The organism is Synechococcus sp. CS-1328 (assembly GCF_025128095.1).
Taxonomy (GTDB): Bacteria; Cyanobacteriota; Cyanobacteriia; order PCC-6307; family Cyanobiaceae; genus CBW1002.
The window spans coordinates 1-55,366 of the sequence record NZ_JAHLYT010000024.1 but is presented as its reverse complement, the minus strand read 5'-3'; the positions used below and the strand labels follow the sequence as shown (position 1 = coordinate 55,366).

54 protein-coding genes (1 of these 54 cut by a window edge) are annotated in these 55,366 nt (G+C 67.1%); 29 read left to right on the top strand and 25 right to left on the bottom strand.

The window, feature by feature from the left end; all coding sequences use genetic code 11:
• The 4 genes from uvrA to recN form a co-directional block, all read right to left on the bottom strand.
• Positions 1–156, bottom strand: the 5' end (the start) of a protein-coding gene (gene uvrA / locus KQ310_RS03830; RefSeq protein ID WP_259720457.1) for an excinuclease ABC subunit UvrA. It extends 2,844 nt beyond the left edge of the window; the window shows 156 of its 3,000 coding nt (coding positions 1–156); it begins with the start codon at positions 154–156; its stop codon lies beyond the left edge, outside the window.
• A 76-nt stretch (positions 157–232) separates the two neighbouring features.
• Positions 233–751 carry an alpha/beta hydrolase gene (locus KQ310_RS03825; protein WP_259720456.1) on the bottom strand — a complete coding sequence of 173 codons (519 nt, stop codon included), beginning with the start codon at positions 749–751 and terminating at the stop codon, positions 233–235.
• A gap of 89 nt (positions 752–840) precedes the next feature.
• Positions 841–1,809: an oxidoreductase gene (locus tag KQ310_RS03820; RefSeq protein ID WP_259720455.1), complete on the bottom strand. Its 969-nt coding sequence runs from the start codon at positions 1,807–1,809 to the stop codon at positions 841–843.
• A gap of 36 nt (positions 1,810–1,845) precedes the next feature.
• Positions 1,846–3,552, bottom strand: coding sequence for a DNA repair protein RecN (gene recN / locus KQ310_RS03815; RefSeq protein WP_259720454.1), 1,707 nt, complete (start codon positions 3,550–3,552; stop codon positions 1,846–1,848).
• A 98-nt stretch (positions 3,553–3,650) separates the two neighbouring features.
• Here recN and KQ310_RS03810 point away from each other — a divergent pair, with 98 nt between their 5' ends.
• From KQ310_RS03810 to purF, 7 genes are all read left to right on the top strand, one after another.
• The gene (locus KQ310_RS03810) at positions 3,651–5,783 is read left to right on the top strand and encodes an AarF/ABC1/UbiB kinase family protein (protein ID WP_259720453.1); all 2,133 of its coding nucleotides are present in this window, start codon (positions 3,651–3,653) and stop codon (positions 5,781–5,783) included.
• A gap of 116 nt (positions 5,784–5,899) precedes the next feature.
• Entirely contained in the window at positions 5,900–6,478 is a 579-nt protein-coding gene (locus KQ310_RS03805; RefSeq protein WP_259720452.1) for an alpha/beta hydrolase, read from the top strand.
• A 123-nt stretch (positions 6,479–6,601) separates the two neighbouring features.
• A complete protein-coding gene (thrC, locus tag KQ310_RS03800) occupies positions 6,602–7,660 on the top strand; it encodes a threonine synthase (RefSeq protein ID WP_259720520.1) in 1,059 nt (352 codons plus the stop codon).
• Between the two features lie 498 nt (positions 7,661–8,158).
• Entirely contained in the window at positions 8,159–9,304 is a 1,146-nt protein-coding gene (dnaN, locus tag KQ310_RS03795; RefSeq protein WP_259720451.1) for a DNA polymerase III subunit beta, read from the top strand.
• Positions 9,305–9,309: 5 nt separating this feature from the next.
• Positions 9,310–10,119, top strand: a complete 810-nt coding sequence (locus tag KQ310_RS03790; protein WP_259720450.1) for an RNA methyltransferase — start codon at positions 9,310–9,312, stop codon at positions 10,117–10,119.
• Positions 10,120–10,193: 74 nt separating this feature from the next.
• Entirely contained in the window at positions 10,194–12,635 is a 2,442-nt protein-coding gene (gene purL, locus KQ310_RS03785) for a phosphoribosylformylglycinamidine synthase subunit PurL (protein WP_259720449.1), read from the top strand.
• 27 nt (positions 12,636–12,662) lie between these two features.
• Positions 12,663–14,180: an amidophosphoribosyltransferase gene (purF, locus tag KQ310_RS03780; protein ID WP_259720519.1), complete on the top strand. Its 1,518-nt coding sequence runs from the start codon at positions 12,663–12,665 to the stop codon at positions 14,178–14,180.
• Between the two features lie 49 nt (positions 14,181–14,229).
• Here purF and KQ310_RS03775 read toward each other — a convergent pair whose 3' ends face one another.
• From KQ310_RS03775 to queG, 3 genes are all read right to left on the bottom strand, one after another.
• Positions 14,230–16,692 (bottom strand): DNA topoisomerase (ATP-hydrolyzing) subunit A, encoded by a 2,463-nt coding sequence (locus tag KQ310_RS03775; RefSeq protein WP_259720448.1) that lies wholly within the window; start codon positions 16,690–16,692, stop codon positions 14,230–14,232.
• A gap of 68 nt (positions 16,693–16,760) precedes the next feature.
• Positions 16,761–17,705, bottom strand: coding sequence for a tetratricopeptide repeat protein (locus tag KQ310_RS03770; RefSeq protein WP_259720447.1), 945 nt, complete (start codon positions 17,703–17,705; stop codon positions 16,761–16,763).
• Positions 17,706–17,766: 61 nt separating this feature from the next.
• A complete protein-coding gene (gene queG, locus KQ310_RS03765; RefSeq protein WP_259720446.1) occupies positions 17,767–18,714 on the bottom strand; it encodes a tRNA epoxyqueuosine(34) reductase QueG in 948 nt (315 codons plus the stop codon).
• Between the two features lie 35 nt (positions 18,715–18,749).
• On the opposite strand from queG, the gene KQ310_RS03760 reads away from it, so the two are divergent.
• The 7 genes from KQ310_RS03760 to KQ310_RS03730 all read left to right on the top strand — a co-directional run bounded on the left by KQ310_RS03760 (position 18,750) and on the right by KQ310_RS03730 (position 26,618).
• Positions 18,750–19,400: an HpsJ family protein gene (locus tag KQ310_RS03760; protein ID WP_259720445.1), complete on the top strand. Its 651-nt coding sequence runs from the start codon at positions 18,750–18,752 to the stop codon at positions 19,398–19,400.
• A gap of 58 nt (positions 19,401–19,458) precedes the next feature.
• Positions 19,459–20,187: a DUF502 domain-containing protein gene (locus tag KQ310_RS03755; protein ID WP_259720444.1), complete on the top strand. Its 729-nt coding sequence runs from the start codon at positions 19,459–19,461 to the stop codon at positions 20,185–20,187.
• Complete coding sequence (gene nusB, locus KQ310_RS03750; RefSeq protein WP_259720443.1) at positions 20,187–20,810, top strand: transcription antitermination factor NusB; 624 nt, start codon at positions 20,187–20,189, stop codon at positions 20,808–20,810. The genes KQ310_RS03755 and nusB overlap by 1 nt, the downstream gene beginning before the upstream one ends.
• Before the next feature lie 272 nt (positions 20,811–21,082).
• Positions 21,083–22,813, top strand: a complete 1,731-nt coding sequence (ftsY, locus tag KQ310_RS03745; protein ID WP_399237566.1) for a signal recognition particle-docking protein FtsY — start codon at positions 21,083–21,085, stop codon at positions 22,811–22,813.
• A 114-nt stretch (positions 22,814–22,927) separates the two neighbouring features.
• Positions 22,928–24,400 carry a PP2C family protein-serine/threonine phosphatase gene (locus tag KQ310_RS03740; protein WP_259720442.1) on the top strand — a complete coding sequence of 491 codons (1,473 nt, stop codon included), beginning with the start codon at positions 22,928–22,930 and terminating at the stop codon, positions 24,398–24,400.
• Positions 24,401–24,505: 105 nt separating this feature from the next.
• Entirely contained in the window at positions 24,506–25,981 is a 1,476-nt protein-coding gene (gene argH, locus KQ310_RS03735; RefSeq protein ID WP_259720441.1) for an argininosuccinate lyase, read from the top strand.
• A gap of 85 nt (positions 25,982–26,066) precedes the next feature.
• On the top strand, positions 26,067–26,618 hold the full coding sequence (locus KQ310_RS03730) for an RNA-binding protein (protein WP_259720440.1): 552 nt from the start codon (positions 26,067–26,069) through the stop codon (positions 26,616–26,618).
• Positions 26,619–26,628: 10 nt separating this feature from the next.
• Here KQ310_RS03730 and dusA read toward each other — a convergent pair whose 3' ends face one another.
• Positions 26,629–27,669 (bottom strand): tRNA dihydrouridine(20/20a) synthase DusA, encoded by a 1,041-nt coding sequence (dusA, locus tag KQ310_RS03725; RefSeq protein WP_259720439.1) that lies wholly within the window; start codon positions 27,667–27,669, stop codon positions 26,629–26,631.
• Positions 27,670–27,675: 6 nt separating this feature from the next.
• Between dusA and KQ310_RS03720 the strand changes: the two genes are divergently transcribed.
• Positions 27,676–28,989: an NAD(P)/FAD-dependent oxidoreductase gene (locus tag KQ310_RS03720; RefSeq protein WP_259720438.1), complete on the top strand. Its 1,314-nt coding sequence runs from the start codon at positions 27,676–27,678 to the stop codon at positions 28,987–28,989.
• Positions 28,990–29,295: 306 nt separating this feature from the next.
• Here the strand turns inward: KQ310_RS03720 and KQ310_RS03715 are convergent, their stop codons facing one another.
• From KQ310_RS03715 to KQ310_RS03705, 3 genes are read right to left on the bottom strand one after another with little or no spacing between them, the layout of a single operon-like run.
• A complete protein-coding gene (locus tag KQ310_RS03715; RefSeq protein ID WP_259720437.1) occupies positions 29,296–30,558 on the bottom strand; it encodes a type II secretion system F family protein in 1,263 nt (420 codons plus the stop codon).
• A 20-nt stretch (positions 30,559–30,578) separates the two neighbouring features.
• Positions 30,579–31,658, bottom strand: a complete 1,080-nt coding sequence (locus KQ310_RS03710; RefSeq protein ID WP_259720436.1) for a type IV pilus twitching motility protein PilT — start codon at positions 31,656–31,658, stop codon at positions 30,579–30,581.
• A 9-nt stretch (positions 31,659–31,667) separates the two neighbouring features.
• A complete protein-coding gene (locus tag KQ310_RS03705; RefSeq protein WP_259720435.1) occupies positions 31,668–33,572 on the bottom strand; it encodes a GspE/PulE family protein in 1,905 nt (634 codons plus the stop codon).
• A gap of 121 nt (positions 33,573–33,693) precedes the next feature.
• On the opposite strand from KQ310_RS03705, the gene grpE reads away from it, so the two are divergent.
• From grpE to rsgA, 4 genes are read left to right on the top strand one after another with little or no spacing between them, the layout of a single operon-like run.
• On the top strand, positions 33,694–34,359 hold the full coding sequence (gene grpE / locus KQ310_RS03700) for a nucleotide exchange factor GrpE (RefSeq protein ID WP_259720434.1): 666 nt from the start codon (positions 33,694–33,696) through the stop codon (positions 34,357–34,359).
• Complete coding sequence (gene dnaJ, locus KQ310_RS03695; protein WP_259720433.1) at positions 34,359–35,480, top strand: molecular chaperone DnaJ; 1,122 nt, start codon at positions 34,359–34,361, stop codon at positions 35,478–35,480. Before grpE ends, dnaJ begins: the two co-directional genes overlap by 1 nt.
• Positions 35,477–35,788 carry a sulfurtransferase TusA family protein gene (locus tag KQ310_RS03690; RefSeq protein ID WP_311134693.1) on the top strand — a complete coding sequence of 104 codons (312 nt, stop codon included), beginning with the start codon at positions 35,477–35,479 and terminating at the stop codon, positions 35,786–35,788. Before dnaJ ends, KQ310_RS03690 begins: the two co-directional genes overlap by 4 nt.
• Positions 35,778–36,821: a ribosome small subunit-dependent GTPase A gene (rsgA, locus tag KQ310_RS03685; RefSeq protein WP_259720432.1), complete on the top strand. Its 1,044-nt coding sequence runs from the start codon at positions 35,778–35,780 to the stop codon at positions 36,819–36,821. Before KQ310_RS03690 ends, rsgA begins: the two co-directional genes overlap by 11 nt.
• A gap of 34 nt (positions 36,822–36,855) precedes the next feature.
• Here the strand turns inward: rsgA and KQ310_RS03680 are convergent, their stop codons facing one another.
• Genes KQ310_RS03680 through murC form a run of 3 tightly spaced genes read right to left on the bottom strand, consistent with a single transcriptional unit; the run spans position 36,856 to position 39,584 of the window.
• Positions 36,856–37,197, bottom strand: coding sequence for a YbaB/EbfC family nucleoid-associated protein (locus tag KQ310_RS03680; RefSeq protein WP_259720431.1), 342 nt, complete (start codon positions 37,195–37,197; stop codon positions 36,856–36,858).
• A gap of 24 nt (positions 37,198–37,221) precedes the next feature.
• Complete coding sequence (gene murB, locus KQ310_RS03675) at positions 37,222–38,121, bottom strand: UDP-N-acetylmuramate dehydrogenase (RefSeq protein WP_259720430.1); 900 nt, start codon at positions 38,119–38,121, stop codon at positions 37,222–37,224.
• A gap of 5 nt (positions 38,122–38,126) precedes the next feature.
• Positions 38,127–39,584, bottom strand: coding sequence for a UDP-N-acetylmuramate--L-alanine ligase (murC, locus tag KQ310_RS03670; protein ID WP_399237559.1), 1,458 nt, complete (start codon positions 39,582–39,584; stop codon positions 38,127–38,129).
• 165 nt (positions 39,585–39,749) lie between these two features.
• Here murC and KQ310_RS03665 point away from each other — a divergent pair, with 165 nt between their 5' ends.
• Positions 39,750–40,772 carry a type I glyceraldehyde-3-phosphate dehydrogenase gene (locus tag KQ310_RS03665; RefSeq protein ID WP_259720429.1) on the top strand — a complete coding sequence of 341 codons (1,023 nt, stop codon included), beginning with the start codon at positions 39,750–39,752 and terminating at the stop codon, positions 40,770–40,772.
• Between the two features lie 99 nt (positions 40,773–40,871).
• Here KQ310_RS03665 and thiL read toward each other — a convergent pair whose 3' ends face one another.
• On the bottom strand, positions 40,872–42,005 hold the full coding sequence (gene thiL, locus KQ310_RS03660; RefSeq protein WP_259720428.1) for a thiamine-phosphate kinase: 1,134 nt from the start codon (positions 42,003–42,005) through the stop codon (positions 40,872–40,874).
• The gene (locus KQ310_RS03655; RefSeq protein WP_259720515.1) at positions 41,998–43,041 is read right to left on the bottom strand and encodes a peptidylprolyl isomerase; all 1,044 of its coding nucleotides are present in this window, start codon (positions 43,039–43,041) and stop codon (positions 41,998–42,000) included. Before KQ310_RS03655 ends, thiL begins: the two co-directional genes overlap by 8 nt.
• Positions 43,042–43,272: 231 nt before the next feature.
• Here KQ310_RS03655 and efp point away from each other — a divergent pair, with 231 nt between their 5' ends.
• Together efp and accB are read left to right on the top strand one after the other, a co-directional pair.
• On the top strand, positions 43,273–43,833 hold the full coding sequence (gene efp, locus KQ310_RS03650; RefSeq protein ID WP_259720427.1) for an elongation factor P: 561 nt from the start codon (positions 43,273–43,275) through the stop codon (positions 43,831–43,833).
• A gap of 5 nt (positions 43,834–43,838) precedes the next feature.
• Complete coding sequence (gene accB / locus KQ310_RS03645) at positions 43,839–44,327, top strand: acetyl-CoA carboxylase biotin carboxyl carrier protein (RefSeq protein ID WP_259720426.1); 489 nt, start codon at positions 43,839–43,841, stop codon at positions 44,325–44,327.
• A 36-nt stretch (positions 44,328–44,363) separates the two neighbouring features.
• Here accB and pdxA read toward each other — a convergent pair whose 3' ends face one another.
• Positions 44,364–45,392 (bottom strand): 4-hydroxythreonine-4-phosphate dehydrogenase PdxA, encoded by a 1,029-nt coding sequence (pdxA, locus tag KQ310_RS03640; RefSeq protein WP_259720425.1) that lies wholly within the window; start codon positions 45,390–45,392, stop codon positions 44,364–44,366.
• On the opposite strand from pdxA, the gene KQ310_RS03635 reads away from it, so the two are divergent.
• Positions 45,391–45,546 carry a hypothetical protein gene (locus KQ310_RS03635; protein ID WP_259720424.1) on the top strand — a complete coding sequence of 52 codons (156 nt, stop codon included), beginning with the start codon at positions 45,391–45,393 and terminating at the stop codon, positions 45,544–45,546. The two genes, pdxA and KQ310_RS03635, sit on opposite strands and share 2 nt — an antisense overlap.
• Before the next feature lie 53 nt (positions 45,547–45,599).
• Here KQ310_RS03635 and KQ310_RS03630 read toward each other — a convergent pair whose 3' ends face one another.
• Positions 45,600–46,613 carry an SDR family oxidoreductase gene (locus KQ310_RS03630; RefSeq protein ID WP_259720423.1) on the bottom strand — a complete coding sequence of 338 codons (1,014 nt, stop codon included), beginning with the start codon at positions 46,611–46,613 and terminating at the stop codon, positions 45,600–45,602.
• A 92-nt stretch (positions 46,614–46,705) separates the two neighbouring features.
• Between KQ310_RS03630 and KQ310_RS03625 the strand changes: the two genes are divergently transcribed.
• Complete coding sequence (locus KQ310_RS03625; RefSeq protein WP_259720422.1) at positions 46,706–46,978, top strand: hypothetical protein; 273 nt, start codon at positions 46,706–46,708, stop codon at positions 46,976–46,978.
• Here the strand turns inward: KQ310_RS03625 and KQ310_RS03620 are convergent.
• Entirely contained in the window at positions 46,924–47,358 is a 435-nt protein-coding gene (locus KQ310_RS03620) for an HNH endonuclease (RefSeq protein WP_259720421.1), read from the bottom strand. The two genes, KQ310_RS03625 and KQ310_RS03620, sit on opposite strands and share 55 nt — an antisense overlap.
• Before the next feature lie 148 nt (positions 47,359–47,506).
• On the opposite strand from KQ310_RS03620, the gene KQ310_RS03615 reads away from it, so the two are divergent.
• On the top strand, positions 47,507–49,138 hold the full coding sequence (locus KQ310_RS03615; RefSeq protein ID WP_259720514.1) for a DEAD/DEAH box helicase: 1,632 nt from the start codon (positions 47,507–47,509) through the stop codon (positions 49,136–49,138).
• A 28-nt stretch (positions 49,139–49,166) separates the two neighbouring features.
• On the opposite strand, the gene KQ310_RS03610 is transcribed toward KQ310_RS03615, so the two are convergent.
• The 3 genes from KQ310_RS03610 to KQ310_RS03600 form a co-directional block, all read right to left on the bottom strand.
• Positions 49,167–49,493 (bottom strand): hypothetical protein, encoded by a 327-nt coding sequence (locus KQ310_RS03610; protein WP_259720420.1) that lies wholly within the window; start codon positions 49,491–49,493, stop codon positions 49,167–49,169.
• A 58-nt stretch (positions 49,494–49,551) separates the two neighbouring features.
• Complete coding sequence (locus tag KQ310_RS03605) at positions 49,552–49,968, bottom strand: DUF6554 family protein (RefSeq protein ID WP_259720419.1); 417 nt, start codon at positions 49,966–49,968, stop codon at positions 49,552–49,554.
• Positions 49,969–50,038: 70 nt separating this feature from the next.
• On the bottom strand, positions 50,039–50,554 hold the full coding sequence (locus tag KQ310_RS03600; protein WP_259720418.1) for an AbrB family transcriptional regulator: 516 nt from the start codon (positions 50,552–50,554) through the stop codon (positions 50,039–50,041).
• A 110-nt stretch (positions 50,555–50,664) separates the two neighbouring features.
• Between KQ310_RS03600 and KQ310_RS03595 the strand changes: the two genes are divergently transcribed.
• The 4 genes from KQ310_RS03595 (at position 50,665) to KQ310_RS03580 (ending at position 52,754) form a co-directional block, all read left to right on the top strand.
• Positions 50,665–50,925: a hypothetical protein gene (locus tag KQ310_RS03595; RefSeq protein WP_259720417.1), complete on the top strand. Its 261-nt coding sequence runs from the start codon at positions 50,665–50,667 to the stop codon at positions 50,923–50,925.
• Positions 50,926–50,992: 67 nt separating this feature from the next.
• On the top strand, positions 50,993–51,247 hold the full coding sequence (locus KQ310_RS03590) for a hypothetical protein (RefSeq protein WP_259720416.1): 255 nt from the start codon (positions 50,993–50,995) through the stop codon (positions 51,245–51,247).
• A 536-nt stretch (positions 51,248–51,783) separates the two neighbouring features.
• Positions 51,784–52,029, top strand: coding sequence for a hypothetical protein (locus tag KQ310_RS03585; RefSeq protein WP_259720524.1), 246 nt, complete (start codon positions 51,784–51,786; stop codon positions 52,027–52,029).
• A 245-nt stretch (positions 52,030–52,274) separates the two neighbouring features.
• Entirely contained in the window at positions 52,275–52,754 is a 480-nt protein-coding gene (locus KQ310_RS03580) for an Hsp20/alpha crystallin family protein (RefSeq protein WP_259720415.1), read from the top strand.
• Between the two features lie 192 nt (positions 52,755–52,946).
• On the opposite strand, the gene KQ310_RS03575 is transcribed toward KQ310_RS03580, so the two are convergent.
• From KQ310_RS03575 to KQ310_RS03565, 3 genes are all read right to left on the bottom strand, one after another.
• Positions 52,947–53,408, bottom strand: coding sequence for a ribosomal protein L7/L12 (locus tag KQ310_RS03575; protein WP_259720414.1), 462 nt, complete (start codon positions 53,406–53,408; stop codon positions 52,947–52,949).
• Positions 53,409–53,671: 263 nt separating this feature from the next.
• On the bottom strand, positions 53,672–54,274 hold the full coding sequence (aroQ, locus tag KQ310_RS03570) for a gamma subclass chorismate mutase AroQ (RefSeq protein ID WP_259720413.1): 603 nt from the start codon (positions 54,272–54,274) through the stop codon (positions 53,672–53,674).
• 302 nt (positions 54,275–54,576) lie between these two features.
• Positions 54,577–55,299 (bottom strand): methyltransferase, encoded by a 723-nt coding sequence (locus KQ310_RS03565; RefSeq protein ID WP_259720412.1) that lies wholly within the window; start codon positions 55,297–55,299, stop codon positions 54,577–54,579.
• Positions 55,300–55,366: the final 67 nt, after the last annotated feature.

Genomic DNA, 55,366 nt, shown 5'->3' with positions numbered 1-55,366 from the left:
ATCGACGTTCTTGAGGTTGTGCTGCCTGGCGCCCCGCACCCGGATCACATCCTCGAGGCTGCCGCCGTTGAGGGTGAGGGCAGCCTCGCTGGCACTGGTGGCGCCGTTCGGGGCCGCTGTTGCCGCGGGGCTGGCAGAGGCTGTGGCGCGGGGCATGCGGCGGCCTGATGAACGGTGGATTCTAGGCGCGCTGGCCTGACCCATTCCGTGATCAGGCACCCTGCTGGCCCGGTTAGGGGGTGGTTCCGCTGCCGGCCGCACCGCTCTGGCCGCCCAGATCCGTTTCCAGGAAGCTGCGCACCACTTCAGTGACCGAGTTCAGTCGATTGAAGGCAATCTTTAGCTCCGGCAGACTCACGGCCAGATCCCGGTTGGGATAGGCCTGCAGAAAGCCAAGCGGCGACAGACTGCCACCGCCCTTCTCCAGCCCCAGGATCGTGGCGGCCCGCAGGGCCGGAACCGCCACCCCCGGTGCTTTGAGGGGGAACACGATCCGGGCGACCCGGCTGAGGGCCGCCTCACCGATGCGGGTGCCGAGCAGACGGCTGGTGAGTACCAGGGGCAGGCGGATCTGCACATTGAGCAGCTTGGCCAGTTCAGCCGGGTTCTGCCGCCCCAGCCGCAGCACATCCCCCAGCAGACCTCGCGCTTCGCCGGTTTCAGCCAGGTGAGCCAGATCCGCCACCGGAATCGAGCGGCGGAAGGCCCCGGTCACGAACACCACCTGCTCAGCCGCGTTGGCAGGCGGCATCAGCACGGGGAGCAGCAGCAAACCGGCAGCCAGAGGGGCGGCAAGAAAACGAAGACGCGGCACCACGGCACCCAGGAGCTACGGCCAACTTAGGCACGGCTCACAGCAGTGTCCGCTGCCGATAAGCGGGTGGCCAGCGCCGGGCAGGCTCCGGCGCAGAGCGCTTCGCTGCACTCCCACAGCCGGCGGCGCTGCTGGCCATCGAGGGCAGCCGGGGCAACACGCACCGCCGCAGGCCAGCCCCGCAGGCCACCCCATTGATCTGGGCCGTAATGGCCGCCGCCCTCGGCCTGGGGAGCCGTGGCGGCAAACAGCTGGGGCAGAGCCCCCATGGCGGCGCTCTGAAAGAGGGGATCCATCAATCGGTAGGCCAGGGCCTCGAAGCGGGCGCCGCTGGCCTCCACCGAGGCGGGCTGCAGGTTGGTCCGGGCCAGGCCGGGATGGGCCGCGAAGGAGCGCACCGTGCTGCCGGCCTGCTCCAGACGCTGCTGCAGCTCCAGGGCGAACATCACGTTGGCGAGTTTGCTCTGGCCGTAGGTGCGCCAGCGGTCGTAGGAGCGCTCGGCCTGCAGATCCTCGAAGGCGATGCGGCCGAAGTACTGGGCACCGGAGGTGACCGTGACCACACGGGCATCGGGCTGGCCCTCCAGCAGCGGCAGCAGGGCGAGGGTGAGGGCGAAATGGCCCAGATGGTTGGTGGCGAACTGCAGCTCGAACCCATCGCGGCTGAGGGTGCGGGGCGGCGCCATCACACCGGCGTTGTTGATCAGCAGATCAAACCGGCCGTACTGCTCCTCCATCCAGCCGGCCGCCGCGACCACCTGCGCCAGATCGGCCAGGTCCAGCTCCAGGAGATCGAGCGGCCCGTGGGCCGCCGGCAGCAAGGCCTGGCGAGCCTCCTCGCCGCGGCGCCGGTTGCGGCAGGCCAGCACCACGGTGGCGCCATGGTGGGCCAGGGCCCGGGCGGTTTCCAGCCCCAGGCCGCTGTTGGCACCGGTCACCAGGGCAATGCGGCCGCTCAGATCGGGGATGGCAGCGGCGGTCCAGCGCGGCGGCACGGCAGGCACAGAAAACGGGGCGGCGGTACGGCGGTTCTAGCGATCCGGCCGCGGCGGCGCGGCGGCCCGATCCAGCAGGCTGGCGGCAAAGAGGCTGGCGTCACCGGAATCCCCACCGGCCAACTCGGCCAGCTCCGCCTGGCGGGCGCGAGTGTCCCGCAGGTGGGACACCCGGGTGTGGGTGACGCCGTCGATGACCTGCTTGCTGACGCGGTAATGGTGATCCGCCGCCGCCGCCACCAGGGGCTGGTGGGTGACGCAGAACACCTGCCGCTGCAGGGCCAGGCGCTGCAACAACTCCGCCATCGCCCCACTGACCCGGCCACTCACGCCCGTATCGATCTCATCAAACAGCAGGGTGACGTGGGCATCGGCCGCGGCCAGGCAGGTCTTGAGGGCGAGCAGGAAGCGGCTCATCTCTCCCCCCGAGGCCACCTCCGCCAGGGGCGCCAGGGGCTGACCCGGGTTGGCGGAAAACAGGAACTGCACCGCGTCGGCGCCCTCCTCACCGGCCGTGGCCGCCTCCACCCGCACCTCAAAACGCACATTGGCCAGACCCATGGGCCGCAGGGCCTGCATCAGCTGCTGTTCCAGCGCCAGGGCCGCCGCCTGGCGCCGCTCGTGCAGGGCGGCATTGAGATCATCCCGCCGCTGACGCACCTGCTGCTCCCGCTGCACGAGCGCAGCCAGGGACGCCGCGGCGCCACCGGGAGCCAGCTGCTCTCGCAGCGCGTCCCGCAGGCTGATCAGGGCGGCGAGATCAGAACCGTGGCGGCGCTCCAGCGCCTTGAGGGTGGCGAGGCGGTCCTGGAGCTGGGCCAGGCTGGCTGGATCGCTCTCCAGCGAAGCGGCGTAGCGATCGAGCTCGCGCACCAGGTCCTGGAGCTGCACGAAACCCTCGGTGCAGCGCTGGCGCAGGGGGCTGACCGAGCCATCCAGCCCCTCCATGACGCCGAGCTCCTGCTCGCAGGCGGCCAGGTGATCGAACACCGAAGGCGCCTGCTCGGCCCCTTCCACCAGGCGACCCTGCAGGCTCATCACCCCCTCCTGCAGCCGCACCCCGTGGGCAAGACGGTCCTGCTCGCTCTGGAGCCGTTGCACCTCCAACGGGTCGTCGAGGTCCGCCGCCTCCAGATCCTCGAGCTGCTGCTCCTGGCCGATCCGCTCGCGCTCCAGCTGTTCGCGATCGCGCTGCGCCGCATCAAACGTCTGGACTGCCTCGCGCCACTGGCTGAAGGCAAGGCGCACCGGATCGAGCAGCAGCTGGATCGGCTCGCCCGCAAAGCGATCCAGCCAACGCCGCTGCTGACCGGGGCGGGCCAGCTGCTGGGTCTGCCCCTGCACGGTGAGATCCAGCAGCAGGGGCCGCAGCTCCTGCAACTGAGCGCGACTGACCAGCACGCCATTGAGTCGATTGCGGCTGGTGAGGCGCTCCTCGCTGCGGCGCCACTCCCGGCTGAGCCAGAGCTCACCCTCCTGGCTCTCGATCTCCTGCTGGGCCAGCCAGGCCTCCAGCGGTGGATCGAGGCTGAAGCTGGCCTCGATCACGGCACGCTCCGCCCGTGGGCGCAACAGCCGGGCACCGGCACTGCCCTGGGCACCGCCAAGCAGGGCATCGAGGGCATCGAGCAACAAGGACTTGCCAGCCCCCGTCTCCCCCGTGAACACGGTGAACCCCGGGGCGAAACCGAGCTCCAGCTGTTCGATCAGGGCAATGTTCTCCAGGCGCAGCCCCGTGAGCACCCCGGCCTCCGGTATGGAACACGTGTTCGCCCCGACCGTAGCGGCCTTGCGATTGTTCTAGAAGAGGGTGTACGGGATTGCGCCACAGGCGCTGGGGCATGGTTCGAACCGCCGCTGACGCCGCTGCCGACGCCATGCGCGCCGCTGTCTTCGGGGACGTTGTCGTCGAGGAGGCTGTCATCGAGGAGCGTGTCCTCGCAGAGGCTGTGCATCAAGACGATGTACACCTAGGCGGTGTTCTCGGAGATGTTGTCGCCTCGGAGAGAAAGCTCTCATCAGCGGGTTCAGCAGCGGAGGCTGGCGGATCAAGACCCAGTCTGGGGCTGAGCCCCACAGCTCGAAGCGGCTCGCCGGAGCTGGGCGATTTCATTGAGGCCGCCGGCCTGCTGGAGTACGACCCGGCGGCGATCACCAGGATCTATGCCGGACACCCCCAGCGGCTGCTGCGCCGCCTGGCCCAGACCCTGATTCCGATCAGCCTCTATCTGCTCGGCGTGGGGACCGACTGGCTGCTGGGCATGCTGGCCAACCCGGAACGCTGCCGGGCCCGGGCCCGCGAATGCGCCAACCTGCTGGTGGCCCTCGGGCCCGCGTTCATCAAGGCTGGACAGGCCCTCTCCACCCGGCCGGACATCGTTCCACCGATGCTGCTGGAGGAACTGGCCCAACTGCAGGACCAGCTGCCAGGCTTCGATTCAGCACTGGCGATGGCCTGCATCGAAGAAGATCTTGGGGCACCGGTCGAGGCGATCTACGCCAGCCTCGAACGGGAGCCGATTTCCGCTGCGTCCCTGGGCCAGGTCCACCGCGGCGTGCTTCGAACCGGTGAGCGGGTGGCTGTGAAGGTGCAGCGGCCGGGCCTGCGGGAGCAGATCACGCTGGATCTCTACATCGTGCGCAACATCGCCGGCTGGCTGAATCAGCACGTGCGCTTGATCCGCAGCGATCTGGTCGGGCTGATCGACGAGCTTGGCAAGCGGGTGTTCGAGGAGATGGATTATTTCCATGAAGCCGCCAATGCCGAACGCTTCCGCACGCTGCACGCCCACAACCGCCTGATCGCCGTTCCCTTGATCTATCACCAGGCCACCAGCCGCCGGGTGCTGACGATGGAGTGGATCGAGGGGGTGAAGCTCACCAATCTCGAGGCGGTGCAGGCCCTCGGCATCGACCCGGATGTGATGGTGAGCATCGGGGTGGACTGCAGCCTGCAGCAACTGCTCGAGCACGGTTTCTTCCACGCCGATCCCCACCCCGGCAACCTGCTGGCCCTGAGCGACGGGCGGCTGGCCTATCTCGATTTCGGCATGATGAGCGAGGTGAGCCGTGAGGCCCGCACCGGCCTGATCCAGGCGGTGGTACATCTGGTGAATCGCAACTTCAGCGCCCTGTCCAAGGACTTCGTCAGCCTCGGTTTTCTGGCCGAAGATGTAAATCTGGAACCGATTGTTCCCGCCTTTGAGAGCGTCTTCGGCCAGGCGTTGGAGATGGGCGTGAGCCGGATGGATTTCAAAGCGGTGACCGATGATCTCTCGGGGGTGATGTATCGCTTTCCCTTCCAGGTTCCGCCCTATTACGCCCTGATTATCCGCTCGCTGGTGACCCTCGAAGGCATCGCCTTGAGTGTGGATTCCGACTTCAAGATCCTCGGGGCCGCCTACCCCTACTTCGCCCGCCGCCTGATGGAAGATCCCGATCCCAGCCTGCGGCAGAGCCTCAAGGAAATGCTGTTCGATGGCGAGATCTTCCGCTGGCAGCGCCTCGACAACCTCATCGCCAGCGCCTCCAAGGGGAGCCAGCTCGATCTGGACACCCTGCTCGATCAGGTGCTCGATTTCCTCTTCTCACCCCAGGGGGGTCTGCTGCGCCAGCAATTGGTCGACGCGGTGGTGGAGCGGATGGATGCGGTGGCCTGGCAGGCCACCCTGCGGCTGGGCCAACGGCTACCGCCCAGGCTGCAGCCCCCGGGTCTGCGCCGCCGCGATCCCTGGGAAGCCAGCGAGCCCTTGCTGGATCTCGAACCGGTGCGGCAGCTGGTGCTGATCCTGCGGGCCCTGCCAGGCTTTGAACCCCAGTTGCTGCTGAAGCGGCTGCCACGACTGGTGGGGGAACCCGATCTACGCCGCATGGGGGCCCAGGTCGCCAGGGGGCTGGCCGAACGGGGCGTGGTCCGGCTGCTGCGGGATGTGTTGGTGGCGCCGCGGCGGAGCGCCGATCTGGCCAGCGCCTGACGCCAGTTGGGGTCGGTGAACCGTCCTGGGCCGCGGCCTCCAGCCAGCTCCCCTCCAAACGCTGCTCCTACGATGAATTCCATTATTGGGAGAGTTCTGTGCAGAAGCGGTCCGGGTTGACCCGCCAGTGCCACCGTCTGGGGGCCGCCCTGCTGGGACTCGGGCTCTGCGCCAGCTCCCCTGCAGCCCTGGCCGGCGAAAACCTGGTGTTCGTGAGCGGGGCCTTCCGCCGCTCGATTCCCGTGGCGGATCTGGAGCACCTGGCCACCACCGGAGAGGCCCGCGGTCTGCTTGCGGACGTGCTCAAGTTCAGCAAGCAGAAGCCGGAAGAAGCCGCGAAACTGCTCAACCAATCGATGACCGTGCCGGTCGTGCTGGTCAGCCGCCTGCTCAACACCAGCATCGGCGAGGCGATCCTGGCGCGGGCCGCCCAGATCATCTACCCGCTCAACGCCGAGACGGTGGGGGTGCAGGCGATGCGATCGGCGCTGGTGCTGGGCGCCGCTGAAGACTCCGGCAAGCTGTCTCCGATCGGCTTCCTCAAGGCCTATCCCACCAACGAGATCGAGGTCAGCATTCCTGCCTTGCTGGGGCTGATGAGCAAGGCAAGCTCCGTGACCGACCTGGTGCGCTTCTTTTCGGAATCCCCCCTCGATGGCCTGCGCGGTGATGTCGGCGCCAAGCCTGGCTCCTGAATCCGGGCCAGGGTCAGCCTGAGTCGCGCCGTAGATTCGCCCCCAGCCTCCAGACCCTGCCCCGTGCCCCTGCTCCGTTCCTTCCGGCGCCATGGCACCGGTCCCTTCGGCGCCCAGCCGGTGATGCAGGACTGGCCGGGCCTGATTGAGGCCTACCGCGCCTGGCTGCCGGTGAGCGATGCCACGCCGGTGGTGACCCTGCGGGAAGGAGCCACGCCGCTGATCCCGGCTCCGTCGATCGCCGAGCGGATCGGCCGCGGCGTGCGGGTGTTCCTCAAATACGACGGTCTCAACCCCACCGGCTCCTTCAAGGATCGGGGCATGACCATGGCGATCAGCAAGGCCAAGGAGGCCGGGTCGGAGGCGGTGATCTGTGCCAGCACCGGCAACACCTCCGCCGCGGCCGCGGCCTATGCGCGCCGGGGTGGCATGCGGGCCTTCGTGTTGATCCCGGATGGCTACGTCGCCCAGGGGAAGCTGGCCCAGGCCCTGCTGTATGGCGCCGAAGTGCTGGCGGTGCAGGGCAACTTCGACCGCGCCCTGACGATCGTGCGGGAGGTGGCTGACCGCTATCCCGTCACCCTGGTGAACTCGCTCAATCCCTTCCGCCTTCAGGGGCAGAAGACCGCCGCCTTCGAAGTGGTGGACGCCCTCGGCGAAGCACCCGACTGGCTCTGCATTCCGGTCGGCAACGCCGGCAACATCAGCGCCTACTGGATGGGATTCCGTGAGTACCGCCAGGCAGGCCGCAGCTGGAAGCTGCCGAGGATGATGGGCTTCCAGGCCGCCGGAGCCGCCCCGCTGGTGCTGGGCCACACGGTGGAGCAACCCGACACGATCGCCACCGCCATCCGCATCGGCAACCCGGTGAACAAGGAGAACGCCCTCAAGGCCCGGGCCGAGAGCAACGGTGACTTCATGGCCGTGACGGACGCCGAAATCATCGAGGCCTACAAGCTGCTCGGGGCAGGAGAAGGCGTGTTCTGCGAACCGGCCAGCGCCGCCTCGGTGGCGGGGCTGCTCAAACGGCGCGAGGAGGTGCCGAGCGGCGCCACGGTGGTGTGCGTGCTCACCGGCAATGGCCTCAAGGACCCCACCACGGCGATCGAACACAACGACGCCAAGTTCCACGCCGGCATCGAACCGGATACGGCCACGGTGGCCAAGGTGATGGGCTTCTGAGCCTCACGGCCCCGGGATCACCGCGACCGCGGCCCTGGCCATCAGCCCCCGATCGGGGGCTTTTTTGTTGCGAATCAGCGGGATTTCAGGGCGCAGCCAACCCTGAAACCGCCTGCTGAAAACTCCGGGAAAAGGGATTCCCTGGGCTGGGGAAAACCAACGCGATCAGAACACTCGAAACAGGCCCTGTTTTCCCCAGCCCAGGGAATTGGTGGAAAGCTGCAATTCCCGAGGTTTTCCTCCAACGTTTTCCTCATGCCTGCCAGAGCAAAACACCTGCAGCGCAGAGGTCTTGTTGGCGTTTTCCACCAATTCCCCAGGCTCTACGACTACGGGTCTGAGATTGTTATTCAGAAAAAAATCAATCCTCTTGGCAGTCGGGTTGGGGAAAGCGTGGTGGAAAGCGGGAATCCGGCCAGCCGGTCCGTTGCGCTTGGCGCCGCCCTGTGGAACGGTGGTGGAGCCGATCTGCCGGCCACACAGCCTCCAGAACCCCCCATGAAGCTGGTCTGCTCCCAGGCCGAACTCAGTGCCAGCCTTCAGTTGGTCAGCCGGGCTGTCTCTGCTCGGCCCACCCATCCGGTGCTGGCCAACGTGCTGCTCACCGCCGATGCCGGCACCGGTCGTCTCAGCCTCACCGGCTTCGACCTCAGCCTTGGCATCCAGACCAGCCTGCCGGCTTCTGTGGAGTCCAGCGGCGCCATCACCCTGCCGGCTCGGCTGTTTGGCGAGATTGTTTCTCGCCTCTCCTCCGACAGTCCGATCACGCTCCACTGCGAAGACGGCACCGAGCAGGTGGAGCTCACCTCCCTCTCGGGCAGCTACCGGATGCGGGGCATGCCTGCCGACGACTTCCCCGATCTGCCCCTGGTGCAGGCGGGCACCCCGATCCGTCTCGATGCTGAGGCCCTGGTCAAGGGCTTGCGCGCCACCATCTTCGCCAGCAGCGCCGATGAGGCCAAGCAGGTGCTCACGGGCGTCCATCTCCGCCTCGAGAACGACTCGCTCGAGTGCGCCGCCACTGATGGCCACCGCCTGGCCGTGCTCAAGCTGGATCAGGCCCTGCGCATCGATCCCGATGTCGAGAGCGAATCCTTTGCCGTCACCGTGCCGGCTCGGTCCCTGCGGGAGCTGGAGCGGCTGCTGAGTGTGCGTCAGTCGGATGATCCGCTCAACCTCTTCTGCGACCGCGGCCAGGTGGTGTTCCTCTCGGCGGATCAGGTGCTGACCAGCCGCACCCTCGATGGCACCTATCCCAACTACCGCCAGTTGATCCCTGACAGCTTCGGGCGCAGCATCGCCATGGATCGCCGGGCCTTCACGGCCGCTCTCGAGCGGGTGGCGGTGCTGGCCGATCAGCACAACAACGTGGTCAAGATCAGCACCGAGCCGGCCTCCGCTCAGGTGCACATCCGCGCCGACGCCCAGGACGTGGGCAGCGGTGCGGAGACCCTGGCGGCGCAGCTGGAAGGGGAGCCGATCGAGATCGCCTTCAACGTGCGCTACGTGCTGGAGGGGCTCAAGGTGATGGCCAGCGAGCGGGTGATTCTGCACTGCAACGGACCGACCACGCCGGCCGTGCTTTCGACGGCCGATGAGGGCACTTTCACCTACTTGGTGATGCCTGTTCAGATTCGCGGTTGAGTGGCGTGGCCCTTCCCGAGCAGCTGCTGCTCAGCGATCTGCTGCAACGCCGGGTCCGCTGCGACCAGGGGCTCGATCACGGCCCTGGTCAGATCGGCTGGATGCATCCGCCGGTTCACCGTCTGCTCGGTTGGGTCACCCGACCCTCGGCCTTCGGCAATCAACGGCTGGTCTGGCGGCTGAATCAGCTGCGGGGGCTGGGGGAAGGGGAGGTCTTTGTGCAGGGGGAGCCGGCCGAGACGGATCCAGTCACGCTGGAACGGCTGCCCACCCTGTTCGACGCCGCCCTGCTGGGCCGCGAGAGCCAGTCCCTCGGCAGCGTGGTGGATGCGGCGGTGGAGCTGCGCAGTGGCAGGATCCGCCACTACCTTATTGCCCGCAGTGATCCGCGGCTGCCGGGCAGCAGCCGCTGGCGCCTTACCCCCGAGCGGATCGTCGATCAACAGCCCGGCGTGGTGCGCACCGCCCTGGCCAGCCTGGACGATCTGCCCCTGGCCCGCGCCAGCGTGCGGCAGGAGCTGCTGCGTCGCTCACGGCGCTGGAAGGAGCAGCTGGAACAGGAGACCGGCCGTTGGCGCGACCAGATCGATCAGGTGGGCGATCGCTTCGAAGGCCGGCTGGAGGGTTGGCTGGAGGAGCCCCCCTGGGAGCCCCAGGGACGCTGGCAGGAGGAACCTGAAGATCCCCCCGAGCGCAGGCCGGAGCGTGAGACCTGGGACCAATGGGAGAGCGATGCCGATCCCGACGCAGCTCCGCCCCGCTCCCAGCCGCGCTCCGGCCGGGATCGCGGCAGCGATGCCGATCCCTGGGTCTGACGGCCGGATCCGCCGGCCCATCTCCCCACTGCAGACCCTCCGTCAGAGTGGGGGGCCGTTGCCTGGCTGCCACCATGCCGTCCCCTGCGGCTTCCGCCTCCTTTTCGCTGCCCGAGGCGCTGCGCAAGGAAGGCCTGAGCCAGGCCGATTACGACGAGATCGTGCGGCGGCTCGGACGGGAACCGAATCGGGCCGAGCTGGGCATGTTCGGTGTGATGTGGTCGGAGCACTGCTGCTACCGCAATTCCCGGCCGCTGCTCAGCCAGTTCCCCACCACCGGCCCCCGCGTCCTGGTGGGTCCCGGTGAGAACGCCGGTGTGGTCGACCTGGGCGAAGGTCAGCGGCTCGCCTTCAAGATCGAGAGCCACAACCACCCCTCGGCCGTGGAACCGTTTCAGGGGGCGGCGACGGGGGTGGGCGGCATCCTGCGCGACATCTTCACCATGGGCGCCCGGCCGATCGCCCTGCTCAATGCCCTGCGCTTCGGGCCGCTTGAAGACGAGCGCAACGTGGGCCTGATGGAGGGCGTGGTGGCCGGCATCGCCCACTACGGCAACTGCGTCGGTGTGCCCACCGTGGGCGGGGAGGTGGCCTTCGATCCCAGCTACTCCGGCAACCCGCTGGTGAATGCCATGGCCCTGGGGCTGATGGAAACCGAGGAGATCGTTTGCTCCGGCGCTGAGGGCGTGGGCTATCCGGTGGTCTACGTGGGCAGCACCACCGGGCGCGATGGCATGGGCGGTGCCAGCTTCGCCAGTGCCGAGCTCACCGCGGCCTCGCTCGACGATCGCCCCGCCGTGCAGGTGGGCGATCCCTTCCTGGAGAAGGGCCTGATCGAGGCCTGCCTCGAGGCCTTCCAGAGCGGTGATGTGGTGGCCGCGCAGGATATGGGCGCCGCCGGCCTCACCTGCAGTTGCTCGGAGATGGCCGCCAAGGGGGGCCTGGGCATCGAGCTGGATCTTGACCGGGTGCCCGCCCGCGAGAGCGGCATGACCGCCTACGAGTTCCTGCTGAGCGAGTCCCAGGAGCGGATGCTGTTCGTGGTCAAGCCCGGTCGCCAGCAGGCGTTGATGGAGCGTTTCACCCGCTGGGGCCTGCAGGCGGCGGAGGTGGGCCGGGTGCTGGAGGAGAACGTGGTGCGGGTGCTGCAGCACGGGTCGGTGGCCGCCGAGGTTCCCGCCAGTGCCCTGGCCGACGACACCCCGATCAACCATCACACATTGATCAGCGAGCCCCCCGCCGCCATCCAGGCCCACTGGCGCTGGAGCGAGGCCCAGCTGCCGCAGGCCACGCAGGCTGGCATCACGCCGGTGAACGGGGCCCTGGCCGGTCAGAGCCTGGGCTGGGGAGCGGTGCTGCTGCAGCTGCTCGATGACCCCACCATTGCCTCCAAGCGTTGGGTGTTCCGCCAGTACGACCACCAGGTGCAGGCCAACACCGTGGTGCTGCCCGGCGGAGCGGATGCGGCCGTGGTGCGCTTGCGGCCCCAGCGGGGGGAGGGGGCGATGCAGGCCGCCAGCCGCGGCGTGGCGGCGGTGGTGGACTGTCCCAACCGCTGGGTGGCCCTCGATCCGGAGCGCGGCGGCATGGCGGCGGTGGCCGAGGCGGCCCGCAACCTCAGCTGCGTCGGCGCCGAGCCCCTGGCCGTGACCGACAACCTCAACTTCCCGTCGCCCGAGACCCCCACCGGCTACTGGCAGCTGGCCCTGGCCTGCCGCGGCCTCTCGGCGGCCTGCAGTGCCCTGGAGACCCCGGTGACCGGTGGCAACGTCTCCCTCTACAACGAGACCCGGCTTCCAGACGGCCAGATGCAGCCGATTCACCCCACCCCCGTGGTGGGCATGGTGGGGCTGGTGTCCGATCTCGCGCTGGTCCGTGGCCTGGCCTGGCGTCAAGCCGGTGATGCCATCTGGCTGCTGGGGGTTCCGCTGGATGCCACTGCCTCGTCGACCACTACCGCATCGCCCACGGCTTCTGAGCCGGATGAGCGGGTCAGCCTGGCTGGCAGCAGCTACCTGGAGCGCATCCATGGGGCCGTCACCGGTCGGCCGCCGCTGATCGATCTGCAGCTGGAGAAGCGCGTCCAGGCCTTCCTGCGCCAGGCGATTGCGGAGGGCCTGGTGGCGTCTGCCCACGACCTCAGCGACGGAGGGCTGGCCGTGGCTCTGGCCGAGGCCTGCATCGCCTCCGGTCTGGGGGCAGCGCTGGAGCTGCCGGCCGGCGCCCTCCGGCCGGATCGTCTGCTGTTCGCTGAGGGCGGTGCCCGGGTGCTGGTGAGCATCGCGGCCGCCCATGCCGCCGCCTGGCAGCAGGCCCTTGATCAGGCTGCCGCTGCCGGTGCCGCCATTCCTGCCCAGTGCCTCGGCGCGGTGCAGGCCGGTGCCCAGGCCCCTGCTTCCCTGACCCTCAGCCGCGGCGGGGCGACCCTGCTGAGCCTGCCCGTGGACGACCTTCGTGAGGCATTTGAGCAGGCGATCCCGCGGCGCCTGGGCCAGGCGGTGCCCCCCAGCGCTTAGCCGGTCCGAGCCCTGATGTCGCGCCTGATGCGCAATGATGCAGTCAAGCTTCAGGTGGGCAGGGTCTTGCAGCAACACCAGCCCGTTGCCCGTGATGAGTTGAGGCCCGACAAGCCTGAGGAAGCCTGCGGTGTGTTCGCCGTGCTGTCCCCCGGTCAGCCGGTGGCCAACCTCACCTACTTCGGTCTCTACGCCCTGCAGCACCGCGGCCAGGAGTCGGCCGGCATCGCCGTGTTCGATGGCGCCAAGGTGCGGCTGCACAAGGACATGGGCCTGGTTAGCCAGGTGTTTGACCAGGACGTGCTCGAACGGATGCCCGGCGACCTGGCGATCGGTCACAACCGCTATTCCACCACCGGCAGCAGCAAGGTCTGCAATGCCCAGCCGGTGTTGCTGATGACCCGCCTGGGACCCTTTGCCCTGGCCCACAACGGCAACCTGGTCAATGCGGCTGAGCTGCGCCTTTCGCTGGATCACCTCGCCGGCGAGTTCACCTCCACCACAGATTCGGAGCTGATCGCCTTCGCTCTGCAGCACGCTGTGAACGGCGGCCTGGGCTGGGATGCGGCCATCCGCGCGGCCGCCGGCCAGTGCCGCGGTGCCTTCAGCCTGGTGATCGGTACTCCCGATGGCCTGTTTTCCCTGCGCGACGGCCACGGCATCCGTCCTCTGGTGTTCGGCCATATCGGTGAGCGGCAGGAGGCCCGCTGGGTGGCCAGCAGTGAAACCTGCGGGCTTGATATCATCGGCGCCACCTATATCGATGATGTGGGTGCTGGCGAGATCATTCACTTCCGTGTCGGTGAAGCTGAACCTCTGCGCAGCCGCTGGTGTGAAGAGCCGGCCAAGTTGTGCGTGTTCGAGATGATCTATTTCGCACGACCCGACAGTCGTTTCTTCGGCGAATCGCTCTACAGCTACCGCGTCCGCATTGGCGAAGCTCTGGCCCGTGAAACCCCTGTGGAGGCTGATCTGGTGATCGGCGTGCCCGATTCCGGCATTCCGGCCGCGATCGGCTACTCCCAGGTCAGTGGCATTGCCTTCGCCGACGGCCTGATCAAGAACCGCTATGTCGGCCGCACCTTCATCCAGCCCACCCAGGCGATGCGGGAAGCGGGAATCCGCGTCAAGCTCAACCCCCTGCCGGATGTGCTTGCCGGCAAACGGGTGGTGGTGATCGACGACTCGATCGTGCGGGGCACCACCAGCCGCAAGCTGGTGGCAGCCCTGCGGGAGGCCGGCGCCACCGAGGTGCACATGCGCATCAGCTCACCGCCGGTGACCCACCCCTGCTTCTACGGCATCGATACCGACACCCAGGATCAGTTGATCGCCGCCCGTCTGACCCTGGCCGAGATCAGCGCCCATCTTGGCGTCGACTCGCTGGCCTACCTCAGCAAGCAGGGCATGGTGGACGCGGCCCAGGCCAATTCCAGCCACTTCTGCACCGCCTGCTTCGACGGTGCCTATCCGATCGACCTGCCGGACGAAGTGAGGGCCAGCAAGCTGATGCTGGAACCGGCCGGACTGGCGCTGGTCGGCTGACTCCAGGATCCACGCCCCGAGGCCCTGCAGCCTGCACTGCCGCTGCCGTTCAGCCGGTGATCAGCGGCACCAGGGCCTGTACCGCTTCCCGTTCGCGCAGGCCCAGCAGCTCGCCGTCGCCGCTGCTGTCCTGGCGTTCCAGCTCTGCGGTGGCGAGCCGCACGCTGCGGACCTCTGAGATCACCGCGCTGACCAGGGGCGTCTCGGCGTCGCAGAGATCGACCAGGCCATCCCTGCGATCGCGGAAGCGAATGGCGATCTGGCCCAGATCACCCCGCTGACACGGCCGCAGGTTTTCTACCGCCAGGCGCTTGACCAGACCCAGTCGGCTGGCTAACAGCACGTCTCCGCCGGCGGCCACGGCGGCGGCGCCCACCACCGCCTCGCCCGGCAGCAACCGCAGCAGCACGGGCCCTTGAGCGGTGCGTCCCATCAGCGGCAGGTTGGCTTCCTCCACCGCCAGCCGCAGCAGGCGGCCGGTGCTGCTGGCCACCACCACATCCTGGCCATCACGGCAGGGCACCACCCGCAGCAGGCTGACGCCCTCCTTGAGCTTGAGCACGGTGGCGGCCCGGCCGGAGAGTTCCTGAAAGTCCTCCAGGGGCAGCCGCTTGAAGCGGCCGTCGCTGCTGAGCAGGCCCAGGCTGGTGCCGCTGGCCTGGCTGGGCAGAGGCAGCACCTGAACCACCGTCTCGCCATCGAGGCTGTCAGGCAGAAAGCGCTCCAGCCCTCCCTGTTGCTGGCCGGCAAATTCCCAGCGCAGCAGGGCCACCCGGCCGCTGGCGGTGAAGGCGAGCAGGTTGGGCTGGCCGGCGGTGGGCAGGATCAGCCGGGCCGGCGGCGGCTGTTCCGCCAGCGGGGCCGGTTCATCGAGATGGAGGCGGCCCAGCAACTGGGGGCCGACGATCTTCACGGCTCCATCGGCCAGGATCAGCAGGCGGCTGTCGCTGGCCAGGGCCTCGAAGGCCTGCTGGCGTTGCAGTTCGGCGTTGGGACGCACGGCGGCGCTGCGCTGTGCCACCAGCTCATCGCCCCCCTCCACCAGGCGGGTGCGGCGCGGCGTGGCATAGCGCTTGCGCAGGCGCTTCAGTTCAGCCACCAGATGGTCGAGCAGCACCTCGCGATCGTCGAGCAGGGTGCGCAGGCGGCTGCGTTCGACCCGCAGCTCCTCGACCTCCTTGCGCAGGCTCTCCTGCTCCAGCCCCGTGAGTCGCCGCAGCGGCATCGCCAGCACCGCATCGGCCTGGCGCTCGTTCAGATCCAGCTGCACCTGCAGGCTGGCGCGGGCGGTGGCGGCATCGGGAGCCGCGGTGATCAGGGCAATCACCTGCTGGAGCACCTCCAGGGCCCGGATCAGGCCTTCCACCACCTCCAGCCGGTCCTCGCAGCGGCGCAGGGCATGGTTGGTGCGGCGGATCAGGGTGAGTTCGCGGTACTCCAGGAATTCCTGCAGCATGCGCCGCAGGGTGAGCTGCACCGGCTGGCCGTTCACCAGGGCCAACAGAATCGCGCCGAAATTGCTCTGCAGGGCGGTGCGGCGCTGCAGGTCGGCCAGCACCTTGGTGGCGTCCGCATCGCGGCGCAGCTCCACCACCACCCGCATGCCATCGCGATCGCTTTCATCGCGGATATCGGCGATGCCGCCGATCTTGCCCTCATTCACCTGGTCGGCCAGCTTCTCGATCCAGCCGGCCTTGCTGAGCTGATACGGCAGCTCGGTGATCACCACGGCACTGCGGCGGTGGCGACCCTTGCCGGGCTGAACTTCCTCGGTGTGGGCCACCCCCCGCATCGGAATGCTGCCGCGCCCGCCCAGGTAGGTGTCGCGGATGCCGCTGCCGATCAGCACCTCGCCGCCGGTGGGGAAGTCGGGGCCGGGCACCAGTTGCAGCAGCTTCTCGTCGCTGAGGTCGGGCTTGCGCACCAGGGCGATCAGGGCATCCACCACCTCGCCGAGGTTGTGGGGCGGGATGCTCGTGGCCATCCCCACGGCGATGCCGGTGCAGCCATTCAGCAGGAGGAAGGGCAGCTGGGCCGGCAGCACCGTGGGCTCCTGCTGGGAGCCGTCGAAGTTTGGGGCGAAATCAACTGTGTCGTTGCCGATCTCCTCGAGCATCGCCTCATGGGCGATCGGTGCCAAGCGGGTTTCGGTGTACCGCATCGCCGCCGGCGGATCGTCATCGACGGAACCGAAGTTGCCGTGGCCATCCAGAAGCGGGTGGCGGCTGGCGAAGGTCTGCACCAGCCGCACCAGGGCGTCGTAGACCGCCTGATCACCGTGGGGGTGGTATTTGCCGAGCACATCGCCCACCACCCGGGCGCACTTGCGGTAGGGCCGATCCGGCGTCAGGCCCAGCTCGTGCATCGCGAACAGGATGCGCCGTTGCACCGGCTTGAGCCCGTCGCGCACGTCCGGAAGGGCCCGTCCCACGATCACGCTCATCGCGTATTCGAGGTAGGAGCGCTGCATTTCCTGATGCAGGGCGATGGGCTGAACGCGCTCCTCGGCCATCCGGGTCTTCGGTGTGAGGGCGAAAAGTGGGGCTCAGCCTACAGATCCCGGGCGGGTTCTCCCCGAAGTCAGGGTGTCGACGCCTCCGGATCGGTGCTGGATCCCGCGTTGGCGTTGGCGCGCTCCACCACGGTCTTGAGCTCTGGATCCTCCAGAAGCCGGCGGGTGCTGGCCCTCAGTCTGTCGCCCCAGAGCTGTTCTTTCTGAAAGCTGTCGAGCACGTAATTGGGTTCGTCATCCAGGGCCTGGGCCGCCAGCTGGCGGGCTTCCGCCTGCTGCTGCGGTGAACTGGCGTAGAGACCGGCTGCCAGTGCCAGACTCGGTTCGGCGGCTTCAGGCCGGATCTTCAGCACCCGGCGCCAGCGATCGATCGCCTCTTTGCCGCGGCCCTGCTCGTAGAGCACCAGGCCCTGATTGTTGATCGCTTCCCAGAAGTCTTTGCGCAGGCCGGAGGCCCGCTCAAAGGCCGAGAGAGCCGCGCCGGAATCTCCCAGCAGCAGATGGGCGTTGCCCAGATCGAAGAAGGCGCCGCCATTGCGGCCATCCAGCTTGATTCCCTGCTGCAGCAGACCTATCGCCTGCTGCGGTTCGCCGTTGCGCAGGGCCAGGGAACCCTGGGCGAACCAGATGCCGGGATTGCGGGGATCGAGTTCCTTGGCTCGCGCCAGGGCGGCGGCGGCTTCCTCGAGCTGGTTGCTGCGCAGCTGGGCTTCCGCCAGCAGCAGCCAACCGCGCGGATCCTGGGGCAGAAGCTGCACGGTGAGCGCCGCCAGCCGTGCGGCGTCCTCAGCCTGGCCGAGCCGCAGCAGCCGGCCGGCCGCCTGGGCAATCCCCAGACCCGCGCCCGCCAGTTCCTGGTTCTGGGGCACGAAGACGTAGGGCACCAGCGCCCGGGCCGGCGCCATCTGAGCGGCCCACAGGCCAATCCCCAGCGGCATGGCCAGGGCCCAGGTCCGCAGCCTCCGTCGCGACGGGGTGGCCCCTGTCGCGGCCAGCGTGAACTCAGATGTCATCCCTTTGCTCCTGAACTGCCACCAGCGCCGGATCACAACTGCCCCACAGGGAGGCTCCACCCTAGGGACAGCCACTCGCCCTGCCCGCCGACGCCCGCAGATTGCGGCGCCACATCCAGGGCTTGATGCGGCGCAGGGCCGAGGCCCGCAGGTGCTCGTCCCAGGTGGCGTCATCCCAGCCCAGGGCCTCCTCTGCCCGCAGGTTGAGCAGCCAGGGCCGCGGCTGCACCTCCGGGTCGGTGCTGCTCGCCAGCGGCTGCTGATTCCATGGACAGACGTCCTGGCAGATGTCGCAGCCGGCCACCCAGGCTCCCAGCGCCGCGGTGATCGGTTCGGGAAGGTCTGGATCGCGATTTTCGATCGTATGGAAGGCGATGCAATGACGGGCATCCACCACAAACGGTTCCGGCAGGGCGCCGGTGGGGCAGGCCTCGAGGCAGCGGCTGCAGGAGCCGCAGAGCGGTTCGGCGGGGCGGTCGGCCGGCAGGTCCAGGGTGGTGAGCAGATGGCCCAGCAGCAGCCAGGAGCCATGCTGGCGATGGATCAGGTTGCCGTTCTTGCCGATCCAGCCCAGGCCTGCCTCCTCGGCCCAGGCCTTGTCCAGCAGCGGGGCGCTGTCCACGCAGGCGCGCCAGCCGGTGCCCGGTGCCTCGGCCTCGAGCCAGCGCCCCAGGCGCCGCAGGCGGCCATCGATCACCCGGTGGTAGTCACGCCCCCAGCCGTAGCGGGCCACCGCCAGGCTGCCGGGCGCCCGCTCGGCTGCCACGTAATAACTGAGCCCCACCGCCAGCAGGCTGCGCACCCCCGGCAGCAGGTCCTCCACGGAGCGGCGGCGCGGATCGCTCATCCAGGCCATCGAGCCCTGGTGGCCGGCCCCCAGCCAGCGCTCCAGCGCCGCCGTGCGCAGCGCCAGGCGCGGCCCGGGGGGCACAGCGGCGATACCCACCGCCGCGAAGCCCAGCGCCGTCGCCTGCTGCTTGAGGGCGACCGCCAGGGCGGCCCGGCTCACGGCCCGTACAGTTGCTCCATCCCGTCATCCTGCCTGTGAGTTCCGCCACCTTCGGTCGCCTCGGCTTTCTGCTCCGCTGGCTGGGAATCACGCTGGTGGTGCTGTTGCTGCTGCAGCTGGCGGTGCTGTTGCCCCTCTGGAACTGGGCTGAGGAGGGCTACCGCCAGCTCTTCGTGGATCGGCTCGTCACCCAGTCGCCGATGGCGCTGGTGGGTGTGCTGCTGATGTTGTTCGGTGGCCGCCTCGACAACCCGATGAGCGGCCGCACGCCGCTGCGCTGGGTGGTGGCGGCCCTGAGTGCCGTGCTGGCGATCGCTCTGCTGGTGGCGGTGCCGATGTCGATCAGCGGCGATCGGGCCATGGCCGATCAAACCGATCAGAGCCTCGCCGCCAAGAAGGGCCAGCTCGAGATGGCCCGGGCCCAGATGGAGAACCCCGAGGCGATTCAGCAGTTCGTCAAGCAGGCCGAGCAGGCCGGTCAGCTGCCGGCCCAGGGCACCGATGAGCAGAAGCGCCAGATGGTCAAGGAACTGATGGGCCGCCAGCTCGATCAAGCCGAACAGCAGCTGCGGCAGCAGGAGCGTGCCCGCGATCTGGCCGTGAACCAACGCCGCATCGGCGGCACCGGCACCGCCGTCGTTCTGGCGGTTTCCTTCGTGCTTGTGGCCCTGGCCGCTCTGCTTTGAAGCGGTGCCTGGCTAAGTTGCCAACAGGTTGCTGTCGGCCGGAGTTCCGGGTTGTCGTTTGGTTCCATCCAGTCCCAGGCCTGATCAGCCGCTGGGCGATCGCCTCCAGCAGGATCTCAAGAACGATCTGATCGCCGGTCTGCTGGTGGTGATCCCGCTGGCTACCACCATCTGGCTGGCCACCACGGTGAGCCGCTTCGTGCTGGCGTTCCTCACTTCGATCCCGAAGCAGTTCAATCCCTTCAACACCCTCAACCCGGTGTTGCAGGAGTTGATCAACCTCGGCGTTGGCCTGTTGGTGCCACTGCTGGGCATCCTGCTGATCGGCCTGATGGCCCGCAACATCGTGGGCCGCTGGCTGCTGGAGTTCGGCGAGGGAACCCTGCTGCGCATTCCCTTGGCCGGCTCGGTTTACAAAACCCTCAAGCAGCTGCTCGAAACCTTCCTGCAGGGCAATTCCGGTCGCTTCCGCCGGGTGGTGCTGGTGGAGTATCCCCGCGAGGGTCTGTTTGCGCTCGGTTTCGTCACCGCCACCCTGGCCACGAGTCTTCAGGCCAGCTTCAGCGAGCCGATGCTGAGCGTGTTCATCCCCACCGCTCCCAACCCCACCACCGGCTGGTATGCGGTGGTGCCCGAGAGCTCCGTCAGAGACATCGACATCTCGGTGGAGGATGCCTTCCGCACGATCATCTCGGCCGGCATCGTCAGCCCCGACGAGCGCGAGCCCACGTCCAATCGCAGCTTCTCCAGCCTGCTGGCCCAGCTGCGCGCCCCCCAACTCTCCTGATGCAGAGCCGCACCCTTGCCCGCGAACTGGCCCTGCTGATGCTCGGCCAGACCAACGACCGCGTTCCAGCGGCCGATCTCTCGCTCGAGGTTCTGCTGCAGCAGGCCATGGCCAGCCTCAGCCAGCACGTGCGTGAATCGCTCGATCGCTCCGCGGAGGATCTGCAGGGCGCCCAGCAGCAGCTGCTCGACAGCGAGCTGCAGGACAGCGGCGAGGCCAGCCTGCCGAAGGTGCGCCTGCATCTGCAACAGGGCATCGCCCAGGCCGAGCAAGCCCTGAATCGGCTGTCGGCCAGCCTGGAGCTGCCGCGCCTGCTGCTGCTCTCCGACCAGGACGACGTGCGCCGTGGTGCCCTGGAGCGGGCCCGGGAAGTGCTGCGCCAGCGCGAGGCCGTGGATGCCCGGCTCGATGGCGTGATGGAGGGTTGGCGCCTCGGCCGCCTGCCCCGCATCGACCGCGACATCCTGCGCCTGGCGGTGGTGGACCTGCAGCACTTCAAAACGCCGCCGGCGGTGGCCTGCAACGAGGCGGTGGAACTGGCCAACCGCTACAGCGACGAGCAGGGCCGCCGCATGATCAACGGCGTGCTGCGGCGCTTCACCCGGTCTGTCTCCGCGAGCTGATCGCCATGGTGTTCGACTGGTTCAAGCGCAACCTGGTCCCTCGCAGCCAGCCACAGCAGGAGCCCGAACCAGCTTCGGTGCCGCCTCTGCCCGGTGGGGATGCGGAGGCGATCGCTGCTGAGGTTGCGGAGCCCCAGCGACCTGAACCCGACCTGGAACCAGCCGCTGAGGTGGCCGCGGCATCGGACGAACGGGCTGCAGAAGGGTCCGTCGAGTCACCCGAGCCTCCGGGGCCCTCCGAACCCGCAACCTCGGTGCCTTCCCGCGCACCCTTGGAGCTTTCCCAGCCGGCGTCAGCCACGATCGAGCCAGCAACGGCTGCCCCAGCAACTACCCCGTCCGTCGATCAGGACGCTCTGGAGTGGGCCCGTCAGGCCTATGCCCGGCTCAAGGCCCAGCAGCAGGCTGCCGCCGCCGCCGCGGAGCCTGCCCCAGCCCAGCCTGCCGCCGTTCCAGCCCCCCCGGCTCCCGCGCCGGGGGCCGCGCCAGCGTCTGCAGCGTCACCCACCCCTGAGCAGGCCCCCCCACCGCAGCCCCTGCCTGAGCAGGTTCCGACTGAGCCCCTCGGGCCCAGTGCACCGGCCATTGATGTGGCTCAGGTCCTGCCGCCTCAGGAGGCCAGCGCCAGCACGCCGACTGATGCCGATGGTTCTGTCACCGCACCCTCTGCTTCTGCACCCTCTGCCTCTGCGTCCTTTGAGGAGCCAGACGTTGCTGCGGCGTCCCCAGACAGCTCCCCCAGCTCCCCAGCGCCGCAACCTTCCCCTGCACCCGCGGCCGGTCTGTCCTTGCTCGAACAGGCCGCGGCCCAGCGTCGCCAGCGTCAGCAGGAGCTGATCGCCATCGCCGAGCTGGCTGACACCGGCTCTGCTCCCGCACCCTCAGAGACTTCAACTTCAACTTCCACTTCCGTCTCTGGCTCCGGCTCCGGCTCCCCTGCAGCGGCCCCCGCTCAGCCCTCGCCGCTGGCCGATGCCGCCGAACCCAGCCTCGGCGCCTTCGACGACACCTTCACCTGGTCGGCCGAGGTGTTGGCCGCCCAGGGCCGCCAGCTCGATGACATCTCCCTGGAGGAGATCGACTGGCTGGGTCGTCTGCGCCGCGGCCTTGAGAAGACCCGGCGCGGCTTTGTCACCCAGCTGCTCGATCGCCTCGGCGACGATCCGCTCACCCCCGAGGTGCTCGACGACTTCGAAACCACCCTGCTGCGTGCCGATGTGGGCGTGCAGGCCACCGATCAGGTGCTTGAGGCCCTGAGGCAGCGCCTCAACGAGGAGGTGGTGGACCCGGCTGAAGGCATCCGGTTCCTCAAGGAACAGCTGCGTGGCCTCCTGGATGAACCGATCACCGCCAGTGGCGTTCCCCTGCTCGCCCCTGAGCGGGAGCGGCTCAACGTCTGGCTGATGGTGGGGGTCAATGGCGTCGGCAAGACCACCACCCTCGGCAAGTTGGCCAACCTGGCGGTGCGCAGTGGCTACAGCTGCCTGATCGCCGCGGCCGACACCTTCCGGGCCGCCGCCGTGCAACAGGTGCAGATCTGGGGTGATCGCAGCGGCGTGGCGGTGATCGCCAACCCGAGCGCCAATGCCGATCCCGCTGCCGTGGTCTACGACGCCATCGGCGCGGCCCAGTCCAAGGGCACCGAGCTCGTGCTGGTGGACACCGCCGGTCGCCTGCAGACCAAGCACAACCTGATGGAGGAGCTGGCCAAGGTGCGGCGCATCATCGACAAGCTGGCCCCGGATGCCGCCGTCGAATCCTTGCTGGTGCTCGATGCCAGCCAGGGCCAGAACGGTCTGCGCCAGGCGATGGCTTTTGCCAAGGCCGCCGGTCTCACAGGTGTGGTGCTCACCAAGCTCGATGGCAGTGCCCGGGGCGGTGTGGCCATCGCCGTGGCCCACGAGGCCGGTCTGCCGATTCGCTTCATCGGCGCCGGCGAGGGAATCCGCGATCTGCGGCCCTTCAACAGCTTCGAGTTCGTCGAGGCCCTGCTGGCCGTCTGAGCCGTTCGACGCCAGGCTTGCGCCTCAGCCGCGTCCCAGTTGGTGCCCCGGTGGCGATGGCGTCCATGGCGATCGGGAACCACTGCTACCTTGCGGGCTCCCTGCGGCCGCTCCTTGAGCAACAAGCCGCCGTCCAGGGCCGCCATGGCCCCGTCGCCGCTACCCGCCAGCGCCGATCCTGCCGCCGTGCAACCGGACCCCGAGGCGATCGCGCCCCCCGCCCCTGCTCCTCTCACGGCCATCGCTTCGCTGCGGCAGCTGCTCGACAGCCTCAGTCGCGAGCAACGCCGCAACGGCGAACTGCTGGCGTCGCTGGGTTTCGCCCTGCGCAGCTTCACCAACCTCAGCCGCTTTCTCGAGCTGGTGGCCCTGGTGGCGGCGCGGCTGGTGGAGGCCGAAGGGGCCCTGCTGGTGGTCTTTCACCCCGATGGCCGCCTCTGGCGCGAGCAGCTGCAGGCCTCGCCGCCGGATCGCTGCGCCAAGCTGCTGCGCCAGATCGCCGCCCTGCCAGACAGCGACCTCCAGGCCCAGGCCAGTGAGGAAGCGGTGGTGCAGCTGTTGGATCAGCTGGTTGCCCGCCTGCTCGGTGAGGTTCAGGTGTTCGGCACGTCGGTGGTGGCCCGCAGCAATCAGCGGGGGCGGCTCTACGTGTTCAGCGGCCCGGATGGGTTGTGCTGGAGCGAGGTGAACCAACGCCATATCCAGCTGGTGGCCGATCTCACCGGAGTGGCCCTGGAAAACGAGCTGCTGCTGGCGGATATGCGGCGCCACGAGCGGCTCGATCGCCAGCTCAGCAGCGGTGCCGAGATCCAGGCCCAGCTGCTGCCCGACCACTGCCCGGTGATTGAAGGGGTGGAGCTGGCGGCTCGTTGCCGGCCGGCCTTCCAGGTGGGTGGCGACTACTACGACTTCATCCCCACCCGGCCCCAACTGATGGGCCGCCGCCGCGAGCAGGGGCGCTGGGCTCTGGTGATGGGCGATGTGATGGGGAAGGGGGTGCCGGCGGGTCTGCTCATGACCCTGCTGCGGGGCATGTTGCGGGCGGAGGTGCTGAGCGGCCACGCGCCGGATCGGATCCTGCACGACCTCAACCAGCTGGCCCAGGAAGACCTGGCCCACTCGCACCGCTTCGTGACGCTCTTCTATTCCGATTTCGACCCCCGCACCCGCCTGTTGCGTTACGCCAATGCCGCCCACAATCCACCGCTGATCTGGCGGCGCCAGAGCGGCAGGGTGGAGCGGCTCGATGCCCCGGGTCTGCTGATCGGTCTGCAGAGCGAGGCCGAGTACGGCTGCGGCCAGCTGGTGCTGGAACCCGGTGACGTGCTGCTCTATTACACCGATGGCGTTACCGAAGCCCCCGGCCTCACCGGCGAGCGCTTCGAGGAGGAGCGCCTCGTGCGGGCACTTCATGCCGCCTGCCGGTCTGGGGTGGGTGCCCAGGGGATCCTCGATCACCTGTTCGCCCGCCTCGATCGCTTCGTCGGCGACGATCGTCAGCCTGATGACGATGCCTCGCTGGTGGTGCTGAAGGTGCGCGAGGAGGTGATGCTGCCGTCCCTGCCCGCCGCAGCCGGTCTGCGTTGAAACCCTGTCCGCAGCAAGGCCCGACCGGCGCTAAGGCCAGCTGCTCTGGGTGAATCCCATCGGCCCTGGGTGGCAAGCTGACGGATCGCCCCAGTGCCTGGCCCGATGGCAGCCGATTCCCCCTCCCCCTCCATCAGCGGTGCGGCCACCGGCGAGCCTGCAGAGCGAGGTGTGACCGGTGGAACGGCCGGCAGCTGGAGTGATCGCTTCGAGCAGGGGCTGCATCCGGCGATCGAGCGCTTCAATGCCTCGATCGGGTTCGACATCGCTCTGCTGCAGCAGGATCTCGATGGATCCGTGGCCCATGCCCGCATGCTGGGCCGCTGCGGCGTGATTGGTACCGAGGAAGCCGATCAGCTGATCGAGGGTCTCGAAGCCGTGCGGGCCGAGGCGGCGGCTGGCCAGTTCCAGCCGGGCCTGGAGGCCGAAGACGTGCACTTCGCCGTGGAGCGGCGCCTGATCGAACGGCTCGGCCCCCTCGGCAAGAAGCTCCACACCGGCCGCAGCCGCAACGACCAGGTCGGCACCGACCTGCGTCTCTGGCTGCGGCAGCAGATCGATGCCATTGATGCGGCCCTGGCGCGCTACGAGCGGGCCCTGCTGGCCCAGGCCGATCGCCATGCCGAGGTGCTCATCCCCGGTTACACCCACCTGCAGCGGGCCCAGCCGGTCTGCCTGGCGCACCATCTGCTGGCCTACATCGAGATGGCCGAGCGGGATCGCTCCCGCCTCGCGGATGTGCGGCGGCGGGTCAACATCTGCCCCCTCGGGGCGGCGGCCCTGGCGGGGACGCCGGTGCCGATCGATCGCCGTCAGACGGCCGCCGAGCTGGGCTTCGACGCCATCTATGCCAACAGCCTCGATGCGGTGAGCGACCGCGATTTCGCCGTGGAATTCATGGCCGCCGCCAGCCTGGTGCTGGTGCACCTCAGCCGCCTCAGTGAGGAGGTGATCCTCTGGGCCAGCGAGGAGTTCGGCTTTGTGGCCCTCACCGACCGCTGTGCCACGGGCAGCAGCCTGATGCCCCAGAAGAAGAACCCCGATGTGCCGGAGCTGGTGCGGGGCAAGAGCGGCCGGGTGTTCGGCCATCTGATGGGCCTGCTCACGATGATCAAGGGGCTGCCGCTCGCCTACAACAAAGACTTCCAGGAAGACAAGGAGGCCCTGTTCGACGGGGTGCGCACCTGCCTGGATTGCCTTGAGGCGATGGCGATCCTGTTCGAGGAGGGGCTGGTCTTCCGTCCGCAACGCCTCGAGGCGGCCGTGGCCGCTGATTTTTCCAATGCCACCGATGTGGCCGATTACCTCGTGGCCCGGGGGGTGCCCTTTCGCGAGGCCTACCAGCTTGTCGGTGGACTGGTGAAGACCTGCCTGCAGGAGGGAGTGCTGCTGCGGGATCTGCCCCTGCCGCGCTGGCAGGCGTTGCATCCGGCTTTCGCCGACGACATCTACGCCGCCATCGCACCGCGGCAGGTGGTGGCCGCTCGCCGCAGCGAGGGTGGCACGGGCTTTGAGCAGGTGCAGACGCGGCTGCAGGTGATGCGGCAGCGGTTGTTGCCCCAGGACCGTTGCACGCCGTGACCTCTGCCCGCCCGAACCCCAGCGTTTGGCCACTTCGCTCCTAGGCTTCTGTGGTCGTCGGCGCCGAGTGGCGCCCCCCAGGTCCGTGAGTATTTTCGTTGGCAACCTCCCCTTCCGCGCGGAGCAGGAAGATGTTGCGGAGTTGTTTGCCCCCTTCGGTGAGGTGAGCAACTGTGCGCTGCCGCTGGAGCGGGATTCGGGGCGCAAGCGTGGCTTCGCCTTTGTCGAGATGGTGGATGAGGAGACCGAGGCCCGGGCCATCGAGGGCCTGCAGGGGGCCGAGCTGATGGGTCGCCCCCTGCGGATCAACAAGGCTGAACCCCGTGGCAGCGCCCCGCGTCGGGGTGGTGGTGGCGGGTACGGCGGTGGTGGTGGTGGTGGTTATGGCGGCGGCGGTGGCGGCGGCTATAGCCGGGGCGACTCCGGCGGTGGTGGCGGCTATGCCGCAGATCGGGGATCCGGAGCCCGTGGCTGGGAAGACCGCAGCTACGGCGGTGGCGGTGGCGCTCCTTCCGGTGGTTATGGCGGCGCCTCGGATGGCTTCGAAGCCGGTCGCACCCGCCGCCGCCGCAGCGGTGGCGGATCCGCAGAGACCGGTGCTGCCGATGGTGGCCACTACGGCGGAGCCGAAGGCTGAACCGGCCTGGTCAGTAACCGCACTCCTCCAGCTGGAGCGCGGCCTGATCCAGGACCTCCACGCCGGCCTGGCGTGACCCGGCTGCCCTGGTGAGGTCCCGCCGCCAGTGGCGTGCCCCACTCACGCCTTCCACCACCTGCACCAGGTGACGAGCGATCGGCCAGAGGCGCCCGCCGCCTGAGCACCAGCGTTCGGCGTGGGGCATCACCCCCCGCACCACGGTGGAGGCCCGGGCCGCCGGTTGTTCGCTGTCGTTGAACAGATCGGCATCCACGCTTGCCCAGAGCAGGGGATGGTCATAGGCCGCCCGGCCCACCATCACCCCGTCCACGTGATCGAGGTGCTCCAGGCAAGCCGCCGGCGTCTGCAGGCCACCGTTCAGTTCGATCGTGAGGGCCGGACGATCGGCCTTGAGCTGATGGACCAGCGCATGGCGCAGGGGTGGGATGGTGCGGTTCTGCTTGGGATCGAGCCCTTCCAGCCAGGCTTTGCGCGCATGCACGGCAAAGCGATGGCAGCCGGCCGACGCCACCGTGTCGACGAAGTCAAGCAGCGCCTCGTAGGAGTCATGGTCATCGATGCCGATCCGGTGCTTCACCGTGACCGGCAGGCCGCTGGCCTCGGCCATGGCTGCCACGCAGAGGGCCACCCGCTGCGGATCGGCCATGAGGCAGGCGCCGAAGCGCCCCTGCTGCACCTTCTGGCTGGGGCAGCCCACGTTGAGGTTGATCTCGTCATAGCCCCAGGCGGCAGCGAGTGAGGCGGCCTCTGCCAGGAGCACCGGATCATCACCGCCCAGCTGCAGCGCCAGGGGATGTTCGATCGGATCGAAGCCGATCAGCCGCTCCAGACGCCGCTGCCGCTCCTGCGGATCGGGATGGCGGCTGGCATGGTGGAGCGCCTGAGCCACCACCATTTCCGTGTACAACAGGCAACGGCGGCTCACCTGGCGCATCAGCACCCGGAAGTGCCGATCGGTGTAGTCCAGCATCGGCGCCACACTGAAGCGATGACTGGTGATCGGGTGACGGCTGTCGACGGTGTGTGCCATGCCTCCATGCTGCCCAGTCGCGCCGCCGTGGTGGTGGCGGGCGGCGGTCCGGCCGGCTTCATGGCGGCGGTGGCGGCGGCCGAGGCGGGCCGCGGCGATGTGCTGCTGCTGGAAGCCACGCCCGAGCCGCTCCATAAGGTGCGGATCAGCGGCGGTGGCCGTTGCAACGTCACCCATGCCTGCTGGGATCCGGCTGAGTTGGTCGGCAACTATCCGCGGGGTGCCCGGGCGCTGCGAGGTCCCTTCTCCCGGTTTGCCTGCGGCGATGCGGTGGCCTGGTTCGATGCCCATGGCCTGGAGCTGGTGGAGGAGGCCGACGGCCGCCTGTTTCCCCGTTCCAACCGTTCCCAGTCGGTGATCGAGACCCTGCGGCGCGCGGCGGCTGCCGCTGGAGTGCGCCTCTGCACTGGAGCGGCGCTGCAACGGGCGGAGGTCCGCAGCGGTGGTGGCTTCGGCCTGGAGGTGCGCACCGGTGCCGGTGTCCGGGTGCGGCTCGACTGTGCCCAGCTGGTGCTGGCCACCGGCAGCCATCCGAGCGGGCGTCAGCTGGCCGCCTCCCTTGGCCACACCCTCGTGCCGCCGGTGCCCTCCTTGTTCACCCTGGCCCTGGAGGCACCGGCTCTGACGGAGCTGGCCGGGGTGGTGATGGATCCTGTGGCCCTGGAGCTGCTGCCCGGCCGTTCCCAGCTCGAACACACTGCGGGAAGCAGCGAACGGCCAGGCAGCGAACGTGCTGGAAGCGAGCGCTTCCGCCAGCGTGGTCCGGTGCTGATCACCCATTGGGGCCTCAGTGGTCCGGCCTGTCTGCGGCTCACGGCTTTTGCCGCCCGAGCCCTGAAGGAGCAGGGCTATCGCGGCCTCCTGCAGGTCGACTGGAGCGGCGGCCGCAGCCAGGCCGATCTGGATCAGCTCTTCGGCAGGTTGCGCTGTGAGCAGGCCCGGCGCCAGCTGGCCACGGCCCGGCCCTGGCCGGAGTTGAGCCGGCGGCTCTGGTGGCACCTGCTAGAGGAGCAGGGGCTGGAGCGGCAGCTGCGCTGGGCTGATCTGCCCGCTCGCGGTCAACAGGGTTTGATTACAGCCCTGCGTGCCAGTCGTTATCCGGTGCGGGGCCGTGGGCCGTTCGGGGAGGAATTTGTCACCGCTGGTGGCGTCAACCTTGGCGAGGTGAACCTGGCCACGATGGAGAGCCGGCAACAGACAGGCCTCTATCTGGTGGGTGAACTCCTCGATGTGGATGGGGTGACCGGAGGATTCAACTTCCAGCACTGCTGGAGTTCGGGCTGGCTGGCCGGGCAGGGGCTTGCAGCTGAGACAAGCTGATCATCAGGTTGAAAGCAGCCAGCGCTCCTGAGCACACCAGGCAGGTGGAGCCTGAGACTCCTGCCCCTGTCTTGACGATGATTTCTCAACAGGCAGATCTCCAGACCCTTGCCGGCATCAAAAGATCTCGATGTCGAAATTGGTCGAGTTATTGTAAATGTCTATCTTTCATTGAAGGGAACCTCGAAAAATAGCCTCTACCAAGACGAAGCACTACAGTCTGGCCTGATGATGCAATGAGTTTCTAATTGCCGGATCTCGATAATCCCGAATTTTTCGAGGTGCCCTGAATTAGGCTTAATCTTTCTATCTGATTTTGTCGAACACGGAGAACATCGGCAGGTACATGGCTAGGAGAATAGAGGCCACGATGCCCCCCACGAATACGATCATGGCGGGCTCCAACATCGAGGTGAGCGCTTTGACAGTGGCTGAAACTTCGTCTTCATAAAAGTCTGCAACCTTGGTGAGCATGGCATCCAATTCGCCGGTTTCTTCGCCGATGGCCATCATGCCGACGGCCATCTCGGGAAACACATTTTTGCGCGCAATAGCGACGCTGAGGGGGACGCCTTCAAGGATATCTCTTCGGCTTGCATCGATCGCGTCGGAGATAATGGTGTTGCTTGTTGTTTCTCGCACGATCTCAAGCGCCAGCAGAATCGGTACGCCTGCCTTGGCTAAGGAACTGAAGGTGCGGCAGAATTGGGCCGTAGCCGATGTGCGAATCAGGTCGCCAAACAGGGGAATTTTCAGGACGGCCGCATCAATTTTTCTCCTGCCCGTGGGGGTGGCGTACACACGACCGAACAGCCAGGCGAAGAGAATCAGACCTCCAACCAGATACAGGGAGAAACTCGATCGGAGCGTGGCACTCAGATCCACCATCATCTGGGTGAAGGCTGGCAGTTCGGCGCCCAGGCTGTCGAAGATCTCGGCGAAGGTGGGAATCAGAAAGATCGTCATCCCCAGGAAGACCAGGATGGCGATCACCAGCACAGCGATCGGATAGCCCAGGGCACCCTTGATCTGGTTCTGGAGTTTGGCGCTGTCTTCCAGCAACTTGGCGAGGCGTTTCAGGGTTTCATCGAGCACGCCGCCCACTTCTCCCGCTTCTATCATGGCGATCGTGAGCTTGTCGAACACCTTGGGCCAGCGGCGGATGGCGATACCGAGGCTGTCTCCCTGGCTCACATCCTGGCCAATGGCGGTGAGGGCCCGCTTGAACAGGGGGTGTTTCTGCTGGGCGGCCATCAGGTTGAGGCCCCGCACGATCGGCACTCCCGCATCCACCAGGGCAGACATCTTGCTGGCGAACAGGGCCTTTTCCTTGATGCCTGGTTTGCCCTCCAGCAAGCCGTTGATCTGGTCCATCAGGCTGCCGCCGCCTGGCCGCTTGGCGGCACCCTTGCCTGCGGACGATCTGGCGTCGATCTGTTGTTTGATCGACGTGGCCTGGATGCCGCGCCGCCGCAGGGTGCGCTTGGCCGTGGTGGCGTCGGTCGCAGTCACGTTGAGGCTGAGCTGTTTGCCCCTGTTGTTTTTATAGGTGGCAACGAAGGTGGGCACGGCCGTTCAGGTGAAGGAAGTCAGGAGAGCTGATCGATCAGGCGGCGCAGTTCTTCCGGTTTGGCGGTCTTGGTGATCGCCTCATCCAGCTTCACCTCATCGGCCATCACCAGATCCGCCAGTGCCTTTTCCAGAGTCTGCATGCCGAGGCTGGCTCCGGTCTGCATCTGGGAATAGAGCTGGGCGGTCTTGCCCTCGCGGATCAGGTTGGCGATGGCGGGCGTATTGATCATGATCTCCTGGGCCATCACCCGCCCGAACTGACCCGGCTTGACATTCCAGCGGCGGCAGAGGGTCTGGGAGAACACCGCCATCAGGCTGCTGCTCAGCTGCACCCGAATCTGTGTCTGCTGGATCGGCGGGAACACATCCACCATGCGATCCACCGTCTGGGAGGCGGAACTGGTGTGCAGAGTGCCGAACACCAGGTGACCGGTTTCGGCGGCGCTGATGGCGAGCTGGATCGTTTCCAGGTCGCGCATTTCCCCCACCAGGATCACATCCGGATCTTCCCGCAGGGCAGCCCGCAGGGCATTGGCGAAGCTGCGGGTGTCGTCGTTGAGCTGACGCTGGTGAATCATGCTCTTGTCTGATCGATAGGTGAACTCGATCGGATCTTCAATTGTGAGAATATGTTCAGCCCGGGTATGATTGATGTGATCCAGCATCGCCGCCAGTGTGGTGGTCTTGCCGGAGCCTGTCGGGCCGGTCACCAACACCAGGCCCTTGGGGATATGGCTCATCTCCTCCACGATCGGCGGCAGTCCCAGCATGTCCAGTGTGGGAATCTTGTTGCCAAGGGCCCGCAGGCAAGCGGCGTAGGTGCCGCGTTGGCGATAGACATTCACCCGGAAGCGGGACACGCCCTTGAGGCCATAGGAGCAGTCCAGTTCCCAGGTCTGTTCCAGTTGCTTGCGCTGGGCGTTGTTCAGCATCATGAAGATCAGCCGGTTGCAGTCTTCCTCCTGCAACGGTGTCTCCGTCATCGGCCGCAGCTGGCCGTTGAAGCGTCCATACGGAGGCATCCCGGCACTGAGGTGGAGATCGCTGCCGCCATCCTCCACCAGCTTGCCCATCAGATCCTCGATCATCACGTCCATGGCGCGTCTCTAGCGGCTTTGCAGACAGTAGGGGCATTCCAGCCACTCTTCCCGCAGGCCGGCGCCACAGTTTGAGCAGGTGAGTGTGGAGAGCATGCGCGCCCGCCGCTCCGATTCCAGGCCGGTGTCGGTGAGCAGCATCCGTTCCACCTCCTCAAGCGTGGTGTCGCCGTTGCGGACAAGATCAAGGCCGTAGCCCAGCAGCGTTTTCATGCCGCTTTCCAGAGCCAGTCGCCGCAGCACGTCCGTGGTGGCGCGCTTGGCGATGGCAGCGGCGATCTCTTCGTTGATCCGCAGCACTTCATAGACCCCCACCCGGCCCTTGTAGCCACTGCCCTGGCAGATCGGGCAGGTGTGGGGGCCTGTGGGGGGCTGCTTGTTGGCCCGGAAGAAGGTCACTTTGGTTTCGCGTCCCGCCAGCAGCCCGAAGCGGCCCAGCTCCTCCGGTGTGGGCCGGTAGCTCTGGCGGCAGTGCACGCAGACGCGCCGCAGCAGCCGCTGGGAGACGATGCCCAGCAGCGAGGCGCTGACCAGGAAGGGTTCCACGCCCATCTCGTCGAGGCGGGCGATCGCGCTGGGTGCGTCGTTGCAGTGGAGGGTGGTCAGCACCAGGTGACCGGTGAGTGCCGCTTCGATGGCGGTCTTGGCGGTCTCCACGTCGCGGGTTTCCCCCACCAGCAGCACATCGGGGTCCTGCCGCATGAAGGCCCGTAGGGCCACGCTGAAATCAAGCCCCTTGTCGCGGTTCACCTGGGTCTGGGTGATTCCCTTGAGGGTGTATTCGATCGGATCCTCGACCGTGGAGATATTGATCGTCGGGTTGTTCCGTTCCGCCAGCAGCGAATACAGGGTCGTCGACTTACCGGAACCGGTGGGTCCCGTCACCAGGATCATCCCGAACGGTTTGGAGCCGAGGCTGCGGACGACCTCGCGGGTCTGCGGATCCGTGATCAAGGTGTCCAGACCCAGCTGGGTGGCGCCGCTGTCGAGCAGACGCAGCACCACTTTCTCTCCGAGTCGGGTTGGCAGCGTGCTGACCCGGAAATCCATCTTCCGGCCGCGGAAGGTGCGGCGGATGCGGCCATCCTGGGGCATGCGCCGCTCGGCGATGTCCAGGTCCGCCATGATCTTGAAGCGGGAGGTCACCGCCGGGATCAGGCTTTTGGGCAGATCCTCGAAGTGTTTCTGCAGCACACCGTCCTGACGGAAGCGCACCTCCAGGGCATGTTCCTGAGGTTCGATGTGAATGTCGCTGGCGCCGGCGCTCAGGGCCTCGATCAGGATCCGATCCACCAGGCTCACGATCGGTGACGCGTTGGCCGATTCGCTGTTGACCTCCAGCTCCTGGGTCTCGTCCTTGACCTCCTTGAGCTCGCTGCCACCCATCGAGATCGCCAGATCTTCGATCAGGGATCGGGTCTGGATCGTGAAGTTGGCCTGGTCCTCGCTGCCCTCGTCCTCGCCGTCGTCGTCGAAATCGAACGCGTCAGCGCCACGGCTGTCCATCCCATTGGTGATGGCGGCAGCAGCAGCGATGGCCGAGGTTGGTGCCTCAGGAGATGTGGCGGCTTCGGGATTCTCCAGTCGCTCGCTCAGGTCACTGGCCAGGGCGAGGTTGAACGAGGCGGTCAGGCCCGCGCCGGTCAGTTCTTCCGCCAGGCTCTGCTGGCTGGCGGGGCCCCAGTGGGTGGGAATGGCCACCTGCAGGGTCTGACCGTCGCGCTGCAGGGGCAGACAGCCCAGTTCCTTCCAGCGGGTGAAGCGGATCGGTTGGTCGTCGGCGAGCAGGCCGTGATCGGCTCGCTCCAGATCCTCGGGCCGCAGCACCGGTTCGCCAAGCAGCAGCTCCACTTCCAGTCGCTGCTGTTCGGGAGACTGGGCTTCGGCGACTGGACGGGTGGGAGTGAGAGTCATGGGCCGGAACCGCTGGGTTCAAAGGTGCGGGCTTCCGCCGCTTGTGGGAGGAGGGCCCTGAGTTCCAACATGTCTAGATCCGATTTGCGCTCCAGTCAGCATGAGTGGTGACACCCATCCGATGACCGAGGCCAGTTCCGTGCCCGTTGATGCTGAGGGCGTCTCCGTTGAGGGGGCTGCCGTCGACGGCACCGACTCCCCCGCCATGGGCGAGAGTCCCACCGGCATGGGCGAAGCCGTCGCGGGCGACAACCCGCCTGCCAGCGATCAGTCCGTGCCTGCCCTGGAGCAGCGGCTGGCGGCACTGCAGACCGACAACGACAGCCTGCGCAGCCAGTACATGCGCATCGCCGCGGACTTCGACAACTTCCGCAAACGCCAGAGCCGTGAACAGGAGGATCTGCGTCAGCAGATCACCTGCTCCACCCTCAAGGAGATTCTGCCGGTGGTCGATAACTTCGATCGCGCCCGCCAGCAGCTCAATCCCCAGAGTGAGGAGGCCCAGACCCTGCACCGCAGCTACCAGGGCCTCTACAAGCAGCTGGTCGATGTGTTCAAGCAGTTGGGCGTCTCGCCGATGCGGGTGGAGGGTGAGCCGTTTGATCCCAGTCTCCATGAAGCGGTGATGCGGGAACCCAGCGAGGAGCACCCCGAGGATGTGGTGGTCGCTGAGCTGCAGCGGGGGTATCAGCTCAATGGCACCGTGCTGCGCCACGCCCTGGTCAAGGTGTCGATGGGCCCCGGCCCGAGCGGCGATGCTGAACCGCGTCAGGAGCAGGGCGGCTGATGGCCGATTACTACGAGCTGCTGGGCGTCGGTCGCGACTCCGATGCCGAAACCCTGAAGCGGGCTTACCGCCGCCTGGCGCGTCAGTACCACCCGGACATCAACAAGGATGCGGGTGCGGAGGACAAATTCAAGGAGATCGGTCGTGCCTATGAGGTGCTGAGCGATCCCCAGACCCGCGCCCGCTACGACCAGTTCGGGGAAGCCGGTCTGGGGGGTTCCGCCGGCATGCCCGATGTGGGCGACATGGGCGGTTTCGCCGATCTGTTTGAAACCTTCTTCAGCGGCTTCGGTGGCGCGGCAGCGTCTGGCGGGGCCCGGCGCCGTGGGCCCCGCCAGGGAGACGATCTTCGCCTCGATCTGACGATCAGCTTCGCCGAGGCCATTGCCGGCCTGGAGAAGGATGTGCAGATCCGCCATCTCGAAACCTGCACCACCTGCAGTGGCTCCGGCGCCAAGGCCGGCAGTGGCCCCACCACCTGCGGCACCTGCGGCGGTGCCGGCCAGGTTCGCCGCGCCACCCGTACACCCTTCGGCAGCTTCACCCAGGTGGCCCCCTGCCCCAATTGTGAAGGCAGTGGCCAGGTGATCGCCGACCCGTGCAACGCCTGTGGCGGCCAGGGGCTGCAGCAGGTGCGCAAGAAGTTGCGGATCAACATTCCCGCCGGGGTCGATTCGGGCACCCGGCTGCGGGTGGCCAGCGAAGGCAATGCCGGCCAGCGCGGCGGCCCGGCCGGGGATCTGTACGTGTTTCTCACGGTGCAGCCCCATCCCCAGTTGCGCCGCGAGGGGCTCAACATCCAGTCGCAGGCGACGCTCAGTTATCTGCAGGCGATCCTCGGCGACACCATTGAGGTGGAGACCGTGGACGGCACCACCGAGCTGGAGATCCCGGCCGGCACCCAGCCCGGCGCCGTGCTCACCCTGCAGGGCAAGGGGGTGCCGAAGCTCGGCAATCCCGTCGCCCGTGGCAACCACCTGTTCACCGTCAAGGTGCAGTTGCCCACCAAGCTCTCGGGTGAGGAGCGGGAGCTGCTGGAGGAACTGGCTGGCCACCACACCAGCAAGGGCCATCGGCACCATCACAAGAGCGGCCTGTTCGGAGGGCTCTTCGGCGGATGAGTGCCGCAGCTCCGTCATCGTCCGGCGGGGCAGAGCCGGCCCCTGATCAGCCCCCTGCACAGGCCCCTGAACAGACCGCGATCGCCGCTTGCCTCGATCTGGTCGGTACCCCCTGTCCGCTCAACTTCATTCGCACCCGCCTGGCCCTCGAGAGGATCCCTGACGGGGCCTGGCTGCAGGTCGACCTGGATCCCGGCGAGCCGCTGACGATGGTGAGTCAGGGCATGGCGACCGATGGCCATGGCCTGCGCCAGGCACCAAGGGACGACGGCAGCGTGCGCCTCTGGATTTGTCGCCATGGCGCCTGAGCACCCTGGTGAGATCAACACCGAGATGATCTGTGCCGGCCAGGTGGTCGCCCTGCTGGCCAACTTCTGCTGGGTGCGGCTCGATCGGCCCGGTCCCGATGGCTGTGAGCGCCTGCTCTGCACCCGCCGTACCCGGCTCGACAAGAGCGGCCAGCAGGTCGCTGTGGGGGATCATGTCGAGCTGGGCGGACTCGACTGGACCAGTGGCCGGGCCGCGATCGAGCGGGTGCGACCACGCCGCAATCTGCTGGAACGGCCGGCGGTGGCGAACGTGGAGCGGATCGTGGTGGTGGTGGCCCTGCAGCAGCCGGCCGTCGACCCCCTGCAGCTGACCCGTTTCCTGCTCACCGCGGAAGCCACCGGCTGCCGGGTCGAGCTGGTGGTGGCCAAGGCCGATCTCAGCGAGGCCGCCCTGCTGCACCACTGGTGCGACCGGCTGCGCCAGTGGGGCTATGACCCCCTGCCGGTCTCCTCTGCCACGGGCGCCGGCCTGGAGGCCCTGCATGCCCGCCTGGGCATCCGGGGCATCACCGTGTTCTGTGGTCCCTCCGGAGTGGGCAAGAGCAGCCTGCTCAACGCCCTGCGGCCCGATCTGGACCTGCGGGTGGCGGCGGTGTCGGGGCGATTGCAGCGGGGCCGCCACACCACCCGCCATGTGGAGCTGTTTCCGTTGGCGGAGGGGGTGCTGCTGGCCGATACACCGGGATTCAACCGCCCCGTGTTGCCAGCCCAGCCGGAGGCACTGGCGCAGCTGTTCCCCGAGATACGGCAGCGTCTGGCCGAGCAGCCCTGCCGCTTCCGCAACTGCCGCCATCAGCAGGATCCGGGCTGCAGCCTTGGTTCGGACTGGGATCGCTATGCCCTGTACGGCCAGTGCCTGGCGGAGGTCGAGGCCACAGCGGCGGCGATCCCGCTCAAGGTCAGTGATCGCCAGCGCGGCGATGGTGAGGCGTTGCGTCTGGCCGCCCCCCTGCGCCAGCTGTCGCGGCGGCGACAACGGCAGCAGGCCAGCCAGGATCTGGAACAGGACTGATCCCCGTGGGCCTCAGCCCTCGGGTCGTACCAGCTCAGCCCCCCATGCCGGGCAGGTTGAGATTGAGGCCGCCGGTCAGTTCTTCCATCCGCTCCTTCATGGTGCTGGTGGAGAGGTCGTAGGCGGCCTTGAGCGCCTCCATGGTGGCCGTTTCGGTGGCCTCAGCGCCGTCTGCCACCAGTTCGGCACTGAGGCGCACCTTCAGGGGCTGCTGGTTGCCGGTGAGCCAGACGCTGGCCCGTCCATCGGCGCTGCTGCCCTCGATCTCCATGGCATCGAGCTCGTCCTGCAGTTTCTGGGCGTCCTGCTGGATCTGCTGAGCTTTGCGAAAGGCTTCGGTGAGTTGACCGAAATTGGGAAGACCGAAGCCAGCCATCACGGTTGGGAAACTCCGCTCAGGTTAGAGCCCGAGCCGTTTCACCTCTGGATGGAGCTCGATGCCGTGGTATTGCCGCACCCGCGCCTGAACCGCCTGGATCAGGGCATCGATGTCGGCGGCGCGGGCCGCACCGGTGTTGACGATGAAATTGGCATGCAGCGGTGACACCTGGGCGCCGCCGATGCTGAGACCCTTGAGCCCTAGCTCCTCGATCAACCGTCCGGCCTTCTGGGGTTCGGGGTTTCGGAAGACGCTGCCGCAGCTCGGTTGCTGGTAGGGCTGGGTGCTGGTGCGGCTGTGCAGATTGCTGCTGGTGCGGGCGGTCACCGCGGCGGGGTCGTGGCCGGGGCTCAACCGGAAGCGGGCGGAGAGCACGATCAGCCGTTCCTGCTGGAGCCGGCTGTGGCGGTAGGCGAAGTCGAGCTCGGTGGCGCGCAGGTCGAAGGGGTGCTGCGGCCGCTGCGGATCCACCACCCGCACCGACTCCAGCCACTCCGCCGTACAGCCCCCCTGGGCGCCGGCGTTCATCACGGCGGCACCTCCCACCGTGCCGGGGATGCCCACCGCCCATTCCAGACCGCTCAGCCCGGCCCGGGCGGCCCGCCGCGCCAGGGTGGGGATCGGCTCTCCCGCTTCGGCCACCACCAGGCCATCGTGGGCGTCGAGACGGCTGCCCTGCAGGCGCCGATGGCAGAGGGTCAGGCCGTCGAGCCCGGCATCCGAGATCAGCAGGTTGGAGCCGGCCCCGATGCACTGCAGCGGTAGGCCCTCGCTGATCGCCCAGCTCACCAGGGCCAGCAGTTCCAGCTGACTGGCAGGCTCGGCGAACCAGGCCGCCGGACCACCCACCTTCCAGGTGGTGTAGTCACCGAGCCGAACGTCCTGGCGCAGTCCAGCGGGTGGACCGACGGCGGTCTGCATCACCCTCAGGCCGCCACCGCGGCGATGGGCAGATCGGTCTCGCCCAGGTTCTGCAGGCGATCCCAGAGGCCGTTCACATCGCCGGCGCCCATGGCCAGCACCAGATCGCCCGGTTCGGTGGTGGTGGTCACCAGTTCAGCCAGCTGGTCGAGCGTGGCAGCCACCTGGACCGGCAACGACGGGGCATCGCGCTGCAGCAGCGCGGCGATCGCCGCGCTGTCGATCCCGGGCAGCGGGGCCTCGCCGGCGGCGTACAGCGGAGCCAGCAGGACCGCATCCGCACCGCTGAGGGCCTCGGCGAAGCCCTCGAGGAACTGGGCCGTGCGGCTGTAGCGATGGGGCTGAAACACGGCCACCACCCGCCTGGGCGCTGCAGGCAGGGGGCTGCGGCCGCTGCTCACCATCAACTGCGCCATGGTCAGGGTGGCGCTCACCTCGCTGGGGTGGTGGGCGTAGTCGTCCACGATCAGGCGACCATTCCAGCTGCCGCGATAGTCAAACCGCCGTCCGGGGGTCTGGAGCCGCTCCACGGCCTGGCGCAGCTCCGCGAAGGAGACCCCCTGCAGTCGGCAGGCGGCGATCGCGGCGGCGGCGTTGCTGAGGTTGTGGCGGCCCGGCAGGGGCAGATGGAACTCGCCGCTGGGGCTGCCCTTTTCGAAGAAGCGCACGGTTGTGCCGTCGCCCCGCTCCTCCAGCGGCAGAGCCGCAAAGGCCACCCCATCGGCCGTCTCGATCGACCACCAGTGGTCGGCGTTGAAGTGCTCCCGCAGGATCGGGCAGTCGTGATTGGCCAGCACCGCGCCGGAGCTGGCGGCGAAGCGGCGAACGGTGCTGATCAGGGCATCGAGGTCGGCGTAGTGGTCGGTGTGGTCCAGTTCCAGGTTGGTGATCACGCCCAGTTGGGCCCGGAACTTCACCAGCGAGCCGTCCGATTCATCTGCTTCGGCCACCAGCAGTTTGCCGGCGCCGTTGCGGCCATTGCTGCCGAACGCGGGCACGATGCCGCCGATCACCGCGGTGGGGTCGTGGTGGGTGGCCTCCAGCAGGGTGGCGATCAGGGTGCTGGTGGTGGTTTTGCCGTGGCTGCCGGCCACGGCGATCGAGGGCTGGCCGTTGATCAGGGCCGCCAGCACGTCGGAGCGGTGGCAGATGCGCAGCCCGGCCCGCTCGGCCGCCATCAGCTCGGCATTGCTGGCTGGCACGGCGGTGCTGATCACCACAAGGGGTTGATGGGAGGTGCCGCTGCGGATGGCGGAGATGGTGGTGGCGCTCTGCTCGCGGAACACCCGCACGCCGCGGCGTCTCAGGGCCTGCAGCACGGCGCTGTCGCGGGGGTCGGAGCCGCTGACGCTGAATCCCCGCTCCGCCAGAATCCCCGCCAGGGCCGACATGCCGATGCCGCCGACACCGATGAAGTGAATCGGTTGCTGGCGGTTGAGCGACAGGGCCAAGGGGGTCTCCATGCCCGTAGAAGTTAAGCCGTGAAAGGTCCCCGGACCTTTACGAGATGCGTCGCTTCCGGGTGTGGCAGTGAAGCAGCCAGCTCACCGCAAAGGAGGCGCGCCAAGGATTTCTGTATGATTGACAGCCAAAATCACCTTTGCTAGCGGTTTTCACCGTTCTCTGCCATGACCCTGCGTGTTGCGATCAATGGATTTGGCCGAATCGGTCGCAACTTCATGCGCTGCTGGCTGAGCCGGGGTGCCAACACCGGCATCGAGGTGGTGGGTTTGAACGACACCTCAGATCCGCACACCAACGCGCACCTGCTGGAGTACGACACGATGCTGGGCCACATCCGTGATGCGGAGGTGAGCTACACCGATGATTCCATCATCGTCAATGGCAAGTCGATCAAGTGCTTCTCGGATCGCAATCCTCTCAACCTTCCCTGGAAGGAGTGGGGCGTTGATCTGGTGATTGAGGCCACCGGCGTGTTCATCGACCAGAAGGGTGCTGGCAAGCACATTGAGGCCGGTGCCAGCAAAGTTCTGATCACGGCTCCGGGTAAGGGTGAGGGTGTCGGTACTTTCGTCGTGGGCGTGAATGCTCACGAATATCGTCACGACGATTGGAACATCATCAGCAACGCCAGCTGCACCACCAATTGCATGGCGCCGCTTGTGAAGGTGCTCGATCAGTCCCTGGGCATCGTCAAGGGCATGATGACCACCACGCACAGCTACACCGGTGACCAGCGCATCCTCGATGCCAGCCACCGCGATCTGCGCCGTGCCCGTGCCGCCGCCGTTAATATTGTGCCCACCTCCACCGGTGCCGCCACGGCTGTGGCCCTGGTGTATCCGCCGATGAAGGGCAAACTCAACGGCATTGCCATGCGGGTGCCCACCCCCAATGTTTCGGTGGTGGACATGGTGCTGGAGGTGAGTCGCTCCACCACCAAGGAGGAAGTGAATGCCATCTTCAAGGCGGCCTCAGAGAACGAGATGAAGGGCATCATCAAGTACTCGGATCTGCCCCTGGTTTCCACCGACCATGCCGGTACGAATGAGTCCACCATCGTGGATTCCGATCTCACCATGGTGTTGGACGGCAATATGGTGAAGGTGATTTCCTGGTACGACAACGAGTGGGGCTACAGCCAGCGCGTCGTCGATCTGGCTGAAGTGGTGGCAAGCAACTGGAAGTGATCACTGTTCTGTGATCACCATGCAGTGATCAGCCTTCTGTGATCACTGCATCGTTCTGCAGAGAACCGCTTCCTTAGGGGGGCGGTTTTTTTGTGCATTTCAAGCTTGTTTAGGCCCCATTTCTGAATGATCACAAGCTGCGCGAAAGTGACGGAAGCCGGCGCTGTCGGCTGCCAGGGGCTGGTGATCCTCCGCCCAGCGCACCACGCCGGTTCCCGCCACCAGCGCGCCGATCAGCTGACCCTGCTTGAGCTCCTCGGCCAGGGCCTGCGCCCAGGCCGGCGGCAGGGCCAGCACCAGTTCGAAATCCTCTCCGCCCCCCAGGCACCAGCGCCGTCCCTGGGGCAGGAGGGCCATGGCGGGATCCATTGGCAAGCTGGTGCTCTGCAGCAGCACATCGCAACCACTGGCGGCGCCGATCGCCTGGGCAGCGGCCACCAGCCCATCACTGCTGTCGGTTCCCCCCACCCGCCAGGGTGCCTGGGCCGGCTGGCAGCGGTGCAGAGCGTCCACCGCATCGAATCGGGGCTGCGGACGTCGGTGGGCTTTGATGGCCCGCTGGCGCAGCGAGGGATCAATTGCCGTGGCGTCGAGGCCTGAATCCCCCTGCAGCAGCGCCAGCCCCAGGCGGCTGAGGCCATGGTGGCCCGTGCTCACCAGCAGATCGCCGGCCCGCCCGTCGCTGCGGCGGATCATCCCGTGGGGCCTTTCCTGTGCAGCGGCGGTCTGCTGGGACGCCGCCGCCAGCCGGCCCAGGGCCGTGATTGCCAGCAGGCGCTGGCAGCCGCTGCTGCAGTCTCCCCCCAGCAGGGTGCCGCCGTAGCGGCGCAGGGCTGCAGCTATCCCTTCATAAACCTCCTCCACCCAGGCCCAGGTCGTGGCGGGTGGAGCCACCAGCCCCACCGTGAGCCCCACCACCTCCTGGCAGCCCATGGCCGCCAGGTCGGAGAGATTCGCCACGGCGGCGCGCCAGCCCACATCGGCAGCTCCGGTGGTGGCCTCGCTGAAGTGGAGGCCCTCCACCAGCACATCGGTGTTGATCACGATGTTGCCGCTGCCGAGGGTGCTGCCGCTGCCGCCGGGCACGAGGGCGGCATCGTCGCTGAACTGGCCGTCGGGGGCGAAGGCCCCCAGACGGCGGATCAGTTCCCATTCCCCCAGATCGGCCAGGGTGGTCGGGGTGGCGCGTGGTTCACGGTCTCCGGCCGGAGGCGGAGAGGCCGCTTCAGCCATGGGCCTGAAGATTCTCGGCGCCTTCCAGCACCTTGACCTTGACGATTCCATCGTCAGCGGTGAGTTCCTCGAGAACGTCGAAGCCGTCCACCACGTAACCGAAGGCGGCGTAACGCCCGTCGATCAGGTTGAGGCCCGCGGGAGTCAGTTCGGGCTCGAACAGAAAGAGGAAGAACTGGGAAGATCCGTCGTCGAGGGCCTCATCGGAGTGGGCCCAGCCCAGGGTGCCTTTGCTGGAGAAGGGCAGCATCGGCTCCGCCTTGAACATCCCCAGGTCTTCAAAGGTCTGGTTGTAGAAGGGGGCCTCCTCGCCTGGAACGCGGATCTCCAGCGGCACATGCCGCTCCAGCTTCGTGGTGGGATCGATGAAGCCATCGGCCGGACCACTGGGATCACCGGTCTGGAGCACATAGAAGTCTTCAGCGCGGATGAAGGGCAGGCCGTCGTAGAAGCCGCGCTGGGCCAGGTCCACGAAGGCGCCAGCGGTGAGCGGCGCGTTGTAGCCATCCACCACCGCAGTGAGATCACCCTTGGTGGTGGTCAGTTGCACCGTGGCTCGCCCCAGCAGCCGTGGCAGGTCGGCGAAGCTCTCGGGGATGGCATAGGGGAAGGGCCCGACCAGCATCGCCTCGGCCGCGCCGATCGTGGCCAGGGCCTGCCGGCGTGCCGCCAGGAAGGCATCGCGGTTCTGTTGTTCGGCGGTCCCGGCCAGGGTTTCCAACTGGTCGCCCAGATTGCTCAGGAGGCTGCCTGCGGAGGCGCGATCGGTGTCCGGGAAGCTGTTCACCATCGCCTCCTGGCGGGAGGCGAGCAGCGACTGGCTGCGGCGCACGGACCCGAGCAGGGCGTTCCAGCGTTTGGCCCGCAGGTCGTTGCTGGTGGCCTCGAGGCGATGCTGCAGATCCTGCAGATCGGAGGCCTGGATCGGCAGGGCATTGCGCAGCAGGGCCGTGGGATCGCTGATGGCATTGCCGGGGGGCAGGGCTGCCCAGGCCGGCCCGCAGGCCGGAGCCAGCAGCAGCAGGGCCAGCAGCATCAGGGCGAGGGCCTGCCGCAGCAGGCGGCCAGCGGCCCAGCCCCTGCGCCTGACCCACTGACTGACCTCGACCGGAACGCCTTGCCCAAGACCCAGCACCATGGCCCCGCTCCCGCTGCCTTTATCAGGAATCTGGCACAGGCTCACGAAGCCGACCGCGCCTGCTGCGCAAGCCTTCGCAAGGCCGCTCCTGTAGCCAGCCGTACAATCCGCCCCATCCGAACCGCCGGAATGATCTCCAGCAACGACTTTCGTACCGGTACCTCGATTGAGCTGGATGGGCAGGTCTGGCGGGTCGTTGAATTCCTCCATGTCAAGCCCGGTAAGGGCTCGGCCTTCGTGCGCACGAAGCTGAAGGCGGTCCAGAGCGGCAACGTGGTCGAGAAGACCTTCCGCGCCGGGGAAATGCTCCCCCAGGCCATCCTTGAGAAGAGCACCCTCCAGCACACCTATATGGAGGGCGAGGACTACGTGTTCATGGACATGGGTTCCTATGAGGAGACCCGCCTCACGGCCAAGCAGATCGGCGACAGCCGCAAGTACCTCAAGGAGGGGATGGAGGTGAATGTGGTGGCCTGGAACGGCAAGCCTCTGGAGGTGGAGTTGCCCAACTCGGTGGTGCTGGAGATCACCCAGACCGATCCCGGAGTGAAGGGTGACACCGCCACCGGTGGCACCAAGCCTGCCATCGTTGAGACCGGTGCCCAGGTGATGGTGCCCCTGTTCCTGTCGATCGGCGAGAAGATCAAGATCGATACCCGCACCGACAGCTACCTCGGCCGGGAGAACTGATCACCATGCAGCTCGATCACGACCAACTTCACCGGCTCCTGGCCCTGCTGGGTGAGAGCGACATCCAGGAGCTGAAGCTCGAGGGTGATGACTTCCGCCTCGAGGTGCGCCGAAACCTGCCCAGCTCTGCCCCGGTCACCCTGGTGCAGGCGCCGGTGGCCAGTCCTGGCCTGGCGCCGCAGCTGTCCACGGGGGCGCCCGCACCATCGGCTCCCTCGGCGCCACCACCTGCGGCCGCCGCGGCGCGCAGTGATCTGATTGAGATCACCGCCCCGATGGTGGGCACCTTCTATAGGTCGCCGGCTCCCGGGGAACCCTCCTTTGTCGAGCTGGGCGATCGCATCAGTGCGGGTCAGCCGATCTGCATTCTCGAGGCCATGAAGCTGATGAATGAGCTTGAGGCCGAGGTGAGTGGTGAGCTGGTCGAGGTTCTGGTGGAGAACGGCACGCCGGTGGAGTTCGGCCAGGTGTTGATGCGGCTCAAATCGGTCTGAACGGCCCTGGAGCCGGCGCCATCGCGGTAAAGGGCCTCAGCCGAATTCCCAGGCCGTTGTGATGGCCGCGGCCATGCTGTCGGGCCGTGCCACTCCCTGGCCGGCGATATCGAAGCCGGTGCCATGGTCGGGGGAGGTGCGCAGAAAGGGCAGCCCCAGACTGGTGTTCACGGCGGCATCAAAGGCCAGCAGCTTCACGGGGATCAGGCCCTGATCGTGATAGAGGGCCAGATAGCCATCGGCCCCTGGGCCATGGCCGTGCCAGGCGCTGCCGGCTTCCAGCCAGCAGGTGTCCGGTGGCAGGGGCCCCTGCAGGGTCACGTCCGGATGGCGCTCGCGCCAGACCTCCAGACAGGCGTTCAGCCACTCCACCTCCTCGCGGCCAAGCTGGCCCGCTTCGCCGGCGTGGGGGTTGAGTCCGGCCACCACCAGCCGCGGCCGTGGGCTGAAGCGGCGGCAGAAGCTCAGCAGCACGTCCAGCTTGGTCTGCACCAGCTCCGGTCCCAGCGCCGCCGGCACCGCGGCCAGGGGGATGTGGGTGGTGGCCAGCAGGGTGTTGAGGCGCCAGGTTCCCTGTGGGGAGAGGGCCGTGAACAGCATCGAGGCCGGCTTCCCTCCGGCCAGTTCGGCCAGCCGTTCCGTCTGGCCCGGGTACGGATGTCCGGCGGCCTGCCAGCTTGCCTTGGCGATCGGGGCTGTCACCAGGGCGTCGCAGTCGCCCTGGAGCACCCGTTCGGTCGCCGCCGTGAGCCAGTGGAAGCTGGCGTCACCGCAGGCGGGAGTGCTGCGGCCCCACGCGGCCGGCTCCTGCAGCGGTAGGTCGACCACCTCGAAATTCGCCGGATCGGCCAGGGCCTCACGGCTGTGGCCCCGCAGGGCCTCGTAGCTGTGTTCCAGCCAGCTCCGGCAGCCCACCAGCACCGGCACCAGATCAGTGGGTTGCGGCCTGGCCAGGGCCTTGAGGGTCACTTCGATGCCGATGCCGGCCGGGTCGCCGAGGGCGATGGCCAATCGCCGGGCTCTCCTAGCGTTGTGGCTCGGAGTACCTGGACCTGCTGACACCATGATTCGCTGGTTGCTGGGTGGTCTGTTGCTGTTGGGGGTGGCCACCGGACTGAGCCGTGGCTGGATCGTGCTGGATTCCTGCCGGATGCTGCGGGACCTGAACGTTCCCACCATGCAGAATCTGCAGGACAAGGCTGCTCCGGTCTGCAAGTAGGAGCGCTGGGTCTGGCGGGAGCGTCCGTGTCAGCGCCGCTCAGCCAGCGCCGCTCAGCTGTCTTCCGGTTTTCCGTCTTCTGCCTGCAGAGAGGCGCGGTAGCCCTCGAGGTAGCTGGGGTAGCGCAGGTGATAGCCCAGCTGTTGGCAGAGCCGCTGGTTGCTGACGCGGCGGTTCTCGCTCCAGAAGCTGCGGGCCATCGGGCTCATCGTGGCGGCCACGGCGTCGTAGGGCTCCACCGGCGGCAGGGGATGGCCGATCAGGTGGGCGGCGTAGCCCAGGGTTTCGCTTGAGGGGCAGGGTCTGTCGTCCGAGACGTTGAGCACGGGCGGCCGTTGCTCCGCCGGCAGGGCGAGGTTGTGCAGCAGCGCTCCGACGATGTCGTCGACGTGGATGCGGCAGAACACCTGCCCCGGCTTGTGGATCAGCCGGCTGCGGCCGCTGCGCAGGCTGGCGAAGGGGCTGCGGCCGGGGCCGTAGATCGCCGGCAGACGAAAGATCTGCAGGGGCAGCCCTAGAGCTCGCCAACCGGTTTCACTGGTGACCCGGGCTCGGCTGCGCTCCAGCGAGGGTCGCAGCGGGGCTGTCTCATCGACCCAGGCACCGGCCGTGTCGCCATAGACGCCGGTGGTGGAGAGAACGCCCAGCCATTGCAGGGGCAGGGTTCGCAGTAACGGTCCGAGCTGATCGAGCACCGGATCGCGGCCATCGCGTCCCGGCGGCACGGTGCTGAGCACATGGCTGACCCCCTCCAGATCGGTGCGGCTGGGCACCACGCCGGCTTCGCTGTCGAACGGCAGCCAGGCCAGCGGTGCGTCGGCTTCGGCCGGCCGGCGGTGGGTTGTGATCACCGGCACCGCCTGGGCGTTCAGGGCCGCCACGAAGCGGGCACCGCTGTAGCCGCCGCCCACCACCAGCACCCGCCGGGGGCGCAGCGCTGCGGGCAGGGGGAGCTGGACCGGAGCGGACGCCGCCGGGGGCGAGGGCAGTGCGGATGAGGGCAGCACAGGCGAGGGCGGCGTGGGTGAAGGCAGTGCGGGCGAAGGCAGGCGAAGGGGCGCGGCCATGGACTTGACAGCCGGATCGAGAAACAGTACAGATGTATTACCCGACGGTTTCTGGTGTCGCCGTGCCCTGCTCCTCCCCATCCTCACTGCCTGTGCTGCCGCTTCTCGTCGCCCGCCCGCGACCACCCCGCTTCCGGCGCGGTACCGCCCGAGCCCGAGCGGCTGTCGCTCTAGCGGACTGCAGGGAGCGGCCGTTGGTGTGCGTACCGGAGCGCTCCGCGGCGCCGGTCGACTCCGTGGTGATCACGGCACTGCTGGCCCTGCTGCTGGTGGTGATGGCGCTGTTGGTGGCTCCGGAGCGGCCGGCCGATCAGGAGGCCATCTGCCAGCGATACAACGGTGTCGTCGCCTGCCGCGTCTGGTGAGTCGGGTCAGCCGCAGCAGCGGCTGGGCCGGTCTGGGCCGGCAGGCTCCACTGCAGCAGCCGCAGGGCCAAGCGCAGATCTCCGTCCATCCAGGCGCGCAGAGCCATGGCGCGCCTCGGGTCGTAGAACGTCTGCCGGCGATACCAGTCAAAGGCCTCGGTATCCCCTTTGGCGCCGTTGCAGGCCAGGCAGGCCGGCACGCAGTTCTCCGTGACGCTCAAGCCGCCGCGGCTGCGGGGCAGCACATGGTCGATCGATTCAGAAGGCCGTCCGCAGTAGAGGCAGTGGCTGTCAGTCACCTGATGGATGGACCGTCGCCAGCGTCTGGCACGCAACTTTGGGCAGAGATCTTCAAGGAAGACCGCATCCCTGGCCTGCATCTGCGCGACTCGGTTGGGCGGCAGTTTGACCCCATCGTCCGGCGTGGCAATGTGTCGTGGATGGCAGTTCCAGAGACAGATTCGTCTTCGCTTGCCTGAGCCATCCCCGCTACAGGCCTCGCGCTCCGAGCAGCACCAGCGTTGTCTGATGCGGCTGGGGGAGTCGGGCCTGATCGAGGTGGTCAGCCCCTATGACGCCGTGACCCAGGCCCAGCTGCGGGCGGTGCGGCCGGCCGGCCGCTGGCTGAGCCGGAGGCGGTGCTGGGAGTTTCCGCTCCAGGCGGCCGGTGCGCTGCAGGCCTGTCTGGGGAGCCGCTTTGCCGTGGAGCCGGAACTGGAGCAGTGGCTGGCCTGGCTGCAGCAGCCCCTGCCGCCCCTGCCACCCCATCGGGTTCTGGTGCAGGCTGCCGCCACCACCGTGCCCTTGCCGGATGGGCGGTGCCTGTTTGCCCATCAGCGGGCCGCCGTGCGCTGGCTGCTGGCCCGCCGTGGCGCCGTGCTGGCCGATGCCATGGGTCTCGGCAAGACCCTGACGGCCTTGATGGCGGCCCGCGCCCTGGCCCGCCTGTCGGATTGCCGCATCGTGGTGCTGGCGCCGGTGGGGCTGCACGCGCACTGGCGGCGGGAGGCGGCCGCGCTGCAGGTCCATCTGGAGGTACACAGCTGGGCCCGGCTGCCCGCTGCCCTGCCGCCGGCGGGCACCGTGTTGCTGGCCGATGAGGCCCACTACGCCCAGTCCCTGGCGGCCAGGCGAACCAAGGCCTTTCTGCGGCTGGCCCGTCATCCCCGCCTGCGGGCGATCTGGCTGCTCACCGGCACCCCGATGAAGAACGGCCGGCCGGCCCAGCTGTTCCCCCTGCTGGCGGCGATCGGCCATCCCCTGGCGGAGGATCAGCGCCGCTACGAGGAGCTGTTCTGCCAGGGCCACTGGCGTGAGCAGGGTGGGGTGCGTGTCTGGCAGGCCCAGGGGGCGAGCCGGCTGGAGGAGCTGCGGCGGCTGACCCGACCCCTGCTGTTGCACCGCCGCAAGCAGGAGTGCCTGGATCTGCCGCCCAAGCACCGCCGCCTGGTGCCCGTGGAGCTCACGTCCGAGGCTGGCCGCGGCTTTCAGCATCGGCTGCAAGGCGTGATCGACGACTACCGCCGCCGGGCCGCCCAGGGCCGCGTGCGCCGCGACGCCGAGGCCCTGGCCGTGCTCACGGCCCTGCGGCGGATCGGTTCGGACTACAAGTTGCCCCAGGCCCATCGCCTTGTCACCGCCTGTCTGGCGGCGGGTGAACCGGTGGTGGTGTTCACCGGTTTCGTGGCCACGGCGACCCTGCTGGCGGCCCAGCTGCAGGAGGCCCTGGGCGAGGGGGCTCTGGGCGACGGCCCCCCCGGGAAAACGGCGGGGGCGGTGCTGCTCACCGGGCGCGTGCCGGTGGCGCATCGGCAGGAACGCGTGGAGGCCTTTCAGGCCGGCCGCTCGCCGGTGCTGATCGCCACCTACGGCACCGGTGGGCTGGGCTTCACCCTGCATCGCGCCCGCCATGTGGTGCTGATCGAGCGTCCCTGGACCCCCGGAGATGCCGAACAGGCGGAAGACCGCTGCCATCGGATCGGTATGACCGCACCGCTGACCTGCCATTGGCTGCAGCTGGGGGTGGCGGATCAGCTCGTCGATGGTCTGATCGACAGCAAGGCTGAGCGCATTGCCCTGCTGCTGGAGAACCGGCAGCGTCAGCTGCAACGCCAGGCCTTGCCGGCGATGGTGCGGCAGCTGATCGATGGCTGGTCCTGAGGCGGCCGCCGTTGATGGCGGCGCCTGATCAGGGCCCGCTGCGGCAGCTGGTGGCGCGCAATTTCAGATCCTCCTGCAGCAGCGGGTCGAGAGTCTTGGGATCCATGCGGCTGGCCAGGGCCGTGGCTTTGGTGATGTCCTGGCAGGCGGCGGCGCCATTGCCGCGCAGGCTCTGGAGCAGGAAGCGCTCGTTCAGGGGAACCGGATCCTTGGGGAAAGCCGCCACCACCGCATCGCAGCGGCGGATGGCCTCACCCAGCTTCTTGATCTGCACGTCGCGCAGGCAGTCGTCTGGACGGATGCTGCGCTCCGGCAATGGCTCTTCGCTGCAGCCGGCCAGGCCGGCCAGGAGCAACAGCAGGGGCAGCAGAGATCGGCCTGGGGCCTGCCGAAGCCTGCGGCGGCGCGGCTGGTCAGTAGCTGTAACGCTCTTCACGGGTCATGCCGGTGCTGGGGCGGGGGCTGGTGGTCGACGTCGCGGCGCTGCTGCTGACCTCAGCCTGGGGCTTGGCGTAGAGGTCTCCCAGGAAGCGGCCGCAATCGGGATAGGTGCCGGGGTTCTGCACCACCGCTTCGGTGATCATCACGGCGGCGTGCTCCGGTGAGGTCTTGAACAGGCTGGCGCTCTGGCGTTTGATCAGGGCATAGGCCGCATCCCAGCTCACCTGATGGTTGTTGCCGGCGCCGCGCATGAAGCAGTAGGTCTGGGCCCCTTTGCCGGCGGCATCGCTGCTCCCCTGGGCCCGTGCCGGCAGGGCCCCCGCGCCGCTGAGCAGCAGGGCGACGGGCAGCAGGCCGTGCAGGAGGACACGGGACAGGCGGAGATCCATGGTGCCGGGACAGAACGGACGGGCGATCAGGCGCCACCGTATCGGCCCTGCCATCGCTGTCGAGGAGTCATTACGGGGGCGGGCTTGGCAGCGGCACTACCAGCTTCACCACCAGGGGCAGCACCAGCAGCACGGTGATCAGACGCACGGCGTGCAGCGCCGCAACGGCGGCACCGACGCCGAACTCGGCCCCCACCAGGCTCATGCCGCTGATCCCGCCTGGAGCCGCTCCCAGCAGGGCCACCACCGGATCAATGCCCAGCAGGCGGCTGCACCACAGACCTACCACCAGGCCTGTGAGCACCAGGGTGAGGGTGATCAGCACCGCCGGCCGCCACAGCAGACGCAGCTCGGTCAGGGCGGTGGCCGTGAGTCCTGTGCCGATCACGGTGCCGATGGCGATCTCCAGCACCGTGCGGCTGCCGCTGGGCCATTGGGCCAGTTCCAGCCGTCCACTCATGCTCACGATGCCGGCCCCGAGCAGCGCCCCGGCCAGTGGGGCGGCTGGAATGCCGGTACGCAGGGCGAGCAGGCCACCCGCCAGACCTGCCAACCCGTAAAGAACCAGGGGCCAGAAGGAGGCCATCCGGCGAGGAGATCGAACAATGCTTGCCAGTCTGGAGGGTGGGAGTCAGTCGTCAGGCTTGAGCGGAGCGGGCGGGTGTGTTGTGATCGGCCTCGATCTGCCCTGTTTCGATGACGTCTGAATCGGTGTCCTTCCGCATTTCGCGCCATACGGAGTCCCTGGCGGAAACCATTCACACCCTTTCGCAGCGGCTGCTGAAGCTGGAGCAGCGGCTGGTGGTGGTCGAACGGCAGCTGTCCAGCGCCGATCAGTCCGATCCGGCTGAACTCGACAGCCTGGAGAATGTCGAGCGGCTGCTGCGGGACTGCCGTCAGTTGCTTGAGGTCTCCGACGGTGATTTGATCGCCATGGCCGCTGATGCGGCCGCCTGAGCACACAAACCTTGCGGCAAGCTCCCGAAACCCCGAAACCGGTGACAAAATGGAAAGAAAGCCAGCCATGGCCTTTCCCTCCGTTTCCGGTTCCTCGCTTCAGGGCCTCTCTCAACGCTCCGCTGCCGGCTACGGCAGCGCCGCTCAGGCCGCTGGAGCGCCGCCCCATCGGCTGCTGCAGCCGTCCGAGGGTGATCATCAGCTTGAAAAGCTTGAGTTTGCCCTTGCCGTTGCTCTCACCAAGGGAGACGAGCCGCGTGCCGCTGCCCTGCGGCAACGCATCCTCGAATTGGGGGGCAACAGCGAGGAACCCGGAACCTGATCGTTTCCGCCACTTCCCTCCTGGCAACCTGCTTGGCCAGGAGGCAGCTCCCTCGATGCTGACTGACGCCATCGCAATGGCCAAGGCTCTGTCCTGCCTGGCGCCAGCTGCCCGCCGGTGGGTGCAAGGTTTGGCCGGCAGTGCAAACATCCGCTGGCTTGGACGTGCCGGGCGATGACAATCGGTTGCCTGACGCTGACCGTCTGGCAAAGCTTGCCGCACGATTGCTATCATCAGGTCACGAAGGATCAGTTCGTGGTCACATCGATCCCTAATCCCTCTCCTTCGCTTTGCGCCAGGAGTTGATCGGCCCTTTTCCGTGAGCACTGCCTCCGCCTAAGCACTGCTTCTGCGTGACTGCTGTTCTCTGTGAGCTCTGTTCCCCTTGAGCACTGCTTTCGCCTCGATTCCTTTCCCCTGCATCGTTGTCCGTGACGCCAACAGGGGATGTCGGGATCGCGGGGAATCTGGTCTGTCCATGCTTCTGGCCCCTCTGCCGTTCTTGTAGTCACGTGCTTTCTTCCATACAGGCCAGGGTGAAATCGTTGCGGACTCCCACGGCTGTGCTCAATCCGCTGCGGTCCTCGGCGGCCGCTTCCGCCGCGGATGACCGTCTGGCCCTGAACCAGCGGATCACCCGTCTCGACTCCGAAGCCCGCCTTGCGGCAGAGCAGGGCGATGTGACGGCCTCGGCTCGCTCCATCCTGGAGCTGCTCGATTGTGAGCGTCGTGCGGGTCAGTCCGGTCCGCAGGTGTTGCAGCTGATCAAGCCGCGCGCCTGAAATCCCGTGGGAGCCGCATCAACCTGAGCTGAAAGGCTCCCACTGTCCGCATTGTTGTCCATGCGGACCTGGGTTCTGATGGTGTTGTTTCGGTTTTTGCGACCATGTGAGTCGGTTCGCCGAACGGGGTCGTGAGGACCGAATCGATCCGGGGGGTTTGTACGACCCAGGGATTGATCAATCCCGACGACATTGGCATCACGAGGGCGATGAAGCCCCGCCAATCATCCTTCGCCACCAGATTCATGCTGAGCCTGCGCACCTCCTCTCCCTACGGTCTGATCGATCGTCTGGAGCAGCAACTCAACCAGCAACTGAACCAGCAGCTGCCAACCACCGAGCACGTTCCTGCCGCCGAGGTTCATCAGACCGAAACGGCTTACACCGTTGTGCTCGAACTGCCGGGGGTCGACAAGACCGCCATTGATGTGAAGGCCACCGATCGCACCCTGGTGATCAGTGCCGAGCGACGTTCCAGCCGTGATCTTGCTGCTCCAGTGCTGTCCGGTGAGAGCCGATCAGAGGGTCAAACGGATCCCGGAACTGAACCTACCCCTGCTCCGCTTCTGAGTGAGTTTCGCTATGGCACCTGGAGTCGTAGCTTCCGTTTCCCTGTCGCCATTGAGCGCGATCAGCTGGAAGCCACCTATCGCGATGGGCTGTTGACCGTGACAGCTCCCAAGGCCAATAAAGTCAGCACCGTCACGGTGAAGGTGGCTGGCTGAACCCACACCCCTGCCCCTCGGGGTGCTCACACGTCCATGAGAACCGTTCGCCCCTGGCTTTCTGCCGGGGGCGTTTTCATGGCCCGCTAATCGTGGTGTATCCACAGAACCCAGCCGCTCTGACACGGATACATCCAAGCCATGTGCTTGTGCCGGTCGTGACGGCTCCCGAGTGGGTTGGCAGTGATCTTGTCAATGCTTTTGCATCAAGCGTAGAAGAATCAGACCAATGCTGCCCAAAAGAACCCCGATTGTAGCCAGTTTCGTCAGAATACGCTTCTGCTCGGCCGCTGAGGCTGCTTTGTACCTGCTGTGAAGGTCTGGATTTTGCTTGAGATAACTCCATACGGTCTCCTTTGCAGGCTTGAGTTCAAGATGGAGTGCTTCTCGGGTCAGCTTAATGGCATCGATCAAGCGCCCCTCTTCCAGAAACAGAATTGCTTGAACGGGAATGCCTGCAGATTTGTATCGCGCATTCGGTCTTTTCATCCGCGATTTCGCTTGCGGATCGGCGAGATAGGCCTCAACGGCGTCCTTGGCCTCTTTGAGGCCGATTCCCGTTTGCTCGCGAGTGATCTTAATGGCCTCGATGAGTTTTCCTTCCTGGGCAAGGGCCTTCGCGTCGGAGGGAATCTCTGTGCCGTGCTGATTCAAGTGCGGGACCTCCTCAGGCGAACTCAGAGCTCTCACATGAAATCTAAGGCCTGTCATCTCTGGCAGCAGTCAGTCGAGGCGAAAGACAGACATCGTCAGCTGGCGGTAGTGAGATGGATGCATCATGCGTGAGCACCTCACCGTTAAAGACAGACTTGCCCTTCAGGAACAGCGACTGACGCTTCCGGCCCTCGGGGTTTGTCACCACCACTGACCCCCCATGGGCAGGGCTGTAGGTCTGGGGTGGGCAGAGTCTGGACTGCTCACCTGCTCAGCTTCAGCAGCGGGGCAACCGCTGCCTGAGTGGCCTTCTCGCTCCAGGGGCTGTGGCCGAGCACAGTCTTGACCTGCAGGTCCAGCAACTGGCGACCGCCGGGTCGCCTGAGGATCGGAAGCGCCTGGGCCAGCTGCCGCATCATCGCCGGTGTCAACCGGTCGAGAACAGGTCGGATGTCTCTACCAAGATCCGCGACGCTTGGAAAGGGTGGCTGCCGCTTCGCTGCCCACTCCGCATGCAACTCCTTCTGGACGATCTTGCTCGCCTCGATTTGCCCTGTTAAGAAGATCTCCGCCAGCTTGGGTTCAAGGCCATCGTTGGTTGCCCCCTTGATGACCTTGTAGATGATTAGTTTTTCTCGGGGCAGATCCTCGATAGGGGCCTTGGTGTTCCACTTGGTACGTGCCACCTCAGGTGCAACTTCAAGACGATCTCTGATCAGCAGGAGTAGGCGATAGACCGTTGTCGTGTCGGTGCTATTGGCGCTGACGCTGCTGCTACAACCGCATGTGATGACAGTGACGAGGAGTACACGCAGCCACCAGTCGAGACGAACGAATTGGCGCCTCTGGTGTGGGGTGATGCTCACAGCAAAATTCTCCTGTCGCTTCGTTCTTGCTGACTATGGATGCCATTGAGCCTGATCGACGGTCTGTCCAGGTCCACTGGAATGAACTGTTGGACGGAGCCGCTGAGCGACACCATCTCCGTCGGACTCTCTCTGTTGGTGTTGGGCGACGGCGTCAGTGACGGAAGCTTCCACATCCTCGGTTGTTACACCATCCAAAGAGATGCCTCCCGATCCCTTTTTCTCGCGGTTCAATGGTGGGTTTATATAAATCAGAAACCATTTGAGCCGTGGACAACCTTGATGCGGTACGGAGTCGGTTGTCAAAACCTGGCGTTTCCCGCCGGGCCGTCTTGGTGGTCCTGACCGGGGCGGCGTGCGCCGCTGTTGTTCCACGATTCGCCTCTGCGCGGACGACATCCGAACAGGCGCTCAAAGGGATGCGGCCTGGGATGACCTCTCCCGCCACCGATGTCCATAATTGTAGAGATGGCCGAGAAATCATATGCTTCTAAAATGCCGCTAATGTGTCTATGTGCCTTGCCAGTCATGGCGTCACCAAAGATGCGGCTGACGTCGAGATCGGAAGACAGGTATCCCCAGATTCCATCGAGTATCATTTTGTCCGCGTATGGTTTACCAGCTCGAATCGAGTAATCAGGCTCACCAATAGACGCCCAGAATGCAGACAAACCGAACATTCGCACGAGCGAACGCATGGATCCGGGATGATCGGCTCGGAGCAGGAGAGACTCTGGCGTGTGGGCGACGCGACCATCTTGGAACTCGAAGATGCCATGGCTCGCGAGAATCCGCAGGACTCGATCGAGGACCTCTGGATCTGATCCGGTCGCCTCGGCAAGCGCGGCAACCGGGTGGGACGTGTTGTCCAGGGCGTCTGCGACTCCAAGATTGGCGACGGCATGAAGACAACGTGGTAAATCATGACCAGTGGCCAGCTGCAGCAAAGTCTTAAGGAGACTCTGGAAAACCCCGCCACCCTGCGCGAGAATAGCCGTGTGATCGCAGGCGTGGACAGGCTTCATGGCCCCCAAGCAGTTTGGTTTTGGTGATTACGAGCAGTCCACGGCCAAAAAGCGCACCCGGCGAGAG

Bases quoted from the DNA above. Each gene is read 5' to 3' on its own strand.
- KQ310_RS03825 (WP_259720456.1), bottom strand. From the start codon at position 751: ATGCCGCCTGCCAACGCGGCTGAGCAGGTGGTGTTCGTGACCGGGGCC.
- KQ310_RS03810 (WP_259720453.1), top strand. From the start codon at position 3,651: ATGGTTCGAACCGCCGCTGACGCCGCTGCCGACGCCATGCGCGCCGCT.
- thrC (WP_259720520.1), top strand. From the start codon at position 6,602: ATGCAGGACTGGCCGGGCCTGATTGAGGCCTACCGCGCCTGGCTGCCG.
- dnaN (WP_259720451.1), top strand. From the start codon at position 8,159: ATGAAGCTGGTCTGCTCCCAGGCCGAACTCAGTGCCAGCCTTCAGTTG.
- purL (WP_259720449.1), top strand. From the start codon at position 10,194: ATGCCGTCCCCTGCGGCTTCCGCCTCCTTTTCGCTGCCCGAGGCGCTG.
- purF (WP_259720519.1), top strand. From the start codon at position 12,663: ATGCGCAATGATGCAGTCAAGCTTCAGGTGGGCAGGGTCTTGCAGCAA.
- KQ310_RS03775 (WP_259720448.1), bottom strand. From the start codon at position 16,692: ATGGCCGAGGAGCGCGTTCAGCCCATCGCCCTGCATCAGGAAATGCAG.
- KQ310_RS03770 (WP_259720447.1), bottom strand. From the start codon at position 17,705: ATGACATCTGAGTTCACGCTGGCCGCGACAGGGGCCACCCCGTCGCGA.
- nusB (WP_259720443.1), top strand. From the start codon at position 20,187: ATGCAGAGCCGCACCCTTGCCCGCGAACTGGCCCTGCTGATGCTCGGC.
- argH (WP_259720441.1), top strand. From the start codon at position 24,506: ATGGCAGCCGATTCCCCCTCCCCCTCCATCAGCGGTGCGGCCACCGGC.
- dusA (WP_259720439.1), bottom strand. From the start codon at position 27,669: ATGGCACACACCGTCGACAGCCGTCACCCGATCACCAGTCATCGCTTC.
- KQ310_RS03720 (WP_259720438.1), top strand. From the start codon at position 27,676: ATGCTGCCCAGTCGCGCCGCCGTGGTGGTGGCGGGCGGCGGTCCGGCC.
- KQ310_RS03710 (WP_259720436.1), bottom strand. From the start codon at position 31,658: ATGGACGTGATGATCGAGGATCTGATGGGCAAGCTGGTGGAGGATGGC.
- KQ310_RS03705 (WP_259720435.1), bottom strand. From the start codon at position 33,572: ATGACTCTCACTCCCACCCGTCCAGTCGCCGAAGCCCAGTCTCCCGAA.
- grpE (WP_259720434.1), top strand. From the start codon at position 33,694: ATGACCGAGGCCAGTTCCGTGCCCGTTGATGCTGAGGGCGTCTCCGTT.
- dnaJ (WP_259720433.1), top strand. From the start codon at position 34,359: ATGGCCGATTACTACGAGCTGCTGGGCGTCGGTCGCGACTCCGATGCC.
- KQ310_RS03690 (WP_311134693.1), top strand. From the start codon at position 35,477: ATGAGTGCCGCAGCTCCGTCATCGTCCGGCGGGGCAGAGCCGGCCCCT.
- rsgA (WP_259720432.1), top strand. From the start codon at position 35,778: ATGGCGCCTGAGCACCCTGGTGAGATCAACACCGAGATGATCTGTGCC.
- KQ310_RS03680 (WP_259720431.1), bottom strand. From the start codon at position 37,197: ATGGCTGGCTTCGGTCTTCCCAATTTCGGTCAACTCACCGAAGCCTTT.
- murB (WP_259720430.1), bottom strand. From the start codon at position 38,121: ATGCAGACCGCCGTCGGTCCACCCGCTGGACTGCGCCAGGACGTTCGG.
- murC (WP_399237559.1), bottom strand. From the start codon at position 39,584: ATGGAGACCCCCTTGGCCCTGTCGCTCAACCGCCAGCAACCGATTCAC.
- KQ310_RS03665 (WP_259720429.1), top strand. From the start codon at position 39,750: ATGACCCTGCGTGTTGCGATCAATGGATTTGGCCGAATCGGTCGCAAC.
- thiL (WP_259720428.1), bottom strand. From the start codon at position 42,005: ATGGCTGAAGCGGCCTCTCCGCCTCCGGCCGGAGACCGTGAACCACGC.
- KQ310_RS03655 (WP_259720515.1), bottom strand. From the start codon at position 43,041: ATGCTGCTGGCCCTGCTGCTGCTGGCTCCGGCCTGCGGGCCGGCCTGG.
- efp (WP_259720427.1), top strand. From the start codon at position 43,273: ATGATCTCCAGCAACGACTTTCGTACCGGTACCTCGATTGAGCTGGAT.
- accB (WP_259720426.1), top strand. From the start codon at position 43,839: ATGCAGCTCGATCACGACCAACTTCACCGGCTCCTGGCCCTGCTGGGT.
- KQ310_RS03635 (WP_259720424.1), top strand. From the start codon at position 45,391: ATGATTCGCTGGTTGCTGGGTGGTCTGTTGCTGTTGGGGGTGGCCACC.
- pdxA (WP_259720425.1), bottom strand. From the start codon at position 45,392: ATGGTGTCAGCAGGTCCAGGTACTCCGAGCCACAACGCTAGGAGAGCC.
- KQ310_RS03630 (WP_259720423.1), bottom strand. From the start codon at position 46,613: ATGGCCGCGCCCCTTCGCCTGCCTTCGCCCGCACTGCCTTCACCCACG.
- KQ310_RS03620 (WP_259720421.1), bottom strand. From the start codon at position 47,358: ATGCAGGCCAGGGATGCGGTCTTCCTTGAAGATCTCTGCCCAAAGTTG.
- KQ310_RS03615 (WP_259720514.1), top strand. From the start codon at position 47,507: ATGCGGCTGGGGGAGTCGGGCCTGATCGAGGTGGTCAGCCCCTATGAC.
- KQ310_RS03605 (WP_259720419.1), bottom strand. From the start codon at position 49,968: ATGGATCTCCGCCTGTCCCGTGTCCTCCTGCACGGCCTGCTGCCCGTC.
- KQ310_RS03600 (WP_259720418.1), bottom strand. From the start codon at position 50,554: ATGGCCTCCTTCTGGCCCCTGGTTCTTTACGGGTTGGCAGGTCTGGCG.
- KQ310_RS03595 (WP_259720417.1), top strand. From the start codon at position 50,665: ATGACGTCTGAATCGGTGTCCTTCCGCATTTCGCGCCATACGGAGTCC.
- KQ310_RS03590 (WP_259720416.1), top strand. From the start codon at position 50,993: ATGGCCTTTCCCTCCGTTTCCGGTTCCTCGCTTCAGGGCCTCTCTCAA.
- KQ310_RS03580 (WP_259720415.1), top strand. From the start codon at position 52,275: ATGCTGAGCCTGCGCACCTCCTCTCCCTACGGTCTGATCGATCGTCTG.
- KQ310_RS03565 (WP_259720412.1), bottom strand. From the start codon at position 55,299: ATGAAGCCTGTCCACGCCTGCGATCACACGGCTATTCTCGCGCAGGGT.